At 69.7% G+C, this 47,050-nt stretch carries 46 protein-coding genes, 1 tRNA gene and 4 pseudogenes; 14 read left to right on the plus strand and 37 right to left on the minus strand.

Annotation, left to right across the window (positions count from 1 at the left end; genetic code table 11):
- Nucleotides 1-400: 400 nt before the first annotated feature.
- The 3 genes from ACFYUZ_RS37535 to ACFYUZ_RS37545 all read right to left on the minus strand — a co-directional run bounded on the left by ACFYUZ_RS37535 (nucleotide 401) and on the right by ACFYUZ_RS37545 (nucleotide 2,975).
- On the minus strand, nucleotides 401-1,243 hold the full coding sequence (locus ACFYUZ_RS37535) for a hypothetical protein (protein ID WP_389317148.1): 843 nt from the start codon (nucleotides 1,241-1,243) through the stop codon (nucleotides 401-403).
- Nucleotides 1,244-1,340: 97 nt separating this feature from the next.
- The gene (locus ACFYUZ_RS37540) at nucleotides 1,341-2,231 is read right to left on the minus strand and encodes a hypothetical protein (RefSeq protein ID WP_389317151.1); all 891 of its coding nucleotides are present in this window, start codon (nucleotides 2,229-2,231) and stop codon (nucleotides 1,341-1,343) included.
- A 327-nt stretch (nucleotides 2,232-2,558) separates the two neighbouring features.
- A complete protein-coding gene (locus ACFYUZ_RS37545; RefSeq protein ID WP_389317154.1) occupies nucleotides 2,559-2,975 on the minus strand; it encodes an SMI1/KNR4 family protein in 417 nt (138 codons plus the stop codon).
- A gap of 686 nt (nucleotides 2,976-3,661) precedes the next feature.
- Between ACFYUZ_RS37545 and ACFYUZ_RS37550 the strand changes: the two are divergent.
- Nucleotides 3,662-3,999: pseudogene (locus tag ACFYUZ_RS37550) on the plus strand (transposase family protein); the annotation flags it as partial.
- Nucleotides 4,000-4,342: 343 nt separating this feature from the next.
- Nucleotides 4,343-4,987 carry a GAP family protein gene (locus tag ACFYUZ_RS37555; RefSeq protein WP_389317157.1) on the plus strand — a complete coding sequence of 215 codons (645 nt, stop codon included), beginning with the start codon at nucleotides 4,343-4,345 and terminating at the stop codon, nucleotides 4,985-4,987.
- 90 nt (nucleotides 4,988-5,077) lie between these two features.
- Here the strand turns inward: ACFYUZ_RS37555 and ACFYUZ_RS37560 are convergent, their stop codons facing one another.
- The 12 genes and pseudogenes from ACFYUZ_RS37560 to ACFYUZ_RS37615 form a co-directional block, all read right to left on the minus strand.
- Nucleotides 5,078-6,409 (minus strand): DUF1254 domain-containing protein, encoded by a 1,332-nt coding sequence (locus ACFYUZ_RS37560; RefSeq protein ID WP_389317160.1) that lies wholly within the window; start codon nucleotides 6,407-6,409, stop codon nucleotides 5,078-5,080.
- Nucleotides 6,410-6,969: 560 nt separating this feature from the next.
- Nucleotides 6,970-7,647, minus strand: coding sequence for a hypothetical protein (locus tag ACFYUZ_RS37565; protein ID WP_389317163.1), 678 nt, complete (start codon nucleotides 7,645-7,647; stop codon nucleotides 6,970-6,972).
- A gap of 472 nt (nucleotides 7,648-8,119) precedes the next feature.
- The gene (locus ACFYUZ_RS37570) at nucleotides 8,120-8,497 is read right to left on the minus strand and encodes a hypothetical protein (protein ID WP_389317165.1); all 378 of its coding nucleotides are present in this window, start codon (nucleotides 8,495-8,497) and stop codon (nucleotides 8,120-8,122) included.
- A gap of 37 nt (nucleotides 8,498-8,534) precedes the next feature.
- A pseudogene (locus ACFYUZ_RS37575) lies at nucleotides 8,535-8,749 on the minus strand (glutamate decarboxylase); the annotation flags it as partial.
- A gap of 230 nt (nucleotides 8,750-8,979) precedes the next feature.
- The gene (locus ACFYUZ_RS37580; protein WP_389317168.1) at nucleotides 8,980-9,978 is read right to left on the minus strand and encodes a TIGR00341 family protein; all 999 of its coding nucleotides are present in this window, start codon (nucleotides 9,976-9,978) and stop codon (nucleotides 8,980-8,982) included.
- A gap of 143 nt (nucleotides 9,979-10,121) precedes the next feature.
- Nucleotides 10,122-11,486 carry a glutamate decarboxylase gene (locus tag ACFYUZ_RS37585; protein WP_389317171.1) on the minus strand — a complete coding sequence of 455 codons (1,365 nt, stop codon included), beginning with the start codon at nucleotides 11,484-11,486 and terminating at the stop codon, nucleotides 10,122-10,124.
- Between the two features lie 209 nt (nucleotides 11,487-11,695).
- The gene (locus tag ACFYUZ_RS37590) at nucleotides 11,696-12,079 is read right to left on the minus strand and encodes a PRC-barrel domain-containing protein (RefSeq protein WP_389317174.1); all 384 of its coding nucleotides are present in this window, start codon (nucleotides 12,077-12,079) and stop codon (nucleotides 11,696-11,698) included.
- Nucleotides 12,066-12,506, minus strand: a complete 441-nt coding sequence (locus ACFYUZ_RS37595; protein WP_389317177.1) for a hypothetical protein — start codon at nucleotides 12,504-12,506, stop codon at nucleotides 12,066-12,068. Before ACFYUZ_RS37595 ends, ACFYUZ_RS37590 begins: the two co-directional genes overlap by 14 nt.
- Nucleotides 12,506-13,735, minus strand: coding sequence for an NRAMP family divalent metal transporter (locus ACFYUZ_RS37600; protein WP_389317180.1), 1,230 nt, complete (start codon nucleotides 13,733-13,735; stop codon nucleotides 12,506-12,508). Before ACFYUZ_RS37600 ends, ACFYUZ_RS37595 begins: the two co-directional genes overlap by 1 nt.
- On the minus strand, nucleotides 13,732-14,163 hold the full coding sequence (locus ACFYUZ_RS37605; protein ID WP_389317183.1) for a hypothetical protein: 432 nt from the start codon (nucleotides 14,161-14,163) through the stop codon (nucleotides 13,732-13,734). The genes ACFYUZ_RS37600 and ACFYUZ_RS37605 overlap by 4 nt, the downstream gene beginning before the upstream one ends.
- Nucleotides 14,164-14,777: 614 nt before the next feature.
- Nucleotides 14,778-15,416 (minus strand): LysR family substrate-binding domain-containing protein, encoded by a 639-nt coding sequence (locus ACFYUZ_RS37610; RefSeq protein WP_389317186.1) that lies wholly within the window; start codon nucleotides 15,414-15,416, stop codon nucleotides 14,778-14,780.
- Nucleotides 15,417-15,731: 315 nt separating this feature from the next.
- The gene (locus ACFYUZ_RS37615) at nucleotides 15,732-16,361 is read right to left on the minus strand and encodes an SUKH-3 domain-containing protein (protein WP_389317189.1); all 630 of its coding nucleotides are present in this window, start codon (nucleotides 16,359-16,361) and stop codon (nucleotides 15,732-15,734) included.
- 432 nt (nucleotides 16,362-16,793) lie between these two features.
- On the opposite strand from ACFYUZ_RS37615, the gene ACFYUZ_RS37620 reads away from it, so the two are divergent.
- A complete protein-coding gene (locus ACFYUZ_RS37620) occupies nucleotides 16,794-17,324 on the plus strand; it encodes a hypothetical protein (RefSeq protein ID WP_389317192.1) in 531 nt (176 codons plus the stop codon).
- Between the two features lie 262 nt (nucleotides 17,325-17,586).
- Here ACFYUZ_RS37620 and ACFYUZ_RS37625 read toward each other — a convergent pair whose 3' ends face one another.
- The 6 genes from ACFYUZ_RS37625 to ACFYUZ_RS37650 all read right to left on the minus strand — a co-directional run bounded on the left by ACFYUZ_RS37625 (nucleotide 17,587) and on the right by ACFYUZ_RS37650 (nucleotide 22,974).
- Nucleotides 17,587-17,994 (minus strand): hypothetical protein, encoded by a 408-nt coding sequence (locus tag ACFYUZ_RS37625; RefSeq protein WP_389317195.1) that lies wholly within the window; start codon nucleotides 17,992-17,994, stop codon nucleotides 17,587-17,589.
- Between the two features lie 258 nt (nucleotides 17,995-18,252).
- The gene (locus ACFYUZ_RS37630) at nucleotides 18,253-18,930 is read right to left on the minus strand and encodes a hypothetical protein (protein ID WP_389317198.1); all 678 of its coding nucleotides are present in this window, start codon (nucleotides 18,928-18,930) and stop codon (nucleotides 18,253-18,255) included.
- Between the two features lie 278 nt (nucleotides 18,931-19,208).
- Complete coding sequence (locus ACFYUZ_RS37635; RefSeq protein WP_389317201.1) at nucleotides 19,209-20,021, minus strand: hypothetical protein; 813 nt, start codon at nucleotides 20,019-20,021, stop codon at nucleotides 19,209-19,211.
- Entirely contained in the window at nucleotides 20,018-21,622 is a 1,605-nt protein-coding gene (locus tag ACFYUZ_RS37640; protein ID WP_389317205.1) for a DUF2589 domain-containing protein, read from the minus strand. Before ACFYUZ_RS37640 ends, ACFYUZ_RS37635 begins: the two co-directional genes overlap by 4 nt.
- Nucleotides 21,619-21,981 (minus strand): hypothetical protein, encoded by a 363-nt coding sequence (locus ACFYUZ_RS37645; RefSeq protein WP_389317208.1) that lies wholly within the window; start codon nucleotides 21,979-21,981, stop codon nucleotides 21,619-21,621. Before ACFYUZ_RS37645 ends, ACFYUZ_RS37640 begins: the two co-directional genes overlap by 4 nt.
- Before the next feature lie 267 nt (nucleotides 21,982-22,248).
- Entirely contained in the window at nucleotides 22,249-22,974 is a 726-nt protein-coding gene (locus tag ACFYUZ_RS37650; protein WP_389317211.1) for a DUF2589 domain-containing protein, read from the minus strand.
- Between the two features lie 860 nt (nucleotides 22,975-23,834).
- Here ACFYUZ_RS37650 and ACFYUZ_RS37655 point away from each other — a divergent pair.
- On the plus strand, nucleotides 23,835-24,221 hold the full coding sequence (locus ACFYUZ_RS37655) for a winged helix-turn-helix domain-containing protein (RefSeq protein WP_389317214.1): 387 nt from the start codon (nucleotides 23,835-23,837) through the stop codon (nucleotides 24,219-24,221).
- The gene (locus tag ACFYUZ_RS37660; RefSeq protein WP_389317216.1) at nucleotides 24,218-24,748 is read left to right on the plus strand and encodes a transposase; all 531 of its coding nucleotides are present in this window, start codon (nucleotides 24,218-24,220) and stop codon (nucleotides 24,746-24,748) included. Before ACFYUZ_RS37655 ends, ACFYUZ_RS37660 begins: the two co-directional genes overlap by 4 nt.
- 28 nt (nucleotides 24,749-24,776) lie before the next feature.
- On the opposite strand, the gene ACFYUZ_RS37665 is transcribed toward ACFYUZ_RS37660, so the two are convergent.
- Nucleotides 24,777-25,649, minus strand: a complete 873-nt coding sequence (locus ACFYUZ_RS37665) for an SDR family oxidoreductase (RefSeq protein ID WP_389317219.1) — start codon at nucleotides 25,647-25,649, stop codon at nucleotides 24,777-24,779.
- A gap of 174 nt (nucleotides 25,650-25,823) precedes the next feature.
- Here ACFYUZ_RS37665 and ACFYUZ_RS37670 point away from each other — a divergent pair, with 174 nt between their 5' ends.
- Nucleotides 25,824-26,198 (plus strand): winged helix-turn-helix transcriptional regulator, encoded by a 375-nt coding sequence (locus ACFYUZ_RS37670; RefSeq protein WP_389317222.1) that lies wholly within the window; start codon nucleotides 25,824-25,826, stop codon nucleotides 26,196-26,198.
- 121 nt (nucleotides 26,199-26,319) lie between these two features.
- On the opposite strand, the gene ACFYUZ_RS37675 is transcribed toward ACFYUZ_RS37670, so the two are convergent.
- The 4 genes and pseudogenes from ACFYUZ_RS37675 to ACFYUZ_RS37690 form a co-directional block, all read right to left on the minus strand.
- Nucleotides 26,320-26,892, minus strand: a complete 573-nt coding sequence (locus ACFYUZ_RS37675; RefSeq protein WP_389317225.1) for a S1 RNA-binding domain-containing protein — start codon at nucleotides 26,890-26,892, stop codon at nucleotides 26,320-26,322.
- Between the two features lie 46 nt (nucleotides 26,893-26,938).
- Nucleotides 26,939-27,435 (minus strand): annotated as a pseudogene (locus ACFYUZ_RS37680) (transposase); the annotation flags it as partial.
- Between the two features lie 174 nt (nucleotides 27,436-27,609).
- On the minus strand, nucleotides 27,610-27,732 hold the full coding sequence (locus ACFYUZ_RS37685; RefSeq protein WP_389317228.1) for a hypothetical protein: 123 nt from the start codon (nucleotides 27,730-27,732) through the stop codon (nucleotides 27,610-27,612).
- A 121-nt stretch (nucleotides 27,733-27,853) separates the two neighbouring features.
- A complete protein-coding gene (locus ACFYUZ_RS37690; RefSeq protein ID WP_389317230.1) occupies nucleotides 27,854-29,695 on the minus strand; it encodes an alkyl/aryl-sulfatase in 1,842 nt (613 codons plus the stop codon).
- An 820-nt stretch (nucleotides 29,696-30,515) separates the two neighbouring features.
- On the opposite strand from ACFYUZ_RS37690, the gene ACFYUZ_RS37695 reads away from it, so the two are divergent.
- The gene (locus tag ACFYUZ_RS37695; RefSeq protein ID WP_389317233.1) at nucleotides 30,516-31,103 is read left to right on the plus strand and encodes a CHAT domain-containing protein; all 588 of its coding nucleotides are present in this window, start codon (nucleotides 30,516-30,518) and stop codon (nucleotides 31,101-31,103) included.
- Between the two features lie 154 nt (nucleotides 31,104-31,257).
- Here ACFYUZ_RS37695 and ACFYUZ_RS37700 read toward each other — a convergent pair whose 3' ends face one another.
- Nucleotides 31,258-31,863: a GPP34 family phosphoprotein gene (locus ACFYUZ_RS37700; protein ID WP_389317236.1), complete on the minus strand. Its 606-nt coding sequence runs from the start codon at nucleotides 31,861-31,863 to the stop codon at nucleotides 31,258-31,260.
- A 211-nt stretch (nucleotides 31,864-32,074) separates the two neighbouring features.
- On the minus strand, nucleotides 32,075-34,975 hold the full coding sequence (locus ACFYUZ_RS37705) for an ATP-binding protein (RefSeq protein WP_389317239.1): 2,901 nt from the start codon (nucleotides 34,973-34,975) through the stop codon (nucleotides 32,075-32,077).
- 652 nt (nucleotides 34,976-35,627) lie between these two features.
- On the opposite strand from ACFYUZ_RS37705, the gene ACFYUZ_RS37710 reads away from it, so the two are divergent.
- Nucleotides 35,628-37,235 (plus strand): S8 family peptidase, encoded by a 1,608-nt coding sequence (locus ACFYUZ_RS37710; RefSeq protein ID WP_389317242.1) that lies wholly within the window; start codon nucleotides 35,628-35,630, stop codon nucleotides 37,233-37,235.
- 99 nt (nucleotides 37,236-37,334) lie between these two features.
- Here the strand turns inward: ACFYUZ_RS37710 and ACFYUZ_RS37715 are convergent, their stop codons facing one another.
- Together ACFYUZ_RS37715 and ACFYUZ_RS37720 are read right to left on the minus strand one after the other, a co-directional pair.
- Nucleotides 37,335-37,817 (minus strand): hypothetical protein, encoded by a 483-nt coding sequence (locus ACFYUZ_RS37715; RefSeq protein WP_389317245.1) that lies wholly within the window; start codon nucleotides 37,815-37,817, stop codon nucleotides 37,335-37,337.
- A gap of 54 nt (nucleotides 37,818-37,871) precedes the next feature.
- Entirely contained in the window at nucleotides 37,872-38,138 is a 267-nt protein-coding gene (locus ACFYUZ_RS37720) for a hypothetical protein (protein WP_389317248.1), read from the minus strand.
- A gap of 194 nt (nucleotides 38,139-38,332) precedes the next feature.
- On the opposite strand from ACFYUZ_RS37720, the gene ACFYUZ_RS37725 reads away from it, so the two are divergent.
- A complete protein-coding gene (locus tag ACFYUZ_RS37725) occupies nucleotides 38,333-38,881 on the plus strand; it encodes a DUF4262 domain-containing protein (protein ID WP_389317251.1) in 549 nt (182 codons plus the stop codon).
- Nucleotides 38,882-38,923: 42 nt separating this feature from the next.
- On the opposite strand, the gene ACFYUZ_RS37730 is transcribed toward ACFYUZ_RS37725, so the two are convergent.
- Nucleotides 38,924-39,895 carry a transposase gene (locus tag ACFYUZ_RS37730; protein WP_389317254.1) on the minus strand — a complete coding sequence of 324 codons (972 nt, stop codon included), beginning with the start codon at nucleotides 39,893-39,895 and terminating at the stop codon, nucleotides 38,924-38,926.
- The gene (locus ACFYUZ_RS37735; protein ID WP_389317274.1) at nucleotides 39,813-40,535 is read right to left on the minus strand and encodes a transposase family protein; all 723 of its coding nucleotides are present in this window, start codon (nucleotides 40,533-40,535) and stop codon (nucleotides 39,813-39,815) included. The genes ACFYUZ_RS37730 and ACFYUZ_RS37735 overlap by 83 nt, the downstream gene beginning before the upstream one ends.
- A gap of 606 nt (nucleotides 40,536-41,141) precedes the next feature.
- On the opposite strand from ACFYUZ_RS37735, the gene ACFYUZ_RS37740 reads away from it, so the two are divergent.
- Together ACFYUZ_RS37740 and ACFYUZ_RS37745 are read left to right on the plus strand one after the other, a co-directional pair.
- Nucleotides 41,142-41,954 (plus strand): hypothetical protein, encoded by an 813-nt coding sequence (locus ACFYUZ_RS37740; RefSeq protein ID WP_389317256.1) that lies wholly within the window; start codon nucleotides 41,142-41,144, stop codon nucleotides 41,952-41,954.
- A gap of 225 nt (nucleotides 41,955-42,179) precedes the next feature.
- Complete coding sequence (locus ACFYUZ_RS37745; protein ID WP_389317277.1) at nucleotides 42,180-42,467, plus strand: WhiB family transcriptional regulator; 288 nt, start codon at nucleotides 42,180-42,182, stop codon at nucleotides 42,465-42,467.
- Nucleotides 42,468-43,029: 562 nt separating this feature from the next.
- Here the strand turns inward: ACFYUZ_RS37745 and ACFYUZ_RS37750 are convergent.
- From ACFYUZ_RS37750 to ACFYUZ_RS37765, 4 genes and pseudogenes are all read right to left on the minus strand, one after another.
- A tRNA-Met gene (locus tag ACFYUZ_RS37750) sits at nucleotides 43,030-43,103 on the minus strand.
- 65 nt (nucleotides 43,104-43,168) lie between these two features.
- The gene (locus ACFYUZ_RS37755; protein WP_030221474.1) at nucleotides 43,169-43,369 is read right to left on the minus strand and encodes a cold-shock protein; all 201 of its coding nucleotides are present in this window, start codon (nucleotides 43,367-43,369) and stop codon (nucleotides 43,169-43,171) included.
- Nucleotides 43,370-43,522: 153 nt separating this feature from the next.
- Nucleotides 43,523-43,804 (minus strand): HU family DNA-binding protein, encoded by a 282-nt coding sequence (locus tag ACFYUZ_RS37760; RefSeq protein ID WP_389317259.1) that lies wholly within the window; start codon nucleotides 43,802-43,804, stop codon nucleotides 43,523-43,525.
- Between the two features lie 170 nt (nucleotides 43,805-43,974).
- Nucleotides 43,975-44,870 (minus strand): annotated as a pseudogene (locus ACFYUZ_RS37765) (MFS transporter); the annotation flags it as partial.
- A gap of 424 nt (nucleotides 44,871-45,294) precedes the next feature.
- Here ACFYUZ_RS37765 and ACFYUZ_RS37770 point away from each other — a divergent pair.
- Both ACFYUZ_RS37770 and ACFYUZ_RS37775 read left to right on the plus strand, forming a co-directional pair.
- Nucleotides 45,295-45,714 (plus strand): DUF427 domain-containing protein, encoded by a 420-nt coding sequence (locus ACFYUZ_RS37770; protein ID WP_389317262.1) that lies wholly within the window; start codon nucleotides 45,295-45,297, stop codon nucleotides 45,712-45,714.
- A 24-nt stretch (nucleotides 45,715-45,738) separates the two neighbouring features.
- On the plus strand, nucleotides 45,739-46,197 hold the full coding sequence (locus ACFYUZ_RS37775; RefSeq protein ID WP_389317265.1) for a VOC family protein: 459 nt from the start codon (nucleotides 45,739-45,741) through the stop codon (nucleotides 46,195-46,197).
- A gap of 46 nt (nucleotides 46,198-46,243) precedes the next feature.
- On the opposite strand, the gene ACFYUZ_RS37780 is transcribed toward ACFYUZ_RS37775, so the two are convergent.
- Entirely contained in the window at nucleotides 46,244-46,414 is a 171-nt protein-coding gene (locus tag ACFYUZ_RS37780) for a hypothetical protein (RefSeq protein ID WP_389317268.1), read from the minus strand.
- A 343-nt stretch (nucleotides 46,415-46,757) separates the two neighbouring features.
- On the opposite strand from ACFYUZ_RS37780, the gene ACFYUZ_RS37785 reads away from it, so the two are divergent.
- On the plus strand, nucleotides 46,758-47,050 hold a 293-nt coding region (locus ACFYUZ_RS37785; protein ID WP_389317271.1), incomplete at its 3' end, for a hypothetical protein.

The following is a 47,050-nucleotide window of genomic DNA, read 5'->3' on the forward strand; positions in this document are numbered from 1 at the left end:
CGGAGCTTCGCCGTCCACCGTGAGCCGGTGGGCAAGCGCATCACCACGGCGATCGCCCTGGCCGACGAACCCGGCGACGCGGCCGCCGGTCACCCACTGTGAGAGATCGTCTCGATGGGCGATCAATGCTCGGTGTCGCCGGAACGGGGATGTCGGTAGCCCATCCGAGTGCATCGATTGATCAAGTGGGGCGGCGCTGCGCCGAGAGGCTTCGCGGTCTCCCCTCCGACAGCGCAGGAGGAGGCCCTCGGCGCGTCAGGTAACTGGCGTTGGGTTGATGGTCCTGGCGCTGCGGGTGCCCCTCGGCTTCCGTCCGGACCGTTTGCTGCACTGCAGGCCGGTCCTGGGCGCCATGGTCGAGGACGGCGTCTACCGCTCGCACACTTCGGGTGGGGTCGGGTCAGGGGCGTTCGTAGTGCTGGAGGATCCCGCCTGCGGAGAAACAGAGGGCACCGGTGAGGGTGCCCCAATTGGCGATGTCGGCGTTGATCAGGCTGCCGGTGGCGGGGCGTGTGTAGGCGGCGAGTGCCGAGACCATGAAGAGGACGGAGCCCAGCTGATTCACGGCGACGATCCACCAGCCCAGGTCGCGCTGTCGGATGCACGGCCGGCCGTGGCAGATCTCGACGAACGCCAGATGGCCGGAGATCAGGAAGAGCACGCAGCCGATCACGTCGGGTGCCCAGATCAGTCGGTTGATCTGCTGGGTGGTCAGACCCTGGAGGAAGGAATCGAGCAGGTCGACGGCGAACACCAGGGTGCCGGCGAAGAGGACGAAGGCGCTCAGCCAGTCGACCCGCATCGGTTCATAGCTCCACCACCGCCACCGTCGGGCGACCAGGGCGCCTTCCCCTCCGGGCACATGGCGCGGAGCGTTGACGACCTGGAGCAGAGACAGATAGCCGCCGGTGTTGAAGAACAGGCCGCCGGCGAAGTAGATCGAAGCGCAGGTGGTGGCGTCGCCGGAGCCGAACTGGGCGACGGCGGCGCCGGTGGCGAAGAGCGCTCCGCCGATGACGAAGGCGGTGGCGGCCACGGCGTTGAGCCTGCGCAGCCGGGCCAGGGCGGTGCCGTCGGCGCTGACCTGACGGGCGCCGACGGTGCCGGGAGGACGGACGGCGACAATGCCTCGGCGCCGGGCGGGCCGGGATTCCCAGACGGCCGTGCCGCCGCCGGGCGGCTGCCAGGTGAGGCGGGTCGTGAACGGTCCCGCCCCTTCGGTGCGCTGATCGGGTTGTTCCACGGGCCGAGGCTAGACGTCCTGCCAGTCGTCGGCCGAACGCAACGCCGTCGGTGGGGCGGGCTGCGCCTCGGTCCGACGTTATGGTCGACGCGGAAGGCTACGCGGGGGGAATGGTGGCGATGCCGCCCTCTTCCTCGGGGCTGATAGGCGAGCGTGGCGCCTTGGCGCCGCGCCACCACAGCAGGCGGCCGTAGGTGAAGAGGGTGACCAGCGCGGCGCCGGCGACGACGTAGATGCTCAGCACGACGAGTGGCTGGGTGATGCTGTTGCCGTCGAAGTAGAGCGTGTTGCGCACCAGCGTGGTTCCGTTCCACGGCGGCAGGCCCGGACCGATGGCCTGCCAGAACGCCGGCAGGTAGGCGGTGCCGTTCACCCCGCCGGTGGACGGGTTGCCGAAGAAGACCATGATGACGACGGTGACCAGGGTCCCGATCGGGCCGATCAAGCTCTGCAGAGTCGCGGCGAACAGGGCCACAGCCAGGCACATCAGGGTGAACTCGCCCCACAGTGGCCAGAAGTTGGAGCCGACGTCGGGATAGGCGCCGAGGATCGGGCCGATGATCACATCGAAGACGAGGGCGGTGACGATCGCGTACCCGATGAGGCTCAGGACGCGTCGGCGGGCGGCCGCGGTCTTGGTGCGTTGCATGGTGAGGGTGGAGCCGAGGTAGCCCGCCACGAGCAGCACGAACACGGCAATGCCGGGGACGACGCCAAGGGGGTCCTGTTTCGGGAGCTTGTTGGTCAGCTTCAGGGCGAGTTTCTGGCCCTGGGGCTTGGCGGCCTCCTCGTAGAGGGCCGGCATCTGCCCGGGGGTGACCAGGCTGGCCACCTCGGCGATGACCACCGTGTTGGTCTGCGGGACGAAACCGCCGTAGATCTCCGCCCGGTTGGCCGCGGCCTCCAGAGCCGCCTGGTCGGAGTACTGGTGGATGTCCAGCGAGACGTGCTGCTGCACCGCCGTGGTGAGCGGCGAAGCACCGGTCACCCCCACGGCAGGTCGCGGGCGACCACGGCGTGCTGCGCGGACACGTAGGTGGTGACCATGATCGTGGCCATCGCGAGGGCGATCAGCAGGCCCGAGATCAACGCGGCCATGACGGGGGCCGCGGGCCCTCGACAGCGCCCGGCACCTCGCTGCCCGGACGGGTCCCCTCTCCTGCATCACTCATGGCATTCCCCGGGTCAGATAGGTGCGGGCCCATCGACTCCGGCCCCTGAACACCCGCTGACTCTCCCAGACCAGGCCGCCGATACCCCGGAGCCCCAAGAGCGGTTTAACCCAATTGGCCCGATCCCGGCCCACAGCCGCCGCTCAGGTCGCCTCCGGCGGCGGCAGGCGGAGCCACTCGTGGCGGGCCCAGTGCCACACCGACTCCCAGCGGTCTTCCGTGAGACCACCCGTCCCGATGCACGACCAGAAGACGACCGCGTTGTCGGGGCCGACGAGATAGAAGTCGCCTTCGTCCTCGCACAGGACGATCAGGTCGCGCGGAACGCCCTGGTCCCAGGCGATGGCCGTGAGCTCCGGCAGATACGTGTGCGCGTCCTCGTCCGTGACGGTGACGGGCTCCAGGCGGGCGCGCTCGACGTCACCGACATGGAGCAGGAACTCCCGCAGCCCGGCCGGCAGCTGGACGCCGTATTCCTCTTCGATCCGCGCGAGGAGCTCCTCGTCGGGAAGCTCCGGCGGGGCCTTGTCCGGCCCGTGGGTCTCCCGAATGTACTGCATGACGTCCTTCACGAATCTCCTCACGCCCACGGCCCCAGACCCGCGACTGCGGACCTGATGATCATTCTGGGACAAGGACGGTCCCAGGGCGGTCGCCGGACAGCGCCCATCCCAGGACGGTGCTGGACCGAAGGGCATCAGGACCAGTTCTGGCGCACGCAGGAGAGGTTGCGGCCGGCTCCGGAGCCGGCCGTGAACACGCGCAGGAGGCTGTCACGATCGGAGATCGGTGGCTTTGTTCACGGAAACCGGCTCTGGCACCCCCTCCGTGGAGCTACGCCGACCGGGCTTCTGTCTGCCTCATGACAAGCCCCTGACCTGCCGGTTCCCAGCGTGCTCCGGCCCCGGACACCGAGGATCGGCTCGACTTCACGGAAGTTGCGCCAGAGTCGCCGAAGACCGCCGCAGACACGTTGAACGACCAGGCGGATGACCAGGCTCGGCTGGCGTCTTGAGGCCCCGGATCTTGGGGCTTCAGGCCTCGTCTGGTGCGACTCAGTTCACGCATCTGCAGAACATGGGGCGCCTGTTCGTGTCCCGCGCCTGTGAATTCGAAGAAGCGGCGCGCGGGGCGACCAGAGTGCGAGCCGGTTTCCTCCAGCCAGGGCCTGTCCGGCCGATCATGCGGCTGATCCGAGCACCGATCCGATCCGATCCGGAAGGTCAGGAAACGGGGAAGCGGGGGCCGGGTCATCCAGCGGCTCCGTCCGCTGCTGACGCTGGAGCCGGCTTCGCGGCCGGTGGCGGACACCGACCGGTTGCGGATCGTGGACGGCCCCCTGATCCCGGTCCGCGACCGCAAGATCGGGGCCTCGTCCCGCACCTCAAGAGAGCCAGCCGCCCCCTCCTGCGCGGCCAGGAAGAAGACAACGCCGAACACCGGCGCGTCCGTGCCCGCGTCGAGCACGCCTTCGCCCGGATGAAGAACTGGAAGATCCTGCGCGACTGCCGCCAGAAAGGAGACGGCCTCCACCACGCGGTCCAAGCCGTCGCCACCATGCACAACCTCGCCATGACACGGTGAAACAACAGGCCAGATGTCACTTCCGCCTGCCGAAGCCGGACCTCCTGCAACACCCTTTAGGCTCGGGTCACCACCCCAGGCAAAGGCGGCCCGAGCTGTGAAGAGATCCCTGGTGGCGCCCAGGACCAGGGCTCAGTGGTCTCGTCGAGGCCGAGGCAGACGTAGGCCGACTGCGCATTTCCCAAACGGACCGGCAAGGCTTCATGAGCGTGGCCTCCTTGACCCGCCGGGCCGCCGCCTGCACAGTCGCGATGCGGCACCGTAGCAGCGCCGCATCCCTCTGCCGACCGGCCCTTAGCACATGGGGCGCGGACGGCCCTGATGATCAGGAGCGAATGGTCCGATGGTCCTCGACCTGGTGGTGATCGGTACGGCCATCACCCTGGGGCCCTTGCACAACAGCGCCTTCATCCTGCTGCTCTCCTCGCGGCGCGGCGTCCGTCAGGGCCTGGCATTCCTGTTGTCGTGGCTGGCCAACCTGATCGCCGTGATCGCTGTCGTGGTGCTGCTGACCGGCGGTCAGCCCCCGGCCCGCAACAGCGCGCCCTCGACCGCCGCGATCGCCGCGAAACTCGCCATCGGTCTGGCGTTGGTGCTGTACGGCGCGCGTCGGCGACGCCGGCCGCCCCGCCCGCACGGCCCACCGCGCTGGGCCGCCCGGATCGACAACGCCTCCTGGGTCACGGCAGCCGGTCTGGCGTGGCTGCTGCAGCCCTGGGGACTGGTCGGCGCCGGCGCTGCGACGGCCCTTGAGGCGAACCTCTCCACCACCGGCGACTGGCTCGCGCTGACCGGCTACTGCCTGCTGGCCACCCTCAGCCTCATCGTCATGGAGATGTACGCGGTCTGGGCACCTGCGGCCGCGGAGGCCCGGCTGAACGCCCTACGGAACTGGCTGAGCCGGCACCAGGAGCAGCTGGTTGTGACGCTCTCCCTCCTCGCCGGCCTGTGGCTGACGGCCGTGAGCATCTACGAGCTGGTCGCCTGACGCAGGCGGTTCCAGCTACGAGCACCACCTTCGTCCGGTTCGACAGTGATGGACAAGGAACCCTTCTGCGAGGTACCGGGCCTGCGGGATTCAGCTGGTGCGCTGCAGCGGCGGTGGGGTCCAGTCGCCGGTGAGGGCGGGCTGCTGGGGCCAGTACAGGCGCAGGAAGACGTTGAAGCTGCCCGCGGGTGCGGGGAGCCAGTTGCTCTCGCGGTCGGGTCCGGGGTTGTCGTGCTGGACGTGGATGTCCAGGGAGCCGTCGGGGTTGGTCCGCATGCCGCTGCGGTCACCGATCGCGTAGCGGTCCAGCGGGTTGTCGGCGAAGAGCTGGTGCTCGTTCATCATCGTGAGGGACCAGAAACCGTCGACGGGCGGGGTGTTTCCGGCGTCGAAGTGGAGCATGTAGGTGTGGGCGCCGTCGAGGAGCCGGCCGTCGGCGTCGGTGGTGGCGTGCGGGTACAGGGCGTCGGCGTCGAGGTTGGCTCCGTACCCGAACCGGGTGATGACCGCGCGTTTGGCGTAGTCGGTTCCGTAATCACCCAGGCCCCGGTGCACGGTCCAGCCACCGGAGTTCGCGGACTCCGTCCGGGCGAGCAGATCGCGCAGGACCTCCGGGCCGCGCTGCGCGCCCGCGTCCAGGGTGGCGAGCTCGTCGGGGGACAGGTCGTCCAGGCTCGCGCCGGGTGCGATGCCGAGTTTGGCGGCGCTGCCCAGGAACGGAGCGTCGGCGGGGTCGGGAGGGTTGTCGACCATCATCTGGTTGAGGAGGGTGAAGTACTCGCGGCCGCTGAGCGCATGGACCTGGTCGACGGGCGCCGTCGTGGTGACGGCGTCGGCAGGGACGGGGACGTCGGCGGGAGGGGAGTGGTCATCCGGGTCGCCGGTCCACTCCGACAGCGGAATCAGCCGCGTGTCGTCCTGGAGCCGGTTGACGGCCGGGAAGTCCGACGGGCCGCTGGTCGCGTACCGGGCGATGATCCAGTTCACGGCGGTGGGCGACTTCAGCAGGGTCAGACCGGCGGGGGCCCCTCCCGACCAGGAGGGCCCGGCGATCAGGAACGGCCCGGCGGACGGGCCGTTGTCGCGTTGGCCGACGACGGCGCAGACGTTCGACCAGGCGTCCAGGATCGGGACCATCCAGAACCGGTCACCGAACTCGGGCAGGGCCAGCACCAGGGGCTGGTCGGACAGATCGAGCCAGGCGCTGGAGTACAGGGTGTCGGCGTTCGGCGAGACGACCTCGGTGAAGGAGGCGTCCGGGGTGGTGCGCATGTAGCAGAACTGATTGACCGGGGCCTTCCTGCGCGAGTCGTCCCGGGCCGGGACCGCCGTCATGTTGCTTTTCGTCACGGCCGCCGTGACCAGCGGGTACCCGTAGAGCCATGCCTCCGTGGCCAGCTTCTCCATCGACTCATCCGTCATCGGCTTCTCCCAGGGGCTACGGCGAATCTCGTCCGGGCCGACGCTACGAGCGGGGCCCGCCCCCGGCGCGGTGAGTCCGCCGAACGGGTGGCCCGGACGGAAGGGTCAGACCCGAGCGGCAAGCCGCATATCCACGCTCGGCCGGCGACTCACGCGTCTCACCGATCGCGCGGTGACCATGAACCGATCAACACCAAGCAGCCCGAGCAGGCCAGCTTCGTTACGCAGGCAGGTTGCCGCCCGGTCATGAAGATCAAGGTCCAAGACCTACGGCTGGAGTACTAGGGACCTGAGTCGGAGATTCGTCGTTGGTTAGGCATGAGTCGTCCGGGTCCGAAGGTTCCGCCGTTGTCGGTCACTGACGCCCAGCGTGCGGTACTGGAGGGCTAGGCCGTTTCTTTCGGATCATCTGGTCGGCGAGGTGACCCGGAAGGAACGGCCTGGACGCGAGGCCGGGACAGACCTCGCGATGACGGCTGTACGCGACGAAGAGCCCCGCGGCCGAAGCCGCGAGGCCCTTCGATGTTGCCGTGCGCATGCGAGGGGCGATGCGCGCCCTGCTAGACGGTCTGGGCGCACATGTTGTACAGGTCCATGTTGCTGTCCGACTGGTCATCGGTGGCTTGGGCCCACCAGCCGTCCTGGGAGCCGGTCTCGCCGGCCTTGGCCGGTCGGCTCGCGTACAGGCTGGCCGCGGGCCCGTTGGCCGAGGCGGGGTAGGACTTGCTGAGGCCGGCCCAGTCGCCTTGTGCGACCGTTCCGTCTCCGCCCAGGACGACCTTCCCGGTCGGGCACGTCAGCTTGGCGACCTCCTTCTGGGGCAACGGCACGGGATCGCCCTGGAGCACCTGGTACCCCGCCGGCGGCGCGGCACAGATGGCGTAGGCCGTGACGGTCTGGGGGATGTTGTCCCACAGGTGGTGGGCGCTCACCACCCAGCCCGTCGCCTGGCCGCCCTCCATCATCGGGCTGCTGCTGATCAGGTTCAGGTCGTGGCCGCTCGGGGTGTTTCCGAAGCCGGCCTCGGCGCCCCCGCCGATGGCGACCCGCCCCATGGTGCAGGAGGCCGACAGCTCCCAGAAATCACCGACGTTCGCCTCCACCTTGACGATCTCGACGGCGGCGAGCCGTCCCGGCGGCGGAGGTGCCGCGACCCCGGAACCAGCCGACGCGGCGAGCGTGCCCGCGGCGACCGCGAGCGCGGTGACAACGACCCTGACCCTCTTCGTGATGCGCATGAATCCCTCTCTGGACGACCCACTTGCGTGACGAAGCGTGATCATTATATTACTTTGAGTATCTTTATTTTCTGTTCGAGAGCGCCGGACGCCCGGGGGTGAACGCGGGTGGCGAGAGCCTGGACGAGACGGCGCTCCACCGCTCGCAGAGTTCGAACCGCGACCGATTCCATGATCGAATCGCGATAGTCCCGGTATCCGTCGCCGCGTTCCGGACCTCGCTCAGGAGTGGTGAAGCGCGTATGGCTCCAACCGTGTGAGGGCGCGTGTTTGGTTGTGATCAAGGGCGGTCGGGAGAGGTCTTTGATCAGGACACCGAGACACGGAGGTGCTGACGAGACCTTGCCGGACCAGGCTCGGATGCCCCACCAGGCCTTCAGCCTGTCGACGAGGCGCCCGACGGTCTCACCATTGCCTACCAGACCGCATTCCACCTCGCCCCGATCCTTGTCCGGGCACGGCGACAGCCCGCTCAGCGATCGACCACCCAATGTCCTTCCACAGGCCAAGAGCCGGTGCCGACGATGTGTTCCACACACCGGAACGCCTTACGGATGGGGACGGTGTCCCCATCCGGGTACTCGTCGTCCTGCCCGTTGGAGAGGACGAACCCGTCGCTCAACCCCTCAGCTCCGGGGTCAACGGCATGCTCGCCGGGACCGCCCTCGTCTTCGAGCAGCATCACCATCGCGCGCTCGGTGTTCGTCACGGAGGCGAGCGACCGTCCGGACGAACTGGTCAGCCACGTCGCAAGCTGCCCGCTGTCGATCCTCGACTGAAGAGCCTCCAACACCATCTCGGACCACAGAGGCACGAGGCTGTCGTCACTGATCACCCAAGACTCGGTCACGAGCACGACGATCTCACGGACGATTCAAAGAGACGGTTCCTGAGCGCAGGAATTTGCGGTACTGGGCGACTACCTGTCCGCAGGGCGGGGGAAGTTCAGGGCCAGGGTCGGCACGTCCCCGCCGAGGTGGTCGATGGTGAAGACCGATCCCTCGGCCAGGGCTGTCTTGTCGCGCCACAGGGCCCATCCCACGCCAGTGGGGCCATGCCGAACGTGGCCGGAGGCGTTGATCGAAGCAACCCGGAGCCTGAAGCTACCGGGGCGACAGCTGTCATCGGGTGGACCGCCGTGATCACACACGTGGGCTTCGAGCTCCGGGAATTCTGGGATGGTCCGTCCGCTCCGACCGCAGACTCGCGGTCTGTGGCCGTCGCACACTGATACCTGTTTCCGGATGCTTGGTCCGTAAGTTCGGGGAGGCCGACCGCTCAGCGAAGCGGTGCAATCTCGGAAGATTGAGAAGAATGACGCGAGTGTGACGCTCAGCCGCCGACCCTTCCGACGTCGATGCGCCGACCACGCGAGGTATCCACCACAACGGGGATGCCGTCCGGGATCCGTCCCTCGAGCCGGTCGAGCAGGGATTTCACCGGCGGGAGTTCTCCCGGGGTCCGAACGTGGATGTACATCGTCCGGGAGGCTGCGTCGACGCTCGTGACGGACGCGTCCGGCTCCGCGGCGAGCCACTGCTCCGCGGCGTCCTTGGTGCTGTTGGTCCAGGCGTTGAGCAGCAGCGTGGTCGCGGTGTTGGCCGTCAGCGGAATGAGGACGAGGACGAACAGCAGGGCCATGGCGGCAGATGCTTTGCGGGCGGGGTGCCCGGCTGCCTTGTCAGCCTCTGCGGCGTAACCGAGCGATGCGAAGACCACCATGCCGGCGAAGACCAGGGCGAAGAGGTTCGACACGAACAGCGCCAGAGCGCCCAGCGCCAGCCATCCAGACAGCTGCCCCAGGCACACTCCGGCCACCACCAGAGGCGGGACGAGAGAGATGGCGATCGCGACGCCGGGCAGCACGGCTGCGACGTCCCGGCGTGCCAGCGCCACCGCCCCGGCGAAGCCGGTCGCCAGGGCGGCGATCAGGTCCATCAGGCCCGGCGACGTCCTTGAGGAGATCTGGCTGTTCGACAGCAGGTCGTAGTCGCTGGGCAGAAACACCGACATGACCATCCCGAGCGCGATCACCAGCAGGCCCGCGAGCAGGACGACCGTGGCCGATCCGGTACGACGACGCAGCACCGACCCGAGGGCGATGCCCATGATCGGCGTGGAGAGCGGGGCGATGATCATGGCGCCGATCACGGTCGCCGTCGAGTCCGTGAGCACCCCGCCGGCCGCGATGACCGAGGACAGCGTCAGCATCGTCCAGAAGGCCGAACGCTTGGACGTGGTGTCCCCGGTCGACAGGACCAGATCCTGTGTCAGTTCGTCCAACGAGCGGCGCTGAGAGGCCGGCAGAACACGGGCGCGAACCTTGCTCATCATGCCTCCAAGCAACCATGAACAGTAATATTTCGACGGGTAGGGCACAGGCAGATGATTCCGGTCCCGGGCCAGAACTCAGCGGAGGATCCTCTCCTTGGCCGACTGGAGTCCGACCGGTACGGGCGCGAGGACGAAAGGGATCAGTAGCCGGTGCCGCGTTTGACCTGGGCCCGCTCGGCGTCGTGCGTCGCACCCTTGTCGTCCAGGGTTCGGCAGGCATCGGTGATGTCCTGACTCAGGCGGTCGATGTGTTCGCGGCTCAGGGTCTCCTTGACGAGGGCACGCATGATCTTCACCCGCTCCGCGTTGGGCGGGAGCGTGTACGCCGGCACCATCCACCCGCGTTCCGCGGAGAGCTGCCAGGCGATGTCGGATTCGTCGTAGGAGCGCTTCTCCGCGAGGCGGAACGCGACCAGGGGCAGCTGTTCGAGGTCGCTGCCGATCACTTCGAAGCGGCCGCTGCTCCGCAGGTTGTCCGCCAGTACGCGGGCGTTCTCCTGCATCATCTTCATGACGTACGTGTAGCCCTGACGTCCGAGCCGCACGAAGTTGTAGTACTGCGCGAGCACCATCGATGCGCCGGTGGAGAAGTTCAACGTGAACGTGGCGTCGGTCTTGCCCAGGTAGTTCTCGTAGAACACGAGGTCCTTGGCCAGGTCGGACTCCTCGCGGAAGATCAGCCAGCCGATACCGGGATAGACCAGGCCGTACTTGTGGCCCGAGACGTTGATCGAACGCACCTGCTCAAGCCGGAAGTCCCATGCGGAGTCCGGGTAGAGGAAGGGCCACACGAACGCGCCGCTGGCGCCGTCGACGTGGATCGGGATGTCGAGGTCCCGCTTTTCACGGACATCCCGCAGGAGCGCGTCGATGCCGACGACGTCGTCCTTGTGGCCGGTGAACGTGGTGCCGAGGACGGCGACGACACCGATCGTGTTCTCGTCGAGGTGGGGTTCCACGTCCTCCGGGCCGATCGTGTACTTGCCCTCCTCCAGCGGCACGATCCGCGGCTCGACGTCGAAATAGCGGCAGAACTTCTCCCACACCACATGGACATCCCCGCCGAAGACCAGATTGGGCCTGTCGGCCGACAGGCCGGCGGCCTGACGGCGCTCACGCCACTTCCACTTCAGCGATAGCGCTCCGAGCATGATCGCCTCGGACGAGCCCTGGGTCCGGCACCCGGCAGTGCCGCCCGGCGCGTGGAAGAGGTCGGCGAGCATGCGCACGCAACGCCGCTCGATCTCGGCGGAGATGGGGTACTCCGCGTGGTCGATGAAATTGCGGTGAAGGTTCTCGGCGATCAGCCGCTGCGCCTCCGGCTCCATCCACGTGGTGACGAACGTGGCGAGGTTGCGCTGCGGATCGCCCTCCATGGCGAGATCCACGTCCACGAGCCGCATCGCGTCCGTCGCGGCCATGCCTTCGTCGGGGAATCTCTCGGAGGGGGCGGGCGCGGTCAGAAAACGATTGCCGAAAAGAACTGCGTCATCACGCTTGGTCATACGCTGATTCAAACAGCACGAGTTCCCTCCTCGGCAAGGGACACACCAAGAGGTGCTCGCCGGGCACCCGGCATGAACGACGCAGCAGGTGCAGAACACTGCTTGGAGTCCGCACGCCCGCCGGACGCGGCTGCAGGAGGTCCTCCCACCGCATTCGGCTTCCCCAAGCCGTAGAAACGCCGGTCATCCAGCCTTGGGGATGAACGGCTTCACATGGAGTTCCAGTCGTCATGGGCGCCGACCAGCGGAACCAGCTCCGTCTCCGACACGGTCAGCCGCACGATCCCGGGGTCACCGAGCCTGACGGGTGGTTCATGATCGGCCACCATGGACCAGGGCGCCCAGAGCGCGTTGCGGGCGGCCCAACGCGCGAGACGGGCCAGTGGCCAGGGCCCGTCGACGGGGCGGTGCTCGTAGGCGATCAGCCGGCCCCGGCGCCGGGTGGCCACCACCAGGCCCTCGACCCGCAGCTCCCTGCCCGTCGGGCTGCGGTCCCGGGCCGCGTACTCGCGCAGCCGTACGTCGCTGACGTGCCCGATTTCCCGGCCGTCGCGGTCCCGTACCCGGGCTCCCATCAGGTCAGCCAGACGCATGACCGGCTCCCGGCAGCCGCCCGATGACGTTCTCACGCGTCCAGTCCTCCAGCGCATGCACCTTGACGTCCTCTTCCGGCAGATCGACGCGGACCACCGCCCCGATGCCGATGACGTGGTCGAAGTCCAGCCGGGCCGGGCCCTCGCCCTCGCCGACGCTCAAGCGCCGCTGCACTGCGGCGAGCCACCGGGCCGCCTTCCCGCCCAGACGCGGCGCGAGCGCGGCGGGTCCGACGAGCACGGCGGTGACCTGAGGGGAGCCGTCGACGTCCGGTTCCAGTTCCAGGTCGTCGACCTTGCACACCGGCCGGTCGTCCCTGTCGACGACCTGCCGGTCAAGCAGGTGGAAGCGGGCACTGTACGCGCGGCCCGCCCACCGCTCCTCCGCCCAAGGCTGGGCGTTCTCGCGCGCGTCCTCGTCGGGCATCACAAACCTGCCTTCGTAGCGATCATCAGCGGGATGGCGGCCACCGCCGCCACCAGGACGACGACGAGGTACAGGCCGCCCATCAGGTTGGCGAGTGTGCCGTTCCTCGCTTCTCCCATGTATTCGGGGTCGTTGGCCACCACGAGGATGGGGAGGTAGGTCAGCGGCAGCGCGACCGCCGCGAAGACCAGCGAGTACTCGGTGACCATGACCGGATCGACCCCCGTGAGGACCAGCATCATGCCCGCCACCAGGGCGGCGATCACCACGGCGTGGAACCGTGACGCCGTCCGTGGGGCGGCCGTCTTCCCCCAGGTCCAGCCGAAGTACTGCGCCACGGTGTAGCCCGAGGACAGTGCTGTCTCCAGGGCTGCGCCGAACGTCGCCGCGAAGACGCCGACCAGGGCGAGGCCGAGCCCCACCTTTCCGAGGGCGTATCCCACGGGAAGCACCACCTGGGACAGGTGGTCGACCGCGATCCCCGCCGGGTGCAACAGCAGCGCGGCCGCCGTCATGATCGAAAGGGCGAGGAGGCCGCCGAGGGGAAATCCGAGGAAAACGTTGATCCGTGCCGTGAGCAGGTCCTCGCGCTTCCACTTCTCCTCGATGCCGCCGGAGGAGAAGAAGAACACTTCGTAGGGGGTCATGGCGCTCGCGAACAGCGCGATGGCGTAGTAGAAGTACGTCGGCAGGCCCTCGCCGGCAGGGACCTCAGGGTGCGTGACCCGTTCGAGGACCGAGCCCCAGGACGGGTCGAGCCGGAAGACGGCGACCACGAAGACCACCAGGGTCAGGCCGGCCAGACCGAAGACCCGTTCCATGGTCTCGAACCGGGTCCGCCAGATCACCAGCCAGACGGCGAGGCCCACCAGCGGGATCCACAGCAGATGGGCGACGGAGCTGATCAGCTCGATCGCAAGCGCCACCCCCGCGAGTTCAGCCGCCAGGGTCAGCCCCGTGACGAGGAGCGAGCCCACCAGGTTGGCGAGGGCCGTCCGTGGTCCCAGCCGCTCGCGGACCAGGTCGAAGGTGGGGCGTCCGGCCACGGCGGCGACCCGGCCCGCCATCTCCGCGTACACGCAGATGCCGACCACGCCGACGAGGAGCACCCAGACCAGGGAGAAGCCGAACCGGGCGCCCACGAGGGAGGAGGCGACGAGGTCGCCGATGTCCACGAACCCGCCGATGGCGGTCAGGATGCCGAGGGTGACGGCCAGGAGGCGTTTCACGATGACATCTCCTCCTCGAACCCCTCCAACCGCTCGGCCGCCTCCCGCAGCTCCCCGGTGTGCTCCGCCAGTTCACGCACCTCGTCGCGGCGTGCCCCGATCCGGACCTTCGCCAGCACGTCCGCCGCGTCGTCAAGGAGGGTGCCCAGGCGATCGCGCACGGCGTCGGCCGCCTCCCCCGGCGGCTGCCTGGACTCGAACGTCCCCTGGGCGGCGAGCAGATCGGTCTCCGCCTCACCGAGCAACACCGACGCGTAAGGGCCGGTCAGCCGGCCCTTACCGGCCGCTTCCACCGCGAGCCGGGCGGTAGAGACGGCGGAGGCTGCGGTCTCCGCGGTGTTGGCCGCCTTGCGCCGGTAATCCTCGTCCGTACGGGAGGATTCCGCACACCCGCTCACCATCGCCATGACCACGGCGACCGTGGTCATGGCGACTGCACGCCAGCTACAGCGTCGACCGCTTCGTTCTACGCGCACTCGGTCTTCACCGTCCCCGAAAGACGAAGTAGACCGCCACGGCAAGCAGTAGCCCGAGCTGCGCCCACGCCGCCAACAGCACCAGGCCCTGATCCACAGTCCCTACCTCATCACAGTCGACAGAGTCGATCTCCTACCCGGACACCGGAAGAGAAACATGGCCGCATGGCTACCCACTCCACTCCCGGCTTGAGCGATGCCGGGTCATGCGGTGGGCGCGGTGGAGTGTCCACAAGCAGATGGCGAACCACCGGGCCTCGATCCACACCGTCCTCTTCGGGACCAACAGAACGCCAGGGTGCCCTTGCTGTGCCGGTGCCGGATTTCACGAGGGGTGGTGAAACCGCCGTGACAGAGCCTGGTGGCGATGGTGGTGGAGGCGACGGTTGTGCACTTCCTTCTCACCCAGGAGGTTGGTTCTCCGGTCGAATGGCCGGAGACCCCTTCTCTCGCCCGGGGGTATTACCTCCAGCCTTGATAACAGCGGACGAGCGATGGCGTGACGCAGGGTGCCGCCTGAGCGCGATGGGCGTCACACTGGGCTGATGCCGGTCGTTGTCGGCGGCTCAGACGATCGTGCTCTGGCTGCGGGGTTCCGTGGTGGCGGCTGCGGTCGCACATGCGGCGCGTACGAAGGCGGCGACGGCCGGTGAGCGGGCGCCCTGAGGCCAGGCGACGGCAAATGTGCAGTTCGGCAGGTCGCTGACCGGGCGGTAGGCGATCCCGGGGCGCGGGTTGCGTCGGGCGACCGAGGCGGGTGCGAAGAAGACGATGCTGCCGGTCTCGACGAGGCTGAAGATTTCCGACAGGTTGGAGGCCGTCCTGGCCGCGCCCGGCCGGACGGGGGCGGTTTGTCCGGCGTCGACCGGCACGCCGCTGGGGAGGGTGCGGCCGGCCAGGTCGGCCAGGCACAACCGGGTCCGGGCGGCCAGCGGGTCGGTCGCCGCCAGGGCGGCCAGGACCGGCTCGGTCATCAACGGTTCGCTCTCCAAGCCGCGATCGTCCATGGGGCAGAGCACGAGTGCGACGTCGGCGAGACCGTCGCGCAGGGCCTGGGGTTGAGCGCCGTACCCTCCGAGGACCAGTTCGTGGGGTAGGGCGGCGGGGTCGGTGCGGTAGGCGTCCAGGATCCGCGGCAGCAGGCCGCCGTCGATGTCGACTTTGAGGGCGATCCGCAGCCGGGAGGCGGCGGTGACGTCGTTCATGGTCCGCCGATCCTGGTTCAGGCAGGGGCCTTCAGCGACGGTCTGCATCCGCCCTTCTGACTACTCGCCTCCGACAACAAATCGACCCACCTGTGCGATGAGGGTCAGAGCGTGCGAAGAAACGTGCAGAACGGCTGTTACCCGGGCCGGTCACTCCGCCGGCGCAGTGCGCCGGGCAGTACGGGCGGTAGCGCGCCGGCGGCCGTAAGGGCTTGTTGTTGATCACTGAACGGGTGGGTGTAGCCCACAGTGAAGGGCAGGGCCACACCGCGGCATATGCGCGCCCGATACAGGCGACAGTTACGGGAAATGTCCTCACCCGATAACCGGGCATAGCAGGCATTCCAACCGGCGGTTCAGGGCGGCAGAGTTCGGGCCCTCGGCCCAGCACCGGACCGGGACCCGTACCCGCTCACGTCGGTCGCTGTCGGTCGGCGGAGCACTGTTCCCCTGTTCTGCCTGCCCCGCCCCCTTTGAAGCGGGTGCCGGCGGCGGATCGGTCCGGGAGTCGCCCGAGATCAGGGCCCGCACGGCTTCCTCGAAGCCGTGCGCGACCCGCTGAACTCCGGCGTCGCCGCCGAGGATGATGTCACCGTTCTCGGCGAGCAGCACCATCTCCTCCGTCTCGAAGGCGATGCCGACCGGCAGGGCGGACATCCCCAGGCGCTTCTCGAAGTACCGCACGTTCGGAGCGAACGCCTCTGCGGCCTCCTCGACGGAGATCGTCAGCGACGTCTCTTTCCCGGTGATGTGCGACGGCCAGAAGACCGTCGTCTCGCCGTACGTCCCGAGGAACGCCACGAGCTCGTCGGTGACGTCGAAACCCGCCTCCTGGTAGGCCAGGCGGGTCGCCTCGATGTCCACGGGCCTGCACTCGACGCGCGAGGCACCGGTGAACGCCCTGCTGAGGGATTCCTCCCTCGCCCTGCTCTGCTCGTCACTCATCCGGTGTGCGCCTTTCCGACCATGCCGGGCACCCATGTCTCGCAGCTCTTGCACATAGGGAATCTACGCGGAACGGATGGGGCAAGACGTCCGGCAACTGCCGCCGAGGCCAGACGGATGCTTGCCCCGCCCCGGCACCCTTCGGCAACAACGGTTCCAGCATCGCCCGCTGCACGTCCGTGAGATCTCCCCGACCTATGACCCGTGATCATTCACAGTCCAAGATCCACTTTCGATACACGGCCTACAACCGACGGCTCCGGCGCGTCCTCTACACCTCCGCGCTCTTCAGCATCCGACGGTCTGACGAATCCCGCCGGTTCTACGAACGCAAACGCGCCGAAGGCAAGCGCCACGCCCAAGCCGTCCTCGCCCTCGCTCGCCGCCGTGTCAGCGTCCTCTGGGCCCTCACAGTCGACCACCCCGCCGCCGATGCCCACCCCACAGCCGTGGAACACGGCCGAACCGTCCTTCACCCCACGCCCGTTTGCCGACGAGCTGGCGGAGGTCTCGCAGCTCTTCCGCGAAGCCTTCCACCAGAGAACGCAGCCGCAGATGCGGCAGGCCGATCTAGACGATCTCCAGGCCCAGGCCAGGGCGATCTGCCAAAGGGTCACCCTGTACATGGGCCAACGGACCGCAGAGCTCACGGGGAGCCCCTTTGAGCAGCTCAGAATGCTGCTAGAACGGGGCGATCACACCTCCGACTCCGACCCCTTGATCACACTGCTGCGCGCTCTCGAAGCCGAGCATCCGAACAGCCCCGATCCCCTCGGCACCCACATCCGTCGCGTTCAAAACGAGCACCCAGATCTCGAAAACCATGAGGTTGTTCAGATCGCCTTCGACATCCTGACCGGCGACCGACGAGACACCCGGTCCACTCCGACCGCGGCCAAGACTGAGAACGAAACGGCGGCTGCCCGCGATGAACAGGCAGCAGACGGGCCACCTGCTGACTGACGCCAGGCCGAGATCGGGAACACGCCCATGTGACTGCGTGGTAGGACCCGCCGTCCGCCAGTGTCCCCGCGCTGTGGCCGCGAACGCACCCTGTCTCGCCGCCTTTGCCCGGGCAGGGGCCTGCTTCGAAGGCGGCCAGCTCGTCAAGCGTCCCACCACCGTGGCAGCACGGCTGACTTCGGCCTGGCGCCCGCTGACATGAGGAGCCGTCCACATACCTTTCGGCAGGGATGCAGACGGCTCTCAGCCGGCCACATCTCGTCTACGCCTGGATCCACCGCCTCAGCGCCTCGACCGTGTCCTCCGGCGTCGTGTTGAAGCACAGCCGGATCCCGGGCGCCGCCTCGATGAGGAGGTTGACCAGCCGCTCGAACAGCAGAGTGTTCTCCGGCAGCATCCGCACGCCACCGCCGATCATCGCCAAGCCGAACGCGTGCTCCTGGAGCTGCTCCCGGACAGTCGCCTCGGCGCGGTCTGGAGAGATGTCGATCAGGCAGGGAACAGCATCGAAACCCGCTTCGCGCAGCGCCGCGTTCGCCGCCTCGATCCTGGCAGTGAGCACCGTCTCGTCGACACCGTCGGGCATCCGGCTGTAGTCAAGCGCACTGGGATGCAGACCGATGGACAGTACCTTCGTGTCGCCCGGCATCGAGGTCATCGGTCGGTCCATGGACGGTGTCCTCTCTGCTCACGTCATCTGATCTTCCCGGTGTATCACGGAAGTTGGGCAGAGAACCCGCTCGGTTCGCAATCAGTAGACGATCTCGACCGGCTCCCCCAGCACTTTGGGTCCAACGAACCGCTGATATGCGGACGGCTCCCGATCCCTGGCCGGGTCGGGCAACACGGCCAGGGGGCCGCGACCATCCTGACGGGGGATCAGGCGGGTGTGCCGGCGTTCCTCGGGCTGGTCGGCCTGCTTCTGAGTTCAGCGGGCCCCGTCCAGGCGAGGCTGTGGGGATACGAGGTCGATCGCGCCCTCGGAGAATCCGAAGCAGACGCCGCCGTAGATCGTGACGGGGCGCCGTCCGGCTGTGCCGTGGTGATAGGAGACGACTGCGCTGGTCAGCCATTCCCGGGTCGTGTTCAGGCCCTCGGCCTCGATGTGGATGAGCTCCAGAGCCCAGTCCGGCAGTACTCCTTCGGGCGTGAGCAGCGCGCTGTGGAGGCTGTCCAGCGCCGCGTACCTCTCATCTGCTAGGCCGATGTGCGTGCGGACGAGACGGTCAACTGCGACGGCCCCGCCTTCGGAGGCTGCTGCTCGTAGGTCGCACTCCTGAAGGAGCCCTTCCACGAGGTCGTACGTGCGGTCCACGTAGGCGGCGATGTCCGTGCGCCGTTCGAGCGGGACGTGCTCGAATCGGCTTCCCCATCCTGCTGGGAAGTACTCCGCGTGCCAGGCGGGCGTGTCCGGCCGCGGGCGCAGGCGGATCTCCGCGTCTCCCATGGTGATGGTGTGGAGCTCCTCGTCGACCTCGCACCAGTCGGCGCCGGGGCCGAAGCCCTCCGTGACGGAGAGCCTGAGGTCTTCCAGGTCGTGTCCGTGAGCGCGGACGAGTTCGCTGGACGCGGTGAGGACGGGGCGGTGGCGAATCGACAGATGCAAGGAGGAAATGTCGACGGGGTCAGACATGGAGAGGGTCCGATCTGGCGTGGGCAGGTGATCACGACCCCCAACGAGCGGCGCGGGCTGCGGGGTGCGTCCCTGCTCTCTGCTCGGACCGTCACCGGCGACTTCGCCTTCATCGACATCGCAGCCGCCATGGCGGCCTCCTCCGTCCGCCCCGGCCTCCCATTGCTGGTGACTGTGCCCCGAGGCGCCCTCGGGAGTCCCGGAGTCGCCGGCACGTCGTCGATTGCTCCTTGACCGCCCCCGGCGGGGGGTCACAAAAGGGCGGGCGTGCCGAGGGCACGGCGGAGTTCTGACACCGCGGCGGCGAGCGCGGGCAGGGCGGAGGGAGCATCCGGGTCGAGGTGCTCAGGGTGGGGAGCGCGTGCGATGAGGCGTGCCTCGACCGGGGGCCCGCCCGCGCACCACGTGCACACGGCCTCGGCCAGGTCTTCCACAGCCTGCACGGCTGCGGTGGTGGTCGGGTGGTCGGGAGCCTCGGCGGACAGCCGTTCGGCGCAGTGGTACAGGTTCGGCAGGTGTCTCCAGGTCGCGACGGCTCGCTGGGCCGGCGCTGAGAATCGGTCGCTGTCGACGGCCGGTGGGGCGGGGGTGAGCGCGGCTGCCACGAGATCGTCGGCGAGGGGCCGCCGTCTGGGCTGGGTGGTCAGGCGGATGGTGGCGGTCATGGTCTTGGTGGCGGTCGTTGTCGGGATCGCGGGGTGCAGGACGCCGTCCGGGCCGGGTGGTGTGGGGATGGTCAGGTGCAGGGTGATGCGGGCGGATTCGATGCTGTAGAGGGGCCATCCGGAGAGGTCGGCGAGGGCGATGTGCCGGGTCCTGCCTGCTGGGACGGCGGCAGCCGCCGTCTGTGCGACGGGCTGTGGGCGGCCGTCGTCGCCGCTGGTGAGCAGGGTCCGGGCCGCGCTCACCAGTCCGGCGCTCACCGCGCCGACTTGTCCGTCCAGCACCGTGCGGCAGGCCTGAGTGAGGAGCGCGGCCAGGGGCCCGGCGTACCCCGGGTCCACGGGGCCTTCCGTGCGGAGCGCGGGCGCGCGGCCAGTACCGGTGTCGTCCCCGCAGATCACGGGTTGCTCTTCATGTCGGCGACGTCGGTCACCGGGTGGCTTTCGATGTCGAGGAGGAGTCCCCAGAACTGACGGGCCATCTTGTTCCAGTCCGGAGCGGCGGCATTCCACTTTTCCGGTGTGAGCCACTTCATGGGGCCCGGTGTGGAATACTGCCTGTTGGCCTCTCCGACTACCGTGTTGAACTTATTGAGGCGAGTGACGATCTCCTCTGTGTGGTCGTCCGGGTTCCACTTCCGGGCTTTCCAATCGCCTTTGTCCCAAGACCTTAGATGTTCGGCCACCTCGTAAGCCAGCTTCAGGGGCTTGATGGAGACACTGGAGGGGAATCTCTTCACCTGCTCACCAAGTTCGTCCAGCAAGCGGTCGCACTTGTCCAGCAGCTCTTTGATCTCTTCCGCGCTCATCCGGCTCTCGGTGCGGAAGTCGTCCGGCACCGTGCGGGCCAACGCGTCCCACACCGTCGTGGCAGCGGCGGCCAGTTTGTTCTGCTTGGCCCAGGAATCACGGCTTTGGGGGACCGTCCTCCACATCTTCCGGATCTCCGCAGCGGTCCCGTTGTAGCGATGCAGAGTTGCCGTGACGGCCTCCGGCTGCTTGTACTGGTGAGCGATGCAGCCTTGGGCGACGGCCGCTTCGAGGCCGTGAAGCTGCTCAGGCAGACTTTCCAGGCCCGTCGGAGCGGCAGCGAGTGCGGCGACGGCGGTCTCGAACCGGACGCGCAGTTGGTCCACGGTGGGCGGTCCGAATTCGGCGACCGGTGCGCCCGGCAGGAGGGCATTCCACACGTCCCTGGCAGCTGCGATGAACGTCCACCGCAGCTGCGCCATGGTCTCCGGCTCGGTATGCCGGTCGATCCAGGCCAGCTCCTGGCACTGGGTGTTCCAGCTCTGATGGAGCTGGGGAATCTTCTCGAGCAGCCCGTCGCGGTAGGCGCTCACCGCATCCGTGACGCTCTCCTTCAACTGCCACAGCTGCTGCAGCCACTGCCGTACCCCCATGTCTTTCCCCTCGGAGCCATCCAGGGCGACGGTGTCGATCAGCGCGGTGGCGGCTGTGCGGAATGCCTCCGCCTGGTCCAGCACCTGGTACCAGACGCTGTCACGGTCGCTGACGGCCGCGTCCAGCAACTGGGACAGCCGGCTGCTGCCCAGCAGATCGCGCTGCTTGAGGGTGGACTCGATGGTCAGGACGGCGTTGCTGTCGCTCTTGTGGACAATCCGCCCCTTCAGTCGGGGCGTCGTCCCCTCCGCCGCCGGTGCCCCACCACCTGCCGCCGAGGCATAGGCGGACCCGGTCTCGGTTCCCTGGCTGATCAGGTGCAGGCTCATGCTGATCGCGGCCTTGTCGATGCTGATGGCCGGCGGATTGATCAGTGACAGCAGCGGCACGGTGGCATGCACGGTACGCACCTGCGGGCCGTCTTCCGTGGCCTCGGTGCGTTGATAGGCGAAGCGGAACGGTTTCGCGGTGCCGTCCTTCTCGAATCCGAGATCCCGGACCAGCTCGACCGCTTCGCGTGCGGCCAGGTTCTGCCCGTGGACCACCGCCTGGTACGCCGCGCCGAGGAGCGCGCCGACCGGGACGACGTCGTCGCTCATCGCCCGTCCCCCGCTGCTCCCGCTGGGACGATGTGATGGCGGCCGTTGACCTCGAGCCGCTCCACGGGCCGGTTGCGAACGGTGAACGAGACCGTGTTCACGTGCTTGGCGTCGGCGAGGGCCTGCTGGTCGACGGCGATGCGCACATCGTCGTCGGCCTGGCCGGGAGTGGACGAAGCGGACGGAGCGGTGGGATCGGCCACGAAGGAGACGGTGAAGGAAACGTCGTCGATGACCATCTGCGGCTGGATTCCCACACAGTCGCTGTCCGGTTCCTGGGTCCGGCGTACCGCCTGGTCGGCTTCGGCCACGGCCTGCTGCAGGCCTTGCAAGAGCCGACGTACCGTCAACTCGCTCACGGGTACTCCTTGGTTGGCTTTTCCCGGCTAGGGCCTGCCATTTTGGTGGCGGCGGCGGCCATCACCAAAGCTGGCAACCGCCGACCAACCCGAACGGGGGAACGCGCGGGGGCGGGTCGGGCAGGGCTGACAGCCCTCAGGCGGGGCCCGGGCGCCGGATACCGACGGCCGGCGGGGACGGTAGAGGTCCCGAGACGATCCAGTGCTGCACCCGGATCTCCGGGCATGAGCGCACGAGGATTCGGCGCCGGAGCCCCGTAGGTCCGTCTATGAGCCGTCCGGCTTGACGGTGACGGCATTGTCGGTCAGCATCGAAAGGATCTTCTCCATGCCGCTCGGCATCGGTCCTTGTTCAGCTTCCACATGGACCGACATCGACGCGCTCCGATTGACCGTGTCGGAACTCGAACTGCTGGAATCGTAGCTGGCCTTGATCGAGGCTTTGACGCCCCAGAAGCCGGCGCTCGCCTCCGTCTGGGCGCCGATTTTCTGCTCTTGCTTCCGGGTCGAGACCGAGTCGATCTTCACATTGAAATCGAGCGTCACTTTGGAAAGCTGCAGGTAAGGGATCGGCACCACCGTGAGAAGGGGCACCTCCACCTTCTTCACCACGTCTTTCTTCCCGGTGGCGCCTTCAGTTTGCGTGGGTTCCGTCGAGGTGTAGGAGAACGCCACCATTTCGGGCTGACCGTCCTGTTTGAAACCCACGCTCCTGATGAACTGTGCGGTCTCGTTCGCGGCCATCGCGCTGGACCGGATGACCCCCTGCAGCGGTCCGCCGATGATCTGCTCGAACGGCAGCGACAGCTCCGCCCCCAGATCGACCGGAGAAGCCGGCGCGGCCGGCGCCGCCAGGTCGCCCAGGGCCAACGGGACCCCCGGCACGGATGACGCGGAGTCCCCGTTGCCGGAGACGCCCGGAGCCGGCTTCTGAGCTGTAGCCTTCGCCGCCGTCCCCTTCCTTGCCGGACTCGTCTTCTTCGCCTCCGCCATCAGGTACTCCCTCAACCAGGTACTGGATCTTGAAGCGATCCTCCGTCTCTTTCGTCCCACCCCCCTCCCGACACACCAGAGCTCCTCGAAAGTAATACGGCCGCGTTCATTCGAGACCAGTGCTCCGTCGCACACATGAATCCCGTTCGCCCTGATACCGGGAACGGTCGGCGCGGTAAGGATCCCTTGCTCCAAGCCCCCAAGGCCGGAGGAGCATGTTGTCAGCACCACCACCCCCGCCACCCACATCGCCGTCGGCGAGCGACTACATCGAGAAGGCCTCGTACCACCGCGACGCAATGCATGAGCGGCGGTCGATCGGGCTGCGCATGTTCACGGCGGTGGTCATCCTCGATTTCGTTGCCACGAAGCTGGTGATCGATGCCTCAAGTCGGGTGGTGCACCTGCATCAGCTGACGTCTGTTCCGCGGCTGGTCGTTGTCGGGATGCCATTCGCCCTCGCCGGCCCGGTAGCTCAGCTGGAGCTACGTAACCGGCGAGATCGGATTCGCTACCACACGAACGACTTGCGCGCGGAAGCCGTTCTCCGTGGCGATCCACCTGGGTCCGTGCCGGAACAGACCGAAGGCCGCATCTACTCCGTGCGGCAATCGTGGGCCTCGACGCGGCCTCTCCTTGCTCCTCTGGGGCTGACAGCCGCCCTCTGGTGGTTCGCGGGTCTGATCACCCACCCGGCACCGAAGCCCACTCCCCCGCCACCATGTCGGCCCTCGGCATCCGTGTCCCCACAGCCCAGTAGCGCGTCCCGGTCACCGGCACCGACGAGGGATCCCTCCTGAGATTGGACTCGTGGTGTCGTAGGAGCTGATGGCTCGTCGCCCGTGCGGTACCACCGGGGCATGCGGTATCCACAAGGAGGCGGGCTGACTGCCGAACGGCAGGAGTTCAGCGAGGAGTTACGGCTCAAGGCGGCCGAGCGGTTCGCCCAGGGGGAGGCGGAGCCGGCCAAGGGGCCGGCCGCGCACGGCTGGGAGGACCAGCGCTGGACACTGGCGCGGATCAAGACGGTGATCGGTCGGCGCTTTCACATGGCCTACACGATCCAGGGCGTGCGGAAACTGCTGGCGCGTAACGGCTGGTCCTGGCAGGTCCCGGCCCGACGGGCCATGGAGCGGGACGACGGGGTGGTGGCCGGGTGGGTCAAGGAGGTGTGGCCCTGCGCGGAAGACTTGCGGCGGCCCGTGGAGCCTGGCTCGTCTTCGAGGACGAAGCCGGATTCTCCATGACGCCGCCGCACGCGAAGACCTGGTCACAGCGCGGCCGGGCGCCGGTGGTGCGGGTCCGCGGCGGCTCCCGCAGACGGATCTCCACCGCCGCGCTGACCTGCTACAAACCCGGTCACCGCTCCAGGCTCATCTACCGGCCCCGCCATGACGACGGCCGTCGCGATGGGCGCAAGAGCTTCTCCTGGCGCGACTGCCGGGACCTGTTGATCGCAGCACACCGGCAGCTCGCCGGCCCGATCGTTCTCGTCTGGGACAGCCTCAACGTCCACAAGGCCGCCGACCTGCAAAAGTTCGCCGAGGCCCGGGACTGGCTGACCATCTACTGTCTGCCGCCCTACGCACCCGACCTCAACCCGGTCGAGGGGATCTGGTCCCTCCTGCGACGCGGCCGGCTCTCCGACGTCGCCTTCAGTACCCCCGAACACCTCGTCCAGCACATCCGGTGCGGCCTACGGCACATCCAGTACCGCAGCGAACTCATAGACGGCTGCCTCGCCGAGACCGGCCTGGCCATCAGATCCACCTGAGCAACCCGGCCGCATCACGAGTTCCACCTCAGTCATGCAGGGCGGCCGCGAGTGCCTCGGCCAGGGTCACGGGCGGGCGGCCGATCAGGCGGCGCAAGTCGCCAGAGTCGGTGTACATCTCGCCGCGGTTCATACCGCGGTCAGCGTCGGCGAGGACCTCCGCCAGCTCGGCGGGTAGGCCCGCGGAGGCCAGTACCTGGGCGAAGTCGGCCACCGGGAGGTCAGCGTAGGCAACCTGCTTTCCGGCCGCAGCGGAGATCGCGGCGGCGAGCTCGGTCAGGGTGAAGGATTCGTCGCCGCCGAGCTCGTACACGGCGCCGGTGTGGCCTTCAGCGGTGAGGACGACCGCTGCGGCCTCGGCGTAGTCGGCGCGGGACGCGGCACTGATCCGCCCCTCGCCTGTGGCGCCGACGACCGCGCCGTTCTGCAGGATCTGCGGCAGTTGGCTGGTGTAGTTCTCCAGGTACCAGCCGTTGCGCAGCAGCACGCTGGGGATTCCGCGGTCCCGCAGATACGCCTCGGTCTCGCCGTGCGTGGCACCGATGACGGTGGTGGCCGTGTCCGCGTGCGTCGTGCTCGTGTACGCCACCAGCGACACGCCTGCGGACGCCGCGGCGTCGATCACGCGGCGGTGGTTGGCGACCCGCTCGTCCACGGGGACCGAGGCCGAGATCAGCAGCAGCCTTTCCGCCCCCGCGAATGCCTCGGCCAGGCCGTCGGTGTCCGCGAAGTCGGCGCGGCGTACCGTGATGCCTCGGTCGGCCAAATCCTTGATCCCGGCGATGTCCCGGCCGGTCGCGATGATGTCCGCGGCCGGGATCCCGCGCCGCAGCAGTGCCTCGACGGTGAGCCTGCCCAGCTGGCCGGTGGCTCCGGTGACGACGATCGGCATGATGGTCATTCCTTCCTTCCGCACGTGCCTTGCACGCCTGCCGCGGTCCGTCCGCCGCGGGATGAAACACAGAATGACCTGGACACTCTCTGTTGGGGAGTAGCCACTTCTTGGTACGGTACTTACCGTAGCGAAAGCATTGAGGTGAGCCGTATGGCTGCTGTCGAGAATGTGACCGGGCCCATGCCGTCATTCGATCCGTACGAGCGCGGCTGCCCGTCGCGGGACCTGCTCGACCAGATCGGCAGCAAGTGGGCGGTCCTCGTGCTCGGCGAACTCGGCCGGAACGGGACCTCCCGGTTCGGCCGGCTCCGGCAGGCGCTGGCGGGCGTGAGCGAGAAGATGCTCACCCAGACGCTGCGCACCCTCGAACGCGACGGGCTGGTCAGCCGGACCGTCTACCCAGAGGTGCCGCCGCACGTGGAGTACGAGCTGACCGCGCTCGGTCAGACGCTAAGGGAACCGCTGAAGGCGCTCACGGAGTGGTCCGTGCTGCACATCGAAGAAGTCATCACCGCCCGCGAAGAGTACGACGACCGCACTGCGCGCACCAGGTAATCAGCGGCGGCTAGTGCTGTGAGCGCAAAGGTTCACCGGCCTGGGGCGCGTGTGTCTTCCTTTGGCTGAGCAGGCGTTCAGGAGCACTCGCGCAAGGGAACCGTCGCAGGAACGCAGCGCGTCACACGCCGGCGGATGAGCTTTGTCGTCGGGAGAGGGTTAGCCTGCGTCGCTCTCGGTCGATCTCGGTGACGACCACCGTGACCTCGTCGCCGACCTGGACGACATCTGCTGGAGTCTCCACCGGTGTCCAGGCGAGCTCGCGCAGGTGAACCAGTCCCTCGATCCCGTCGGCAACCTGGACGAAGACGCCGAACGGGATCAGCTTGGTGACCTGGCCAGGCAGTTTCTGCCCCACCGCGATGGTGTCGGCGAATACCTGAAAGGGGTCCGGCTGTGTGGCTTTCAAGGACAGTCTGGCCTCCAGGTTCCACGTGTCGAACTGGAGGAACTCGCATGAGACGCGCTGTCCGACCTGCACGACGTCGGTGGCTGCCTCGAAGCGCTGCCAGGACAGTTCAGCGAAGGAGATGAACCCGACGCCGGGGAAGACCGGATGGTCGGGTCCTTCGTCCAGCGCCACGAACACACCGAACCGTTCGATCGCTGTGACGGTGCCGGAAAGGAACTCGCCGCGGTGCAGCGGCTCCAGGAATGCCCAGAGTTCCGGGTTCTCAGACGGCCCACCCATCATGCTCCCAGCCTTTCACGAGGAGCTGCGCACTGGGTAGGAAGTGCGCTCAGGCTGCGGTCTTGAGGCAACGTCCGCCCCAGCGGATGCCTTTCTCGCTGCGGATGCGGGCGCGTTCCTTGCGTTCGGCGGCCAGGACGTCGCGGTGCCGGGCGTTCTTGTTGCGCCAGCGCAGGTAGGCGTGCAGGGCCCGGGTCTGGACGGTGTGGTTGGGGTGGTGGGAGTTGGCCAGGGTGAACTGCCGCAGCGGTCCGAAGTGGGCCTCGATGGGGTTGGCCCGGGAGGCGTAGGTCGGGGTGAAGCGCAGCTCGACCTTGTTCTTGTCCGCCCACCGTTTCATCCGCCAGTTCGTGTGGGCGGAGAGGTTGTCGAGGATCACGTAGATCGGGGCGCCGTCCGGACGGGCTGCCCGGATCGTTCGCATGGCCGCCCAGGTGTGGTCGATGCCCTTGCGCCGACGGTTGATCCCCCCATCTGGTCGTCGCCGACGGAGTAGCAGCCGTGGAAGTAGGTGATCCCGTGTGTTCGGCGGAACGTGGCGGGCATGACGAGCCGAACCGCCAAATAAGACGACGTCTTACCGCCGGATGAGTAGGCCGGTCCGGTCCACGTCGGTCCAGCGGCGCAGGCGGGGCCCAGCGGGGTGGGTTGTTCCCGCCCTTGCCCCGTCCACGCAGGTGCCGGCCACGGGCTTGTGTGGACGGAGCTCGTTGGGGAGTGTTACGGAGTGACCGTGGCGTCGAGGGATCCGGTCAGGCAGGCGAGGACGTCTGAGTCTCCGTCGTGGTCGACTTCGGCGAGATCGGTCTCCAGGGCGTCGAGCACTTCCTTCGCGGCGGACACGATGCCGCGAGCCTTGCCATCCATTCTTGACAATGCCCCAGGTCAGCGACCTGGGGCATTGTTGTCGTACGAACCGGGTAATCCAGGTCTCCGACCAGGCAGACCTGGTGCTGTGGAACCGTCAGGGGGTCACGATCGGGAAGTTCCTGTCGGGCGTCGAGCGATAGGCGAGGAGCCGGGTGATGAGGGTCGGGTCGCCCTCGGCCGTGATGCCGAGCTCGTCGAGGCTCTTTCCGGCGAGCAGGCCGAGAAGCTGGGCCTTCCCAAGGGTGAGGGTGAGACCGATGGGGGTGCGGGGCGGGGCGGTGGTCTCGCGGTGGGTGAGGGCGCCGTTGTGGAGAGTGAGGCGGTGCCGGGCGCCCGCGTCCGTGGGGCCGTCCGTGAGGACCAGGTCGATGACGAGCTCGTCGTCCCAGGCGCGCGGGCCGTCGATCGCGATGGCGATCGAGTCGAGCAGCATGGGGACGGTGAGCGCCATCACCATCTCGGGGTTGGACAGGTCGACGACCTCGCCGGTGATGCCCTGCCGGAGTTCCTGGGCGCCGCGCAGGTAGAAGTTGCGCCAGGTGGCGTTCTCGGCGCCGAAGCCGAGCCGCTGGTACACCCCGGCGAGTGTGTCCTTCGCCTCCTGGTCGTCCGGGTCTGCGAAGACGAGGTGGTTCAGGAGGGTGGCGGCGAAGCGGAGGTCGCCGCCTTCGGCGTAGGCGCGGGCTTTGGCGAGGGTGTCGGCCGGTCCGCCGAGGGCCTCCACGTACCGCTGGGCCAGTTCGGCGGGCGGGTGCTCCCACAGGTGGGCGGGGTTGCCGTCGTACCAGCCGAGGTAGCGCTGGTAGACGGCCTTGGTGTTGTGGCTGAGCGAGCCGTAGTAGCCGCGGGCGTGCCACGCCTTCTGCAGGGCGGGCGGCAGTTCGATCCGCTCGGCGATCTCGGTGCCGGTGTACCCCTCGTTGAGGAGGCGGAGGGTCTGGTCGTGCATGTAGGCGTAGAGGTCGCGCTGTTCCTCCAGGAACGCCACGACGTTGTCGTGGCCCCAGGTGGGCCAGTGGTGGGAGGCGAAGCCGACGTCGTACTTCCCGTGGAAGTACTCGATCGCCTCGTCGAGGTAGTGGGCCCAGATCCGGCTGTCGCGGACGATGGCGCCGCGCAGGGTGAGCACGTTGTGCATGTTGTGGGTGGCGTTCTCGGCCAGGCACAGGGCGCGGTGGTCGGGGAAGAGGAAATTCATCTCCGCCGGGGCCTCGGTGCCCGGGGTGAGCTGGAAGACGATCCGGACGCCGTCGACCGTCTCCTCCTGCCCGGTCCTTGTGATGTCCACGGTCGGCGGGATCAGGCTGATGGTGCCGGTGGAAGTGGCCTGGCCGAGGCCCACGCCGATCTGCCCGTCGGGGGCGGTGGGGAGGCCGACGCCGTACATGTAACTGGCGCGGCGGCCCATCGCTGTACCGGCGTAGACGTTCTCGCTGACCGCGTGCTCCAGGAAGCCGGCGGGGGCGAGGATCGGGACGCCGTCCTCGGTGCCGTGCGGGAGGACGCCGCGGACGCCGCCGAAGTGGTCGCCGTGCGAGTGGGTGTAGATCACGCCGGTGACGGGGCGGTCGCCGCGGTGTTCCTTGTAGAGGGCGAGGGCGGCGGCCGCGGTCTCGACGGAGATCAGCGGGTCGATGACGATCACACCGCGTTCGCCCTCGACGAGCGTCATGTTGGAGATGTCCAGGCCGCGGACCTGGTAGATGCCCTCGGCGACCTCGTACAGGCCCTGGCGGGAGGAGAGCTGGCCCTGGCGCCACAGACTGGGGTGGGCCGTGTCCGGGCAGTCGGCCTTGAGGAAGGCGTAGGCGTCGTTGTCCCAGATCACCCGGCCGTCGTCGGCCTTCACGACCCCTGGCACGAGGGCGCCGATGAAGCCCCGGTCGGCGTTGTCGAAGTCGGTCGTGTCCTCGAAGGAGGGCAGGGTCTCGGTCATGTGCCTGATGCTCCGTTCCGCACGCTCGCTCTACCTGCCGGTCCATCTCAACATCAGCCGCGAACTATCGCATATCGGACCCTGTGTGGGGCGGTCGAGACATCCGCTCGTGCGCGGCCTCCCACGCTTCCTCCAGCGCGCCGAGGAGTTCGGGGGTGGCGAGACGATGCCGCCGTCACCGAGGGGGCCGGCGTCATGCCCAAGCCCGTGGCCCGGCTCCAGGCCGTGGCCGCCCGTACGTGCCGTACGCCTCATGCCCCCTGCCTGCGGGAAGGGAGAAACGACGGGCAGAGCCGTGCTTCAGTCGCCGCCGTCCACGACTCGGGGGGGGTCCGTGGACGGCGGCGCCGGGGCCCGTCTGCCCGCGAAGTCATTCCTCACACCGGGCTTTCCCGAGAAGGGCGCGGGGGTGTGTGACGGCCGGCATCGAGGGCATGCGGAGGTGGAGCGGATGGGACCCGCTCACTCGCCGGGCCTTGGGCCTCCCCCGCCCGCAGGGCCCGGCATGGGGAACACCGGCCCGCACCGATGGTGGTCGCGTGCGGGCCCACGAGGAGCCCCGGGCGTATACGCCCGGGGCTCCTCCACATCCGCCACAGCACACCCGTCACCTGCGTGCGGCCAGTGGGTAAGGCGGTCTGGGCGGCGGTTCCGAGGCCACCTCGCCGTACGGATACACGCCCGGGCCGGCGCGGATACGCCCGATACGTTCTGTCAGTGCCGCAGGCCGACATGGAGCCGGGCACTCACGCCCGGCGGCGGGACCGGCGGCCTGCTCCACCTCACCGTCTCGTCAGTCGTCCCCAGACCCTCCGAGCTCGTGGCCGCGCGGAAGGCGGCCGCCCGGCCGCGGGGGCCGGCGCGGACCGGCCTCGTGGTCCTGGTCGACGCGCCGGCCGGAGCAGGCGCGCTGGACCACCTCGGGGAGCAGACGCGGCGTCTGCTGCCCCTGCTGCCCCGGTCCACCGTGCTCACCGACGACGCCGTGCCCGCCGCCGTCCTCCAGGCGCACGACGTCGTCCACTTCGCCTGTCACGCGGTCGGCAGTTCCGACGGCCCCTCCACCGGGCACCTCGTGCTCGCCGGGCCGCCCGAGACGGCCCGGCTGTCGGTGGCGGGCATCCGGCGGCAACCGGTCCTCGGTGAACTGGTCGTCCTGACGGCGTGCGGCACGGGTCACCCCTACGCGATCGCGCCCGAGGAGTCGACGAACCTGACCACCGCGTCCCACCGGGCCGGGTTCCGTCATGTCATCGGCACCCTGTGGCCGGCCACCGAACTCGCCGAGAGACAGATCGCCGAGGACGTCTACCGGAACATGGCGGGGCCGGAGGACGGACTCGACGTCTCCCGGGCGGCGTCCGCGCTCCGCGACGCCCTCCTGCGCAAGCGCGCGGCCTACCCCTGAACCCGCTGCTCCGGGCGAACCACGTGCACGTCGGCCCCTGAGCCGCCCCAGAGGGACGAGGGGGCCGACCTGCGGGAGACGGCCGCCGCGCCACCGCCCGTACGACGTCCGTCGCGGCCGCCGCCTCGTGCGCTTCGGCCATGGCCCACCCGCGTCACGGCCCGCGCCAGAGGTTCGCGAAGGCCGCGTTCTCGATGGTGCGCCGCTGGCGGACGGCCTCCAGTTCCATGACCGCGTCGTGCACGGCGGCGACCACGGCCGTGGCCGCGTCGTCGTCGAGGCCCGGCTCCTCGTCGGACGGTTCGGCGCCGATGCCCACGACCGAGGCGAGGGCCGTCAGGACGGGTTCCCGCCGCTCCCAGCGCTCGACGGCCCCGTGACGGGCCGGCGTGTCGACCGCCTCCACGCGTCGCGCGCCGAACGACAGGCGGCCCGCGGCCTTCGGCGTCAGCTCACCGTCCGCCTCCAGGGCGGTCTGGTACGTGGCCGCGAGGCCCGTGCCCCGACGCCACAGCCAGTCCTCGACGGTCTCGTACGGCGTCTGCCGGACGATCCGCGCCCCCGCCTCGCCGAGGAGCCGGTCGTCGGAGGCGGGCGCCACACCCGGCACGAGGACGTCGGCCTCCAGGGTGAGGCCTCCGGCGCCGAGGAGGTCGATCAGCTCGGCGCCCGCGAGCGCGAGCGACAGGTCCCCCTGTCCGACGGCGGGCTCCTGCCCGGAGTCCATCGCGATGATGAACAGGTCTCTCGCCGTGGTCATGAACGGCTCCCCTCGGAGGCATCGCTGAAGACGCGCCCCGCCCGCCTCCCGGCCGTGGAGGCCGTCGCGGATCGGGCACGCTGCCCTTGCCAGTATCGTCCCGTCCGGTCGCTCCCGTCACAGACTCCGCCGAATCGCGATCAACGGCCGGGCAGGTGGACTGGGGACGGCACGGTCGCGGGGGTGCCACGGTCCGAGGCGGCCTCCTCCCTCACGGCAGGGCGATGTCGCCCCTCGACGCGGCGTGTTGCTTCCGCATGATGCGGGCCACGTGGTGCTCCACGGTGCGGGTGGACAGCACGAGGCTCTCGGCGATGTCCCGGTTGGCGCGGCCCTGGACGACGAGTCGGGCCACCTCCTCCTCGCGCGGGGACAGCCGGTCGCCGTAGCCGAGGCGGCCCCGGCGGTGGGTGGTGACGATGGCGTGGCGGCGCAGCAGCCGTTGGCAGCGGGCGACGTCCCAGCGGGCGCCCAGGTGCCGGTAGACCTCGACGACGTCCTGGACGCCCTGGGCCGCGGCCTCTCCGTGCAGGTCGAGCAGACACCGCCCGCGGGCCTCCGCGGCGCGGGCGGCGTCGAGCGGGCGGTCGAGCAGGTGCCACCGCTCCTCGGCGTCCGTCAGCAGGGCGACGGCGTCGTCGGGGCGGCCCGCGGCCTCCGCGAGCAGCGCGCGGCACACGGTGAGCGCCGCGCGGGCGGCAGGCGCGTCGGCGTCCGCGGAGCCCGCGGCGAAGTCGGCGACGAGCCGCCGGGCCCGCGCCGTGCGGCCGTCGCCGTGGAGGGCCTCCACCGCGACGGGCAGGACTTCGCTTCCCCACATCCAGCCCCGGGTCCGTTCGATCCGGCGCAGCACGTCCTCCACGGCCTCGCACGCCTGCCCGGGGCGGCCCGCCTCCAGGTGGACGCGGGCGGTGGCGGCGGCCGAGGACGTGAGGATGAAGCCGGTGTCGTAGCAGGCGGTGCGGGCGGCCTGGGCGAGGTCGTGGCGGGCCCGGGGGACGTCGCCGAGCGCGTGGAGCGAGGTCAGTCCGCGCACCAGCATCGCCTCGGCGGTGAGGTCGGGTATCTCCTGGTAGAGCCGGGTGGTGCGGTCGGCGGCGGCGTGCAGACCGTCCCAGCGGCCGCCGTGCCAGGCGAGGACCAGTCGGGCGGTGCCGACGAGTCCTTCCAGGTACGGGCTGCTGCTGTCGGCGAGACCGGCGACGGCCCGGTCGAGGAAGTCCCGCGCCCGCGTGCCGTGCCCGAGCGCGCTGGCCGCGTGCGCCAGGTTGGTCCAGCCCCGGGCGTGGTGCGCGGCCTCCATGGCGGATCCGGCCGGACCGCGCAGCGCCTCCGCCGCGTGCCAGGCGCGCGGGTCGCCGAGGAGCATCAGGGCGGTGGCCCGGTTGGCGGCGATGGCGGCCCGGGCGACCGGGTCGGTGACCAGCTCCGTGAGCGTCTCGCCTCGGTCCAGCCAGTGCCGGTGCCGGTCGACGGGCCAGCCCTGGATGGAGGGGATGGCGGCGACCGCCATGGCCCGTGCGGCGGTCTGCGGATCGGACGCCTCCAGGTCGGGGATGGCGCGGGCGACCTCTTCGAGGCTGTCCAGCGCTCCGCCGGTCTGGTTGCGCAGGACCACGCTGAGGTGCAGGCGGATCTCGCCGCGCAGCCGGGGCGGCGGGTCGTCCTCGTCGAGGACGGTGCGCACGGCGGCGACCACCTGCTCGCCGGCCCGCGCCAGTTGGGCGGTGCGGGCCAGTTTCGCGGCGGTGCGCACCCGGCCCTCGGTCCGGGGGTCCTCGACGACGGCCCGGGTGTACAGGCGGGTGGCGGTGGCGTAGTCGCCGGTGGCCGCCGCCCGGTCGGCGGCCACCACCAGGCAGCGCAGGCCCTCGCGGACGTGTCCGGCGGCCGTGTACAGCCGGGCGAGGTCGACGAGCGGCACCGGTCCGTCACCCGCGCGGTGGAGGACGCGGGCCGCGCGCAGACCGAGCCGCGCCGCCCGGGGCCCCGGGATCCGCGCCAGCGCGGCCCGGCGGTCCAGCGGGTGCCGGAAGGACAGCGATGCCCCCTCGGCGCGCAGCACGGACCGTCGTACGCACGTGTCGACCGCCGCTTCGGCCGCTCCGGGCGGACACTCCGCCACCTCGGCGAGGACGTCGACGGGGGCCGGCCGGCCGAGGACCGCGGCCGCCTCGACGATCCGCCGGGCCTCCTCTCCCAGCGGCGCGCACCGCCGGGCGAACTCCCGGGCCACCCGCCCCGGCACCTCCGCCTCCCGTACGGCGGCGAGCACCGCGGGCCCAGCCGTGCCGTTCTCCGCGCCGGCCGAAAGCAGCTCCCCGGCGTCGTCGAGGAGGGCTCCGGCGGCTCCGGGCAGTCCGCCGGACAGTTCGTGCACGAGTGCCGCGAGCTCCGGCAGCTCCTCCGGCCGCACCTGCGGGTATCCCGCCGCCCACCGGCGGACGCACTGCTCCGTCTCCTCCGGTGTCCAGGGCCGTACGCGGATCTCCTCGCATCGCCCCGCTGCCGGGGTACGGACGCCGAGGACCGGCACCCCGGGGGCGGCGTCCTCGGTCACGACCAGCCGCAGCCCGGCGGGCAGGTCGTCCATCAGCCGGTCGAGCAGCCGGAGCGTCGCGGGGTCGGCGAGGTGGACCTCCTCCAGGACCAGCACGGTGTCGCCGAGCGAGGCGAGCAGGGTCGCCACCGCGCGGGGCAGCAGTCCTCGACGTACCTCCGGGTCCGAGGCCGACGCGGGCGGATCCGGCAGGCGGTCGGCCAGTTCGGGCACGACGAGTCCCACGACTCCGGTGACCGGCGGCAGCAGGTCGGCCAGGCCCGGACGGTACGGGAGTTGGGCCAAGGCCGAGGCGACGGCCTCGAGGGGCGGCGGTTCCGCGTCGTCCGGGCATGTCCCGCGCAGCTGCGTCCACTCCGCGAACTCCGCCCCGCCGAGCACCTCGTCCACGAGGCGTGACGTCCCGGCCCCGGCCTCCCCGCGCACGACGACGACACCGCCCCCTGCGCGCAGGGCCGTCCGGAGTCGCCGTGCCTCCTCGTGCCGGCCGACGAACCCGGCCCCGTCGGAGGGCACTTCGTCGTGTGGCGCATCGAAGGGTCGTCTCTCCACGGCTCCGCCTTTCACCGGCCACCCACCCGGTGGCTCCGTCAAACGTCGTGGAGGTCCCTCGGGGACCGGACTCCACGCGCCGCGCCGCGGGCGCGGCCGCGGTGCCCGCCGGGCAGGTGGGTCCACCCGCAGGTGGTCTACCGGCAGCGGGGCCGCCGTCGCAATAGGGGGCGACTACCCACGGAATTCCGTCGCTCGGCGCGGTCTCCGCCGGGCGACGGGCGGCGACGTCCCGTCCCCATTCTTTGGGTAGCGCTACGCATTGCTGGCCTCCTCCCGGGTGACCGAAGCTCTGGGCGGTCCGGTCGCGCCGTCCCCGTCCACCACGGTCCCCAACCGCTGGAGGCACGGGGCGGCAGCACCCCACGCAGCCGTACGGCGTGACCGGATCCGTGCGTCGCGGAGCCCGCTCCGTGACGCCATGTCACCCCGTCCCGCCGTCCCGGCGCCGCCACCAGTGGCGCCCGTACGACCGCCTTCGGCCGACGGATCGTCACGGTCCCTACCCGGGCCACCGTCTCGGCCGGCCGGCGGCCATCCTCCGGGCGCGCCCTCCCACCCCTGACGGAGCGCGCCCGGAGCCACCGGCGGGACGGATGCCGCCCTCCGGACATCGACCCCGGTCCGGACACCTCCCACGAAGGAAGCAGTCATGGAGTTCGACGCTCGCGCCCTCCGGCGCCTGCTCGCCATCAGTACCAGTGCCGCCTTGTTCGCCGTGGCCTCCGCGACCGCCGCGGCCACGGCCGCGCCGACACCGCCGAGCGGCGGGGAGAACCGCATCGTCGGCGCGGACCGGCCGGGAGCGGTCGACGGCTCCTACATCGTCACCTTCAAGGGGTCGGTCCCCTCGGCCGACGTGCCCGCCTCCGCCCGGGCCCTGGCCAAGCGTCACGCGGGCAGCCTGCGCTACACCTACACCACCGCCCTGCGCGGCTTCGCCGTCCGCATGACGGAGAGCGAGGCCCAGGAGCTGGCCGCCGAGCCCACCGTGGCCCGCGTGGAGGCCGACGGCGTGGCGTACGCGGTCGACACCCAGCCCTCGCCGCCCTCATGGGGCCTGGACCGCGTGGACCAGCGCAGCCTTCCCGTGGACTCGAGCTACACCTACGCGACCACCGCCTCCAACGTGAACGCGTACATCGTGGACACCGGCATCCGGATGACCCACCGCGACTTCGGCAACCGCGCGGTCAGCGGCTACGACTTCGTCGACAACGACTCCAACGCCTCCGACTGCCAGGGGCACGGCACCCACGTCGCGGGCACCGTCGGAGGCAGCTCCTACGGCGTCGCCAAGGGCGTCAAGCTCATCGGCGTCCGCGTGCTGAACTGCCAGGGCACCTCGGGCGACACCTGGGCCCCGGTCCTCGCGGGCATCGACTGGGTCACCAAGAACGCGGTCAAGCCCGCCGTGGCCAACATGAGCATCGGCGGCGGAAAGACCCAGTCGGTGAACGACGCCGTCGCGGCCTCCATAGCCTCCGGTGTCACCTGGGTCGTCGCGGCCGGCAACAACAACGCCGACTCGTGCTCCTACTCCCCGTCCTCCACGCCGTCGGCGATCACGGTCGGCGCCACCAACAGCCGCGACGCCCGGGCCTCCGGCTGGTCCAACGGGCAGGGCTCCAACTACGGCACCTGCCTGGACGTCTTCGCCCCCGGGGACAGCATCGTCTCCACGTCCAACTCCGGTGACACCGCCTCCCAGACGATGAGCGGCACCTCCATGGCCTCCCCCCACGTCGCGGGCGCGGCCGCCCTGCTGCTCGCCGCGAACCCGACCTGGACCCCGGCCCAGGTCCGCGACAGGCTGGTCGCGGACGCCACGCCCGACAAGGTGACCGACGCCCGCACCGGCTCGCCCAACAAGCTCCTCTACACCGGCGCCGGCGGCACCACCCCGCCGCCCACCGGCAAGAAGTTCGAGAACACCGACGACTACCAGATCCGCGACAACGCCACCGTCGACTCCCCCCTCGCCGTCACCGGAGTCACCGGCAACGCCCCCTCGAACCTCGCCGTCACCGTCGACGTCCGCCACACCTACCGCGGCGACGTGAGGCTGGAGCTGGTCGCCCCCGACGGCACCGCCTTCCTCCTCAAGGACTACAACTCCAACGACAGCGCCGACAACATCCAGGGCACCTTCACCGTCAACGCCTCCGGTGAGTCCGGCAACGGCACCTGGAAGCTCCGCGCCACCGACAATTGGACCAACGACACCGGCTACATCAACGCCTGGTCGCTCCAGTTCTGACCCGGCTGCCTCCCGCGTGACGCGGGTCCCCGGTCCAGGGGACGGCCCCGTTCCCGGCGGGCTCCGCCGGGAACGGGGCCGTCGCGCGGCGTCCCTGGATCATCGCCGGGCGATGCGGACCACCCCGGTCTCCGTGCCCTGGTAGAGAATGCCGTCCAGGGCGGCGGTCCCCCGCATCTGGAGGGGGTTGTACACCAGGTCGATGCCCAGGTAGGAGCTGCTCAGCCGGTGGCCGGTGGCCGGATCGACGACGGCGTGGTGGTACTGGGCGAAGGTGTTCAGGCCGGCGCTGCCAGTCGGACCGGTCACGGAGACGGTGTAGATCTTCCCGTCGGCCGGGGAGAGGCGGGGCAGCGCGGCGGACTTCACGGGGCTGTTCCACCCGACCGAGCATCCGGTCCCCCGTGCGTCGACGTCGATCCGGCTCAGACCGCCGTCGAAGTTCGCGGAGGGGGGCTGACTCGCCGGAGCGCCCTGGGGCGGGGCCGGGTAGGGGTAGCCGTACGTGTCGGTGACGAAGACGCTGCGGCCGGAGGCGATCACGGCGTCCTCGGTGCCGTTGCGGGCGTACTGCGTGAGCACGGGAAGGCGGCAGACCGGCCCGGGCCCACCGGACACGCGGTAGACGAGCAGGTTTCAGTGAGGCGCGGCGTTGTCGACGATGGTGACGAACTCGGTGCCGTGCTCCGGCCCGAAGAAGCTCGGGGTGGTGCCGGTGCCCCAGCTCAGCTGGCCGGGCTTGCGGGCCGGCCTCCGGTCGTAGGGGGCCCGCCATTCCACGACGGGCGTGCCGTCGGGAGCGGCGGACAGCGGGGAGAGCGCGTGGTCGGTGGCGACCGCGGTGCGCCCCGGAGCGGTGGAGATGCTGTTCTGGACGCCTTCGCCCGTACTGATGCTGCGCACCGTCCCGGCGCCGGTGTCGACGGTCCGATCACACCGCCGCTGGTGGCGAACCAGACCCTGCTGGCTTCGTAGGCGACAAAGGGGTTCTGGCACAGATCTTGGGGAGCCATCGCGGAGGGTGATGGCGCCGTTCGATTGAGAGGGGTTCACACACCGGTGGCTCGGCGTGAGGGCTCACCTCATACCCTCCGCACATGACTGATGATCCGTTCCAGTGCCGCTGTGTCCTCTGTCATGACTACGGCGACCGGGGCGAAGCGGACCGCATGGATCTGACGGTCATCGAGCATGTGCAGCAGCACGGATGGCACGTCGTGATGGTTCCCGAAGACGAGATCGGTCCTGGATTCGCCTACACGATCGGCCTCGCGCACACGCACGGCGGACCTGAACTCGCCATGTTCGGGCTCGATGTCCACTCCATGCACCGCATGCTCAACACCCTCGGAGAGAAGGCCGCCGCAGGCGAAGCATTGGTGGACGGCCAGAGCCATTCTGATGTTGTCGTCGGCCATCGAGTCGCGCTCAGGCAGGTTGATCGCCGCTGGTATCGGACCTTCTTGGGGCAGGCCCTCGGGTTCTACCGGCGGCCGCCTCTGCCCGTGCTGCAAGTCGCGTGGCCTGATGCCGAGGGCCATTTCCACTGGGATGAGCAGGCTGACGAGAGGCATCGCGAGTCACAGCCTCGGTTGTGGCTGCCTCCGAGTGACCATCCTGTCGGAATCTGGACGACCGAACTCTGATCTGGGACGTAGCGGGTGGCGAGCCGGCACCCGAGTGGTGGACTACTGAAGCAAGATCATCTTGCGTAGGAGTTCGAATCCGGCCCGACCGTAGAGCTGCCTCTTGATCTTCTTGATGCGGTTCACGGCGCCCTCGATGCTGCCCGAGCTCCAGTCGAGAGTGAGCCCGGCGGTCACGGCGTCGAGGTCTCGGCGCAGGTGGAGTGCGAAACCGGTGAGCCTGGGCAGCTGGTTGGCGTCGACTGCGTCGATCCAGGTGGGGAGCGTGGAGCCGAGGCGGTCGGTGAGTATCTCGCCGAAGTCGCGGACGTGTCCGGTCGCGGTGTCCAGTTCGGGACAGCGGGCCAGGACGTCCTTCAGGCCGGCTCGGACTTCCTCGGCCAGGGTCGTGGGATGCCGGGTGATCCAGCCGGTCACCTGCCGCACCGTCAGCGGCCTCGGCGGCGCCTCGGACGGGGCCCCGCGCAAGGTGGCGATGTGGGCTCGGACCATGCCGTAGGTGACGGGAGCCTGCTCGGCGACCAGCTCGCCGAGCAGCCGGGTGACGCTGGTGCATCCCTCGGCGAAGCGTCGCTCCAGGTAAGGCTTGTAGGGGTCCAGCCTGCTGGACCGGGGGCGGTTGTCTCGGATGGTGTCCTGCCAGCGTGCGGCGTTCGCGTACCGAAGCACGGTCTTCAGGCCCCAGCCCAGGTGCCGGGCGATCGCCCGGCGTGAGTGGCCCTGGGCGAGCAGCTCGTGGACCAGGGCGTGTGCAGCCTTCTTCCGTTCGGTCCGCCGGCCGCTGGGCGCCGAATCGTCCTGCGGCCGACCGGAAGCCCGTCCGGTGGCTTCCGGCTGCATGCCGCTGGGCGTCGGGCTGCGCAGGCAGTCGCGGTGGACGGCGACGCCGGTCTCCACGGCCCGGCCGAGGCCCTGCCACAGATGGAACCGGTCAGCGACCTGCAGAGCATCGGGAGCACCGCGCCGGGCACCCTCGGCGTAGGCGCCTGCCCGGTCCCGGCAGATGATCTCCACTCCGGGATGGCGGATCAGCCAGGCGGCCAGCGGCCAGCGGCCCAGCCTCGCGGGTCGGGAACACGTCGACCACGCGATGGTCTTCGACGCTGGTCAAGACGGTGAAGTAGGTCTGGCCCCGGCGGATCGCGAAGTAGTCCACGCCCAGCACCCGCGGCGTGCTGAACCGCGGATCGGGCAGAGCCATGACCCTGCGTAACAAGGTCATCCGGCCGGCTCCGAATCCCAGCTGGGCGGCCAGCCGGGCGCCTGCTCGCCTGGCCAGCGCGAGCCCCACTCGCTCCAAGGCGTGGTTGAGCCGCGTGGTGAACCGTGCGTGCAGGGCGGCCAGCCGGAAGAACGGCTCGGCGAACGTCCGGCGCGGGCAGTCCGCCGACCCGCAGATGAAACGCCGGACCGTCAGCCGGAACACAAAGCCCTGCTCAGCAAGTGGGAGGTCCTTCAGCCTGCGCTGGTAACGGTCGTGGGCCCGGCCCGAGAAGCGGCCGCAGTCCGGACACGCGGCTTCTGCAGAGCGGCCTCTTGCCTCCACCTCGACCGTGCCGAACGCGGCCGTAACCGCTTCGACATCCACCTCTTCGATCCCGGCGAACATCAGCGATTCCCAGAATGGTGCATCGGTCCGCATGACCAGCACCATCACCGTCCACAACCGACTGCATCAGCGACTGACAGGGACCTGAGGGAGCGTCACTTCTGGCTGCCAGGCGACAAGGCATACGCCGTCTCGCACGAGCCAGTCACTCGCAATCGAACAACGATGTCACGCTCCGCGACGGCTCCCCAAGATCTGTGCCAGAACCCAGAACTCAGAACCCAGAACTCAGAACTCAGAACTCAGAACTCAGAACTCAGCGACATCACTCTCCCGTGGAACCGGGTGTTCCCGCCGCTGAGCATCAGACGTTCCTGAAACTCACCTACAAAGCCACACCAGCAAAGGAATGAACAGCCGCCTCACCGTCCCTGCTCTCACACCTACTGAGATTGAACTCGGGGTGTCGTGCGGTTGCTCGCCGATGTCGACGAGAGTGGGGGACTCGCCTTCGCGGAGGTCGTCACCGCCGCCCCTCTCGACACCCCGGCGCCCGACAGCGCCGCACTCGTTGCGACCAGCGCACCCCGCGCCTCGGAGCCGCCGGCCGGGGATCGCGGCACCCCTCGTCGCCCTCCTCCCGCGCAAGGGCCGGGGGAACGGGGATCGGAGGGGCTGACCTGGGCGAAAACCCGCTTTACGATCATGCCCATGTCGACATCCATCTCCTCCCTCCCGGTGCTCCGAGGCCGAGGCGGGGCCGTCCTGTCCGCCGAGGACATCGGACTGGTCCTCGACCTCCCGCGCGAGCAGGTCACCTTCACCCCCGACGGGCTGGGCCGGATACGCGCCGAGGGCCGCTCGGTCCTGATCGAGCTGCGGGCGAAGGCCGGGACGACACCGCGCGTCCACCGCATCGACGACGTGGACGAGGTGGCGGCGACCGCCTTCGCCGACGGGGTCAACGCGATCCTGGCGAACCGGACGGACAGCGACGACGTCGACGGGGCCCCGTTCGCCGTGGTCCGCTCGCTCGCCCCCACCTGGCGGACGAGGTTCCACCGCCGGATCCTGCGGGGCACGCTGTGGCACCTGCTGGCGCTCGTCGTCCTCTGCGTGGTGGCCGGCGCGCTGGGCAAGTGGGACGTGGTCATCATCACGATCCCGGTCGGCGGCCTGGCCTGGCTGGGCCTCTGGATCGGCCTGTACGGAGTGGTCCGCGCACGGCGGGAACGGTGGCTGTACCGACACGGCGTCCTGGTGACCGCCACCCGGGCCACGATGACCCGCGGCGGATACGTCTACCCGGACGCGACCGGCACGTACCGCGGCTTCCTGCACGGCGAGGCCGGTCCCGCGATCACCGTGGCCCACCCGCCGGAGGACCCGGCGGACGTGCTGGTGCCGGTGGCCCCCTTCACGCACCTGGTGGACACCTACGCCGGCGCCTTCCTGGTCGTCTGCGGCGGCCTTCTGGCCCTCATCCACGTCGTGATGGCGGTGGTCTTCCTCCTCGACGGCTAACCAGCTCGTGCACGGCTGTTGAGGCTCGGCTCGTGGTGTCGTAGGGGCTGACGGTTGTTCGTCCTCTGCGATACCACCGGGGCATGCGATATCCAGACGACCAGGCCGCGGGGTGGCGGGCTGGGAGTGGGAAGTGGACGCCGGCCGGGCTGAGACACGGCGAGCAGGGAGCAGGAGTGGTACGGGGCCGGGTGGGGTGGGTGGGTGCGTGTGAATGACCGCTGGATGGTGTCGGGCTCGTGCCGGACGACGCATGCGGATGATCTGTTCGTCGAGGGGGCGGCGCAGAGCCGGGCGAAGGCGCTGTGTACCGGGTGTCCTGTGAGAGCCGAGTGCCTGGCGCATGCTTTGGACGGCCGGATCGAGCACGGAGTCTGGGGCGGGATGACAGAACGAGACAGGCGCGCCCTGTTGAAGCGCCGGCCTCTGGTACGGTCCTGGGCCCGGCTGCTGGATGCCGCCAGGCGTGAGCATGAAGCCGGAGCGTCACCTGTGAAGCGCGCTTCCGCCTGACCGACCACCGAGCCCTTCCCACCCCGCGACGGTGTAGAAGACGGGCACGGGGACCGCTTCCCCTGCCCGGGCACCGGAGTGGCGGGGACCAGGGCCGGTCCGCTCGTTGTCCCGGCAGACCGGACCGGTCCCTGCGGAGGTTCGGCAGCTTGCCTCGCCCCCAGCGTCGGGCGAGGCGGCCAAGGCACACAACAGTCGGCCGAACGGGTTGGCCGGGACGCGGACCTTCATAGCGTGCTTCTTGTGCTTGCCGGGAGAGAACGGCCGGACAGCGTCGATCCGGTCGATGGGCAGGAAGGTGCCACCCCACAATCACGGATTTCTTGACCTCCGCCCCCCTCCATGGCTGGCTGGAGCGTGGAGGCTGTGGTGGCCAGAAAGTCCAGTAGCTGTAGGCCTCTGCTGACGGACTGCCCCGGCTGTCGCCGAGCACGATTGGTGCGCGCCCAGCGCGGCCGCGGCGTCGTGAGCGCGGCCCCGCCAAGCCCTGCCCCGGCGCTCTTGCCGTTCAGGAGAGGCGTACGTGACAGGGGCCCGACGTCAGCCGGGCCCCTGTGTTTCGTAGCGGGGACAGGATTTGAACCTGCGACCTCTGGGTTATGAGCCCAGCGAGCTACCGAGCTGCTCCACCCCGCGTCGGTGACACCACCGTACCCAATAGCCGGCGCGGGGTCGAAAGCATTTTCGTGGGGTCTGGCGGGTCAGCCGCGGACGATGTTCTCGGCCTGGGGGCCTTTCTGGCCCTGCGTCACATCGAAGGTGACGGTCTCGCCCTCGACGAGCTCGCGGTAGCCGTTGCCGGAGATGTTGGAGTAGTGGGCGAAGACGTCGGGGCCGCCGTCCTGGGCGATGAACCCGAAGCCCTTCTCGGCGTTGAACCACTTCACGGTACCGCTGGCCATGCTCATGTCCGTTCGATCAAGCCGGGGGCCCGGCCGGGATGAGAAGAAGGGAGCCCTCCCGTTGGGGGAAGACGCCCGCTACCCGTCCTACCCCGCCCATGATCCGGTTAACCGATCATGCGGCTGTCGGGCCGGACGGGTGTGGTGAGGGTGTTACTTGCCCTTGGCGGCTTCCTTGAGTTTGGAGCCCGCGGAGACCTTCACGCTGTAGCCGGCCGGGATGTCGATCGGGTCGCCGGTCTGCGGGTTACGAGCGGTGCGAGCGGCACGGTGGGTGCGCTCGAAGGTCAGGAAGCCGGGGATGGTGACCTTCTCGTCACCCTTGGCGACAATGTCGCCGACGGTCTCGGCGAGCGCCGTCAGGACAGCGTCGGCGTCCTTGCGGGTCACCTCGGCACGGTCGGCCAGGGCGGCCACCAGCTCACTGCGGTTCATGGATGGAGCACTCCGTATCTGTGGACCGTCCCACCCGTCTGATCGCGGGCGGGACATCTCCCCGCTACCCTCCCACCCGCCCCTGACACAGGCCGGCAGCCGCCGCACCATATGGGCCGTCTGGGCCATATCGCGGGATCAGCGCCAGCGAAGTCTGGACACCGAGAGCGCAGCTCGGCCACAACGCCGCGTGCGACGCCGATCAGCACCGCCGCGAAGAGGATGCCGGTCAGCTCCGGCGGCATCGCGCAGGCCAGACCCGCGGCGGTGAGCGACAGTCCCGCAGCCAGGTCGACCCGGGGGTGAGACGGCAGTCATCCAGAGCGCATCCGGCCCGCGGCTGGACGACAGCCGCACAGCCGGTGAGCACCGACACTGCCGCCCCGGTCGCCACGGTGCCCAGCCCGGCGGCGCGACCCGGAACTGGCAGGAACCCGACGCCGACCGACAGTGCCGCGGTGGCCGCGGCGAGCGCGGCCGTCGGGGCGAGGAAGACGGGATCGGCCAGCCTGCGGGCCAGGTCGAGGACGGTCTGCCGGGCCTTGGGCAGCGGCGATACAAGGGGCACGGCAAGCCCGGCCCAGACGGCGACCGCCGCGCCGAGCACCGCGAGGACGGTGAACAGCAGGCGCAGGCCGCCGGCCCACACCAGGACGCCGCCGAGCAGCGGGCCGAGGGTGCAGCCGATGGACTTGTAAAAGCCGTAGCTGCCGAAGGCGCGCCCGTGCTTGGCCGCCGGGTTCAGGCGGGCGCCCAGTGCGGAGGCTGCGGCACCTTGCCCGAGACGGGCGCCCCACAGCCAGCCGGGGCTGTCGGCGACGACGTACAGCGTGGAGGCGGCGGCGAAGGCGAGGAGGCCGCCGACGAGGACGGGCTTGGCGCCGATGCGGTCGGCGAGGCTGCCGAAGACCGGTTTCAGGAGAACTTCGGCACCGTCGTAGAGGGCGAGGAGGCCACCGAGGACGAAGAGGGAGGTGACGGCATCGTCGGAGAAACCGCCGATGCCGGCGGCGATGCCGTGGGCGCCGAACGCGGTGGTGAACCCGGCCGTGTACAGCGGCCACATCCCGGCCGCAGGAGCCGCCTGCGGGGAGGGGGCCGCGGCGGTCACCGGTCGCCTCCTTCGTGGAGGACTGCGAAGAGGCGCCCGGCGTAGTCCTCGCACATGGCCACGCAGGTAAAGACCGTTGCAGTACTAGCTGCCTTCAGCCACCTGGTGAGCGCCGGTGCTCGGTGCGTTCCTCCCCGGCCGGGATCGCGGTGGCGGCCTGCCGACGCGCGAGCGACTCCGCAGAACCCGCAGTCCCGGAAGCCGTGTCGCATCCGCGGGGCGGCCTGTGGCAGAACTACGGGTAAGGACCAGACGGACGAACGGCGAGGTCGAGCCCATGGACGACACAGACTGCGCACCGGACGGCCCCAGAAGTCCCGTACGCTCCGGGTCGCGGCCGACGGAGTGCGTGTGGGACTACCCTCGGCCCCCGGAGCTCATGCGTGACGACCGCCACGTGACGGTCACCGTGGGCCTCCAGGTCGTGGCGGACACGCGCGCGAGCCTGCGGGTCCTGGAGACGAGCCATCCGCCGGTCTTCTACCTGCCCCGGCGCGACGTGCGCGTCTCGTTCCTGCGGCCCCGGCCGGGCCGGACCCACTGCGAGTGGAAAGGCGAGGCGTCATATTGGGACGTCGTCGTCGGTGACATCGTGATCGTCCGGGCTGCCTGGAGCTACGAACGGCCCCGCGGCCCCTACGAAGCCCTCCGGGGCCACCTGGCCTTCTATCCGTCCCCGACGCGCTGCACGGTCGACGGCGAGGTGGTGACCGCTCAGGAGGGCGACTTCTACGGCGGGTGGATCACGCACGAGATCGAAGGTCCTTTCAAGGGCGGTCCCGGCACCTGGGGCTGGTGACCGCCCGCGACGAAGGAGGACGTCATGACGAACACAGCGCGGGCGACCAGGGGCGCCGGGGTCGTGAAGGAACCGGAGCGCCCGGCTGGCGTGGCCGCAGACCTCTACGCCTACCTCAGCTACCGGGACACCGAGGCCGCGCTGGCCTGGCTGTCGGAGGTCGGATTCGAGCTCGTGCGGCGTCAGGACGCCGAGGACGGTTCACTCGCCCATGCCGAGATCCGGTGCGGGGACGTGGTCCTGATGGTGGCCGGCGCGCACGCCGAGTACAGCAGGCCCGCTCTTCACGGCACCAGTACGGGGAGCGGTCTGTACCTGTGCCTCCCCTCCCCGTCGGCGGTGGACCGATGGTACTTCCACGCGGTGTCCGCGGGCGGAGTCCCGGTGATCGAGCCGGAGGCGACCGAGTGGGGCACGCGACGCGCCCGGGTCCTCGACCCCGAGGGACACGAGTGGAGCGTGGGGACCTACCGGCCGGGCTGATCCGACTGCCCGACCGGCAGGCTCTCATGGGCGGAGGGGGTGCGCGTCATCCGGAGCCGGGCGGGGCGAACCCCGTCAGGAGCACCGTCTCGTGGGGCGAGCCGCTCTCGTCCACCACTTCCGCCAGCGTCCGCGGCGTCCGCACCGTGGCCAGCTCGTGCTCGAAGGTCTCGGCGTTGGCGGGCGAGACGAAGTAACCGTGCTTGGCTTTGTACACGGGAGTGTGCTCGTGGTGCTCGTGCACGAAGCCACGGCCTGGAGCTAGCCGAGCCAGACGATGTCCAGGACGGAGAGGTGCCGAAGGGCTCGGTTGGTGAAGTAGATGACGGACAGGCGGCCGGCAGACGCGATCCGGACGTCTTTGCCCTCAGGGTCGTCGGGGTCCCACTAAGGGTTGGTTCTTCCGCCGGCCGGGGACCTCTCCCCCGGCCCAGGTCGTTGACGCGCTTGTGACGGCCCCCGTCACCATCTGAATCCGACGACCTGATCCTTCCCGCACCCCCCGCCCCCGGGCCGCCTCGGGGTGCCGTGGGTGCGGGTCTGGCGGAGGGCAGCGTGCCATGTCCGTGGAGCACGCCGACGAGGGCCGGATCCCGGCCCTGTACGTCCCGGCCGATCTCGACGTCGCCTCCCGCGCCGCCGCGGCGCTGCGCGTGCAGCGTCTGGTTCTCGCCTACCGGCCGCGGGGCGTGCGGCTGCACATGGCCCCCGGCCCGGCCGGCAGCGCCTCACTCAGCGTGCTCGCGCGGCTACGCCGCCTGCGCGAAGGCCCCGGCATCCCCCTGACCCTCACCGACCAGCCCTGGACCCCCCGTACGCCACTCGTGCCCACGGGCACGCCTGAAACGCCCGG

Origin of the sequence: Streptomyces sp. NPDC004266 (assembly GCF_042874095.1) — a bacterium.
Lineage (GTDB): Bacteria > Actinomycetota > Actinomycetes > Streptomycetales > Streptomycetaceae > Streptomyces.

Coding starts and splice junctions, on each gene's coding strand:
- ACFYUZ_RS37590 (WP_389317174.1), bottom strand. CDS start 12,079: ATGCGTCTGGCTGACCTGATGGGAGCCCGGGTACGGGACCGCGACGGC.
- ACFYUZ_RS37545 (WP_389317154.1), bottom strand. CDS start 2,975: ATGCAGTACATTCGGGAGACCCACGGGCCGGACAAGGCCCCGCCGGAG.
- ACFYUZ_RS37745 (WP_389317277.1), top strand. CDS start 42,180: ATGGTGTCGGGCTCGTGCCGGACGACGCATGCGGATGATCTGTTCGTC.
- ACFYUZ_RS37610 (WP_389317186.1), bottom strand. CDS start 15,416: ATGAACGACGTCACCGCCGCCTCCCGGCTGCGGATCGCCCTCAAAGTC.
- ACFYUZ_RS37620 (WP_389317192.1), top strand. CDS start 16,794: ATGCCCACCCCACAGCCGTGGAACACGGCCGAACCGTCCTTCACCCCA.
- ACFYUZ_RS37555 (WP_389317157.1), top strand. CDS start 4,343: ATGGTCCTCGACCTGGTGGTGATCGGTACGGCCATCACCCTGGGGCCC.
- ACFYUZ_RS37755 (WP_030221474.1), bottom strand. CDS start 43,369: ATGGCCAGCGGTACCGTGAAGTGGTTCAACGCCGAGAAGGGCTTCGGG.
- ACFYUZ_RS37650 (WP_389317211.1), bottom strand. CDS start 22,974: ATGGCGGAGGCGAAGAAGACGAGTCCGGCAAGGAAGGGGACGGCGGCG.
- ACFYUZ_RS37735 (WP_389317274.1), bottom strand. CDS start 40,535: ATGGTGCTGGTCATGCGGACCGATGCACCATTCTGGGAATCGCTGATG.
- ACFYUZ_RS37585 (WP_389317171.1), bottom strand. CDS start 11,486: ATGACCAAGCGTGATGACGCAGTTCTTTTCGGCAATCGTTTTCTGACC.
- ACFYUZ_RS37770 (WP_389317262.1), top strand. CDS start 45,295: ATGCGTGACGACCGCCACGTGACGGTCACCGTGGGCCTCCAGGTCGTG.
- ACFYUZ_RS37760 (WP_389317259.1), bottom strand. CDS start 43,804: ATGAACCGCAGTGAGCTGGTGGCCGCCCTGGCCGACCGTGCCGAGGTG.
- ACFYUZ_RS37740 (WP_389317256.1), top strand. CDS start 41,142: ATGTCGACATCCATCTCCTCCCTCCCGGTGCTCCGAGGCCGAGGCGGG.
- ACFYUZ_RS37660 (WP_389317216.1), top strand. CDS start 24,218: ATGACGCCGCCGCACGCGAAGACCTGGTCACAGCGCGGCCGGGCGCCG.
- ACFYUZ_RS37615 (WP_389317189.1), bottom strand. CDS start 16,361: ATGAGTGACGAGCAGAGCAGGGCGAGGGAGGAATCCCTCAGCAGGGCG.
- ACFYUZ_RS37725 (WP_389317251.1), top strand. CDS start 38,333: ATGACTGATGATCCGTTCCAGTGCCGCTGTGTCCTCTGTCATGACTAC.
- ACFYUZ_RS37710 (WP_389317242.1), top strand. CDS start 35,628: ATGGAGTTCGACGCTCGCGCCCTCCGGCGCCTGCTCGCCATCAGTACC.
- ACFYUZ_RS37775 (WP_389317265.1), top strand. CDS start 45,739: ATGACGAACACAGCGCGGGCGACCAGGGGCGCCGGGGTCGTGAAGGAA.
- ACFYUZ_RS37565 (WP_389317163.1), bottom strand. CDS start 7,647: ATGCGCATCACGAAGAGGGTCAGGGTCGTTGTCACCGCGCTCGCGGTC.
- ACFYUZ_RS37595 (WP_389317177.1), bottom strand. CDS start 12,506: ATGCCCGACGAGGACGCGCGCGAGAACGCCCAGCCTTGGGCGGAGGAG.
- ACFYUZ_RS37700 (WP_389317236.1), bottom strand. CDS start 31,863: ATGACCACGGCGAGAGACCTGTTCATCATCGCGATGGACTCCGGGCAG.
- ACFYUZ_RS37640 (WP_389317205.1), bottom strand. CDS start 21,622: ATGAGCGACGACGTCGTCCCGGTCGGCGCGCTCCTCGGCGCGGCGTAC.
- ACFYUZ_RS37605 (WP_389317183.1), bottom strand. CDS start 14,163: ATGACCACGGTCGCCGTGGTCATGGCGATGGTGAGCGGGTGTGCGGAA.
- ACFYUZ_RS37625 (WP_389317195.1), bottom strand. CDS start 17,994: ATGGACCGACCGATGACCTCGATGCCGGGCGACACGAAGGTACTGTCC.
- ACFYUZ_RS37665 (WP_389317219.1), bottom strand. CDS start 25,649: ATGACCATCATGCCGATCGTCGTCACCGGAGCCACCGGCCAGCTGGGC.
- ACFYUZ_RS37580 (WP_389317168.1), bottom strand. CDS start 9,978: ATGAGCAAGGTTCGCGCCCGTGTTCTGCCGGCCTCTCAGCGCCGCTCG.
- ACFYUZ_RS37655 (WP_389317214.1), top strand. CDS start 23,835: ATGCGGTATCCACAAGGAGGCGGGCTGACTGCCGAACGGCAGGAGTTC.
- ACFYUZ_RS37670 (WP_389317222.1), top strand. CDS start 25,824: ATGCCGTCATTCGATCCGTACGAGCGCGGCTGCCCGTCGCGGGACCTG.
- ACFYUZ_RS37690 (WP_389317230.1), bottom strand. CDS start 29,695: ATGACCGAGACCCTGCCCTCCTTCGAGGACACGACCGACTTCGACAAC.
- ACFYUZ_RS37675 (WP_389317225.1), bottom strand. CDS start 26,892: ATGATGGGTGGGCCGTCTGAGAACCCGGAACTCTGGGCATTCCTGGAG.
- ACFYUZ_RS37560 (WP_389317160.1), bottom strand. CDS start 6,409: ATGACGGATGAGTCGATGGAGAAGCTGGCCACGGAGGCATGGCTCTAC.